The organism is Nocardia sp. NPDC059240, from assembly GCF_042753865.1.
Classification (GTDB): domain Bacteria; phylum Actinomycetota; class Actinomycetes; order Mycobacteriales; family Mycobacteriaceae; genus Nocardia.
This window is the reverse complement of sequence record NZ_JBHZAC010000002.1, coordinates 959,530-1,003,119: the sequence shown is the minus strand read 5'-3', so window position 1 is coordinate 1,003,119 and position 43,590 is coordinate 959,530. Positions and strand designations below refer to the sequence as shown.

Sequence of the window (43,590 nt, the reverse complement as noted above, 5' to 3'; positions counted from 1 at the left end):
GCGTCCACCCGCTCCGCGTACCGGGATGTCGTCCTGGGCATCGATCTCGCCGACCCCTGCGACGAGGTGATCGAGTTCGCCTTCGAGGCGGCCCGGCTCGACCCCGCAACCAGAAGAAATCCCCCGCCAGGCTCGCGCCCGGCGGGGGATTTCGCTGTTCGGGGGCTAGCGCGCCGTACGGGTGGCGCGGCGCATGGCCGAGAGCGGATCGGCGTAGAAAACGCTGACGGAGGTCACCGCCGCCGCGAATTCCTGCACCCGGCCACCGAAACGGCTGATCCGCAGATCCGCGGCGGGCAGCGTGGTCGACTCCGCGAACGCCTTGGCCACCCGTTCCATGCCGGGCCGCCAGCCGGTGAAGGCCTGGCCGCCCAGCACCACCCGGTCGGGATTGAACATGTCGCGTACCAGAGCCGCAGTGCGACCCAGGATTTCGGCCCGCTCGATCAGCAGCTCACGGGCGGCGGCATTACCGGTGTCGGCGGCCCGGTACAGATCGGTGATGGCCGGGCGGCGCGGGGCCTCCGGCTTGGGCAGCACGCCCTTGCGTACGGCCCGCTCCAGCAGGGCGCGCTCACCGATGGTGGCCTCCAAGCAACCGCGCCGGCCGCAGGTGCAATCCACCTCCGAGCCGGTCGGCAGATGCGCGATCGAGCCGGGGCCATTGGCCGGCGTGTGCACCCGATCATGCAAAGTCACTGCCACACCGGCGGTTTCGCGGGCGTACACCAGCAGGCTGCTGCCCGGCCGGGTCTCCTCGCCCGGTTCGCGCGGAGCCAGCAGCAGCTCGGCGGCGGCCATCGCCTCCACGTGCGCCGACACCGAGACCGGCAGATCCAGCACGCTGCTGAACACCGCCGCCACCGGCGCGGCCGTCCAGCCCAGGCGCGGATGATCGACCACGCCCGCGGCGGGATCGACCCGCCCGGCCAGCGCCACGCCGGTCCACAGCGGACGGCGGCGCGGCAACCGGTCCAGGAAGGCCTTGGCACTGCGGGCCACTATGGTCAGCGCCGCGTCCTGACCCGTTTGGGGCGTGGCGATTTCGAGCCCGCCGAGAATGCGGCCGGACAGGTCCGCGGCCACGATGCGGGTGACGGTGAAGCCGATGTGCACACCCAGCGTCACGTACGTGTCGGTGTCGACCTCGAACGGGACGCGCGGGCGGCCCACCGCGCCGGAAGCGGTGAGATCGGCGCGTTCGCGCAGCAGACCGGTCGAAAGCAGCGCCGACACTTGGCGATTCACGGTGGCGATGCTCAAACCCGTGGTCTGCGCGGCGATATCGCGGAAGATCGGGCCACGGGTGGCGGCGCGCAGGACCGCGGCCGCCGGATTGTCGGTGATGCGCAGCTCCGGCGGGACCGCGGGACGGGCCGGAGCCAGCCGCGCGGTGGCGGCGGTAGCGGTGCCGTGGGGACGTTCAAGGATGGGACTGGACACTTTTGGAATCCTTGCTGCGGTCCCGCCTGGCTTCAGGGGGACGTATGCCTACATGAGGGCTGTGCAGCGAGGAACCCGTATTCGAGGAGGCGGATCACGCCTGGGGAATAGGGCTCAGAACTCGGCTGCGGGACGGCAGGGACAACACAGTTCCCGTTGCCGCGGCAGCCGAACGCCCAGCGCGATGGTCACGTAGGTGACCCGCGGCGCGGAGAGAGGGCGACTGGCAGACATAGGATCAAAGTATCATTGAGATCACGCCGAACGGAAGGCGTGCGCGACCGTCCCGGCAACCCGGGCGTGGTGCGGGGCTCTCACTCGAAACCCTTCGGATAACCCTCGGTAAGTCCGAATCTTTTGCGTTGGTTGGCATTTCGCGCCACGCCGGGAGTGATGGCGGAAACCCGCGAAGAGTGGCGCACGCCACATCACGCTCTCACATCTCGAGAAACCGGCATACATTCCGCTCACCCTGATTTCAAGGCGACCGGTTCCGGCCGGGGTGGCGCAATAGCCCGAATCCCGGACATTCCAGCAGGCCGCGCACGGCGGCGGGCGGCGTAAATCCGCACCGCTCGCCCGGGCCGATCGTGAGTCCCGAGCCGGCTGTCTTTCCGCCGCTACAGTTCTGAAATCGCAGGTCAACGGCCCTGCAATCGCAGATCGACGGGCATGGAAGGGAGTTCAGGTGTCGCCGGAACCGGTACCGTTGCGCGCCCCCGAACGGCGGGCCGATCGCGCCCGTCAGGTGGCGGATGTGCTGCGCCAGCAGATTCACGCGGGGGCATTCGACCGCGCCCTGCCCACCGAATCCGAACTGTCGGCCGAATTCGCGGTGTCGCGCAATACCGTCCGCGACGCGCTCGCCCTACTGAAGGACGAGGGCCTGATCGAACGCGCCCCGAAGGTCGGCACCCATGTGGCCCGGCGCAAATACGACCACGGCCTCGACGCCCTGCTCGGTTTGAAGGAGACGCTGCGCGGCCACGGCGAGGTGCGCAACGAGGTGCGGGCGGCCCGCCGCCTCATCCCGCCGCCCGCGGTCGCCCGCAAGCTACGGCTCGAGCCAGGGGAACAGGCCGTCTACATCGAGCGCCTGCGCTATCTCGGCGACCTCCCGCTCAGCCTGGACCTCACCTACCTGGTCCCCGACATCGGCGATGAAGTCGTCACCCGCGATCTCGAGACCAATGACGTGTTCGCCCTCATCGAGCAGATCAGCGGCGGCCCGCTCGGGTCCGCGGACCTGGCGCTCGAGGCCATCACCGCCGACGCCCACTCGGCCATGACCCTGCAGATGCCCGAGGGCGGCGCACTGCTGCTGCTCGAACGACTCACCAAACTCGAGGACGGCCGCCCGGTCGACCTGGAATACATCCGGATGCGCGGCGACCGGATCACCATGCGCGGCAGCCTGATCCGGCCGCCGGACGATTGGAGGCTGGCCTGATGGCCCTCATCGAGCAGCGGGCGGACGTCCCGGTGACCATCGACGAATCGCTCTGCATCCAGGGCTGCACGCTGTGCGTGGAGATCTGCCCACTGGATTCGCTGGCGATCAATCCCGACAACGGCAAGGCGTACATGCACGTCGACGAGTGCTGGTACTGCGGCCCGTGCGCCGCGCGCTGTCCCACCGGCGCGGTCACCGTCAACATGCCCTACCTGCTGCGCTGAGGAAAAACCGATGAAGTTCCACCCCGCCCGCCTCGCCACCGCGGCCATCGCCGCCACCTTCGCCCTCACCGCGTCCGGCTGCTCGCTCGAGAGCAGCGCCGGCGGTGACACCGTCAAGGTCGTCATCGGCTACCAGTCCAAGACCATCAACACCGTCACCGCCGGAACCCTGCTGAAGGCCAAGGGCTTTCTGGAACAGCGCCTGAACGGTCTGAACAACGGCCACAAGTATGCGGTGGAGTGGCAGGACTACGACACCGGCGCGCCCATCACCGCGCAGATGGTGGCGGAGAAGATCGACATCGGCTCGATGGGCGACTACCCGTTGCTGATCAACGGATCTCGCACCCAGGCCAACGAGCGATCCAAGACGGAACTGGTCTCCATCACCGGCTACAACCCCAAGGGCGCGCTGAACATGGTGGTGGTCGCGCCGGACTCCAAGGCCCGGTCGATCACCGACCTGGCCGGGCAGAAGATCTCGGCCAGCGTCGGCTCCGCCGGGCACGGCACCCTCGTGCAGGCGCTCACCCGCGCCGGCATCGACCCCAAGAACGGGGTCGAGGTACTCAACCAGCAGCCCCAGATCGGCTCCTCCGCACTGGAATCCGGTCAGGTCGCCGCACTGTCGCAATTCGTGGCCTGGCCCGGCCTGCTGGTCTTCCAGAACAAGGCGAAACTGCTCTACGACGGCGCGGAACTGAACGTCCCGACCTTCCACGGCGTGGTGGCCCGCCGCGACTACGCCACGCAGCACCCGGAGGTGCTCGATGCGTTCCTGCAAGCCCAGTTGGACGCCACCGATTTCATCCACCAGCACCCCCTGGAGGCGGCGCAGTCCGTCGCCGACAACGCCGGGCTGGCCCCGGAGGTCGTGTACCTCTACAACGGGCCGGGCGGAACCTCCTTCGACACCACGCTGAAGCCGTCGCTCATCGCCGCCTTCAAAGGTGATGTGCCGTACCTGAAGTCGATCGGCGACTTCGCCGACCTCGACATCGACAAGTTCGTCGACCCGGCGGCATTGCAGCAGGTCTATCGGGAGCGTGGGCTGAACTACGACGCCGAGTTGGCCAACGTGGCCAACCCCCTGCCCGGTTCGGGCGGCGAACTCTGGCTCGCCGGTGAGAGCACCACGCAGTCCGTCGGTGACGCCAACGCGCTGCTGCGCGCGGTGAAACAGGCTCGCGCACAGGGCAAGACCGTCCGCGCCGCCTACGTCCCCGACGCGGAGCTCGGCACCCGCTGGTTCGCCGACAAGGCCCTGTGGATCCACGACGGCGACAACTACCTGCCCTTCACCACGCAGGCCGCCGTCCAGCGCTACCTGGCCCAGCACCCCACCGGCAAGGCCGTGAGCTACGACCAGGCCGTGACCGAGGTGCGGTCGTGAGCGCCACCACCGTTGCGCCGCTGGAGGCTTCGCCTCGGGTTCAGGCTCGGCCCGCCGCCACCGTGCGGGTGCGGGCCGAGCGGCGGGTGTGGACCTCGCGCCTGGTGCGGCTCGTCTCGGTGCTTGCCGCCATCGGAGTCTGGCAGGTGCTGACTTCCCAGCACCTCCGGTTGTGGGTGCGGTTCGACATGCTGCCGACCGTCACCCAGATCGTGCGGGCGTTCGGGCATCAGCTGGGCACCGACACCTACTACCTCGACCTCGGCCAGTCGCTGATCCGGATTCTCACCGGGTTCGGTCTGGCTGCCTTGCTGGGCGTGACTAGCGGAGTGGCGCTGGGGCGTTCACGCTGGTGCGCCGACATTCTCGGCCCGCTCACCGAGCTGGCCCGGCCGATTCCGGCCATCGCCATCGTGCCGGTCGCCATCCTGCTGTTTCCCGACGACGAGGCCGGGATCGTGTTCATCACCTTCCTGGCCGCGTTCTTCCCGATCATGGTCGCCACCCGGCACGCGGTGCGGGCGCTGCCGACCATCTGGGAGGAATCGGTGCGCACCCAGGGCGGCACCCGGTTCGACGTGCTGTGGCGGGTGGTGCTGCCGGGCAGCCTGCCCGGCGTCTTCAGCGGCCTGTCCACCGGCATCGGCGTGGCCTGGATCTGCGTGGTGTCGGCCGAGATGATCTCCGGCCGTCTGGGTGTCGGCTATCGCACGTGGCAGGCGTACACGATCGTCGACTATCCGGGCGTGTTCGTCGGGATCATCACCATCGGCGTGCTCGGCTACACCACCTCGGCGGCAGTGGAATTCATCGGCAGGCGCGTGACGCACTGGCTGCCGCGCGGCGAGGAGACGGTGAAATGAGCACGACCGCAATGGAACTGACCATCGATCGGGTGGGGCTGTCGTATACCGGCGCGCCCGTGATCGCCGACCTGTCGCTCACCGTGCGCCCCGGCGAGATCCTCATCCTCACGGGGCCCTCCGGCTGCGGGAAGTCCACCGTGCTGCGCGCACTGGCCGGGCTGCTGCGGCCGGACTCCGGCCGGGTGCAGGCCGACGGGGCCGATGTCACCGGCACCGACCGTGACCGCGCCGTCGTGTTCCAGGACAACGCGCTGCTGCCCTGGAAGACCGTCCGAGCCAATATCGAACTGGCGCTGCAGCTCCGGGGCGAACCCCGAGCCGGGCGGCGCGCCCTGGCCGACCGGTGGATCGCCGAGATCGGGCTCACCGGTTTCGCCGACTTCCTGCCCAAATCCTTGTCCGGCGGCATGCGACAACGCGTCCAACTGGCCCGTGGACTGGCGGGCGCACCGCGCGCGGTCATGATGGACGAGCCCTTCGGCGCGCTCGACGCCCAAACCCGAAATACCATGCAGCGCTTGCTGATCGACACCTGGCGCACGCATCCCACCACCATCGTCTTCGTCACCCACGACGTGGACGAGGCGTTGCTGCTCGGAGATCGCATCGCCGTGCTGGGCCGCGCCGGAGAGCCGCTGCGTGCCGTTCTCGACGTTCCCCACCCGCGCGAAATCGGTGTCGACCGCACCGGGCTACGCGCCGAAATCATTACCGCCCTGGACCATTCGGGCGATCTCACGGAGGTACCGGCCTGATGGACATCCCCGATCTCGACGACACCGTCCGCCTCGACTGCGACGTCCTGGTCATCGGCGGCGGCACCGCGGGCACCATGGCCGCGCTCACCGCCGCCGAGGCGGGCGCGAATGTGCTGCTGCTGGAGAAGGCGCACGTCCGCCACTCCGGCGCGCTCGCCATGGGGATGGACGGCGTCAACAATGCCGTCATCCCCGGCAAGGCCGAACCCGAGGACTACGTCGCCGAGATCACCCGCGCCAATGACGGAATCGTCAACCAGCGCACCATCTATCAGACCGCCACCCGTGGCTTCGCGATGGTGCAGCGTCTGGAGCGCTACGGGGTGAAGTTCGAGAAGGACGCCTACGGCGAATACGCGGTCCGCCGCGTGCACCGGTCCGGGTCGTACGTGCTGCCCATGCCGGAGGGCAAGGATGTCAAGAAGGCGCTCTACCGGGTGCTGCGGCAGCGCAAGATGCGCGAACGCATCCGCATCGAGAACCGGCTGATGCCGGTGCGGGTGCTCACCGAGGGCGGCCGCGCGGTCGGTGCGGCCGCATTGAACACGCGCACCGGGGAATTCGTCGCCGTCGCCGCGAAGGCCGTCATCCTGGCGACCGGTCCCTGCGGCCGCCTCGGCCTGCCCGCCTCCGGCTACCTCTACGGCACCTACGAGAACCCCACCAACGCGGGCGACGGCTACGCCATGGCCTATCACGCGGGCGCGGAACTCTCCGGGATCGAATGCTTCCAGATCAATCCGCTCATCAAGGATTACAACGGACCGGCCTGCGCCTACGTCGCGAATCCGTTCGGCGGCTACCAGGTCAACGCCCTCGGCGAACGCTTCGTGGACTCCGACTATTGGTCGGGGCAGATGATGTCGGAGGTGAAGCGGGAGATCGAATCCGCGCGCGGACCCATCTATCTGAAGGTCTCACACCTTCCCGAGGAAACCCTCGAGGCCCTCGAAGGCATCCTGCACACCACCGAACGCCCCACCCGCGGCACCTTCCACGCCAATCGCGGCCACGACTACCGCACCCACGACATCGAGATGCACATCTCCGAAATTGGTTTGTGCAGTGGCCATTCCGCGTCCGGCGTCTGGGTCGACGAGAACGCCCGCACCACCGTCCCCGGCCTCTACGCCGCCGGTGACCTGGCCTGCGTCCCGCACAACTACATGATCGGCGCGTTCGTCTACGGCGACCTCGCCGGTGCGCACGCCGCCACCACCCTCGACGAGGTGCCCGCACCCGCCGACCTGCCCGCCGATCAACTCGCCGCCGCCCATGAACTCGTCTACCGCCCGCTGCGCCATCCCGACGGTCCTCCGCAGCCCCAGGTCGAGTACAAGCTGCGCCGCTTCGTGAACGACTATGTGGCCCCGCCAAAGACGGCCACCAAACTCTCCCTCGCCATCGAGACCTTCGACCGCATGCGCGACGATCTCGCGGGTATGGGCGCGCGCACCCCACACGAACTCATGCGTTGCGCCGAGGTGAGCTTCATTCGCGACTGCGCCGAAATGGCCGCCCGCTCCTCCCTCACCCGCACCGAATCCCGGTGGGGCCTCTACCACGAGCGCGCCGACCTGCCGGAGCGCGACGACGTCGAGTGGCGCTACCACCTGAACCTGCGCAAGACCGCCGACGGCCGGATGGAATTCCTGAAGCGCCCGGTCGCACCGTATTTCGTCCCGGTCCCCGGCCTCGACGACCTGCCATCGGACGACCCCGCGGTCATCGCCGTGGAACAACCCGCGGTCCTCGGGACACCGCCGAGCCTGGACGCGCGGCTCCGCACCCACTCGACCCCGGTGGTGAAAGACCTTGTCGCGCCGGGCATCGCGCTGGTGCTCGCTCTCGACGCGCCCGGCGTCACCGAGCTGGCCCCGTTCCTCGCCGATCCCGATCCGCGGGTGCGGGCCACCGCGCTGTCGGTGCTCACCGAGCACACCCCCGACGGTTTCGCGGATCCGCTCATCGACGCACTCGCCGACGAGGACGCGCAGGTACGCGCCGCCGCCGTCGCCGGTCTGCGCGAGCTGGTCGAAATCCTGCCCGCCGCAGCCGGTCTCGCGATTCACGTCGACTCCCCGGATCCGATCGTGCGCGCCGCCGTGGTGGATCTGCTCCGCGCCCTGCGGACCGGCAGCCCCGAACTCTTCGCCAAGGCCGCCGTCGACGCCGACCACCGGGTGCGCGTCCAAGCCGTGCAGGGCCTGGTGTCCCTGGACGATTGGCACGCGCTGACCGCCGCCGCCCACGACGACAACCGTGAGGTACGCATCGCGGCCGCGCGCGGCCTGGCCACCATCGGCGGGGGCGGGGCGGACACCGTCCGCGGCCTGCTCGGCGACCGCGACCCGCTGGTGCGGGCCGCAGCGCTCACGGCGCTCGGCAGGCTGGGCACGGTGGTGGACGCCGCGACTCTGTCCGCCGCGCTGGGTGATTCGGCCTGGCAGATCCGCGAAGGCGCGGCCCGCGGACTCGCGTCGGTGGGACCCGACCACGCCGCCGATCCGCTACGCACCGCCCTTGCCGACATTCACCCCGACATCCGTAAGGCCGCGGTGCTCACACTCAGCACTTGGCCCGAATCCGCCGCGGCTCGCGTCGCCCTGGATACCGCGCTCGCCGACAGCGACGCCGACGTCCGCGCGTACGCCCGTCGCGCGCTGGCCGTCCACGCCGACGGCTGAGCGTCCCGGCAGGCCCTGCCGCCGATTTCGGTGCGTTCTCGATCGGAATCCGCTCCGGCGGTGTGGATCCCGCGTGCCTGCCGGGAAGCCGGTAGGGCGTCGGCCGGGCGCTCAGCCTGCCGTGGCGCGGTACAGCAAGCCGGCGGGTAGGTATCCGGTGTCGATGCTCGGCCGCATGCCACGATCGACCGCCAGGCAGGCGACCGCCAGGAGCGGCCAGGCGATGAAGCCCTCCGGGTCGAGCCAGCGCTGCTGGGATTCCCAGAATCGCCGATGGAACTCCAGGCCCTCCACCAGGGCGGTGTCGAATTCGGCGGCCTCACCGCGCAATACCGCGTCCAGCAGGCACAGTGCGGAATAGGCGATGGTCAGCGCGTAGTCGTCGCCGGCGGTGGCCTGCACATCCACCGCGGCCTCGATGCCGTCCACGATGACCGTCTCCGCCGCCGGATCGCCCGTCCACACCCGCTGCCAGGCGTCCGCCCACAGGTACAGGCAGTGTTCCGCCGGATGCCCGGTGCGCGTGGTTGCCGACAGCGGATAGCCGGGACTGCCGGACGAGCCGAGGAGGAAGCCGAGCAACTCCTGATCACGTCCGATCAGCGCGGGCCACAGCCCGTTCAGCAGATCCGCCACCGTCGGCGGCGGGACCGCGCCGCCGACGGCCGGAACCGTCCACCGCGCCCCCGCGAGCGTCACCTCGAGCGGCTCCTGACCGGCGGGCCGCGCCACCGACCGCAGCCGGGTCGCCTGCGCCGCAGCCGAATCCGCGACCGCCTGCCGCACCCCGTCGGTGCCGCCGTGCGGGTCGTCCAGGGTGAGGTAACCGGCGATGGCCCGCGAGCACCAGGCCACGTCGGTGAGCACCGCCTGCGGGTTCTGCATCAGGTACTCCGCGCGCAGCGCGGCCGTCCGAACCCGGACCGCCCGTCCGAACCCGGCATCCGTATTGCGAATAGCGGAGGGGTAGCTCAGATCCTGGGCATTCAGCGCGAGATGGCGTTCGGTCATGGGACCGTTATGACTAGAGGTGTGGCCAGCGATATTGCTGAAAGATTGCTCACGGCGCGACAATAGCGGACTCCAGCCCCTCGTACATCGGTCGGGATATCGGTCGATCCGGGCGCGTCACCGCTGGTCCGCGCCCCGGAACAGGCCCTCGACCGCGGTGATGAAATACGGGAAATGCGCGCCGAAACCGTGCAGTCTGCGGTCGCTCTCGAACCCGCCGAACCAGTACACGCCCGGACTGCCGTCCGCCGTCGGATCGAGCTCACGGAAGGTGCGCACCCACTGGTCGCCCCGGCGCGCGGCCACCAGGAACGGCAGCGCCCGCGAGAACACCAGTTCCTGATCCGCCGCCGGAATCCGCTGCGGCACAATCGCGTCCAGCCCGCGCTGCATGGCCTGCACCTCACCGGTCAGCTCCCGGCCCAGCACCGTGCGAGCGGGCAGATAGCGCGGCAGCAGCAATGCCGCCACCCCGCCCAGCGCGATCGCCACACCGACCAGGGCATGCCGTTGCGGGCCCACGGCCAGCACGACCGTCGCGACCACACCCAGCGCGATCAGCGCCGCCCCCAGCCAGAATTCGAGACCCCGGCGAGTGCGGTCGACGAAGATGCCCGCCGCCACCGCGTCATCGATCAACGCGGTCCGCACCGCCTTCGCGTCCAGCTTGCCGCGCAGTTCCGACAGCAGCACCGACTCCGAGCCCTCCGGTAGCAGCGCCGTGTAGACCGCGCGCTCGTACCGCGACAGTTGCTCGTCGGCCGGATTCACCCGGGCGAAGCGCCAATCCGACTCGCCCTCGCGACTCACCCAGACGTAGTTGCGCACCGCCAGATCCACCAGCGTCGCCGCCATATCCGGCGCATCGGCGTACCCGTCCAACAACAGCCCGGCCGTACTGGGCAGGATGCCGTCGGGGGAGGAGAACACGACATGATCGCCCTCGCGCACCAGCGGATCCAGCACCTCGGTCCCCGCCGGGCCCGAACGCCGCGACCACACCACATAACCGGCCGCCAGCGCCAGCGCCGCCAGCAGCACGCCGAACGCGGCGTAGACCGGTCCGGTCAGCGAGAACGCATTGGGCGCATTGTTGTCGTGGACATCCGCATTGGCCTTCACCGTGTTCGGCGGCAGCTGCAGCGTCACATCCAGAATGTCGCCCTTGTGCAGATCCGTCTTCGTCAGATGCGCGAACCCGTCCGGTTCCACGCGAATATCCGCGCAGTCCTGTGGATTTCCGGGCGGCCCGATGGTGCACTTGGTGATGCCCATGCGGAAGCTCGGGCTCGACACCGTCGCATCGATGGACGCCACCTCGGTGTTCAGCACACCGGTCCACTGGAACACCTGCGCACCCGTGGCGTCACTGACGGTGTTGTGCACCGTGTATTTGAAGGTGGCCGACCCGGGCCGCGCGTGGATGGTGAACACATCGTCGGCGACATTCGCCTCGCCGTCCCCGTCGGCGGACACGTCGGTCACCTGGAAATCGCGCTGCACACTCGCGCCGGTCTGCACCCGCAAGGGAACGACCTGCCGAAAGTCCCCGCCCTCAGGCACTTTCACGGTTTCGGTGACCCGCAGCAGACCGTCGTCGCCCAGATTCACCTCCGCGGTGATATCCACACCGCTCGCCTGCGCACCCGCGGACGGCGCCGCCACCCCGGCCATCGCGAACAGCAGCGCGACGAGGGCGGCCCCCCGGAAAATCTGCATGACTGGGTACTCTAGCCAGCTTGCTATTCTTCCTCAGCGGCAAGGCGCAGGACTATGGAGCCGGCAGGTTATCTCTGAGAAACGAGGGGGTGCGGGGGATGACTCGCCCACCGTCCGATCACGGACCGACGCCCCCGGGCCGCCGTCCCGGGCCACCGCCCGGAAACCAGCCGCCCCAAGGCAATCCGCCGGTCCCGCCCCAGCAGTTCCCGGCGGTTCCGCCGCAGGGCGGCACGCCGCCGCCCGGATACCAACGGCAGCAGGGTAATCCACAGCAACCGGGGCGACCCACGCCACCGCCGACCTATCCGCGGCCGGGTTATCCACAGCCTGCGGGCTATCCCCAACAGTCCGGCATGCCGCCGCGCCCAGGTTATCCACAGCAGCCTGGCGTGTCCGCACCCCGCCCGGGATACCCGCCGCAGCAGGGTTTTCCGCCGCAGCCCGGCTACGGTCAGCAGCCGTACGGCCAGGCACGGCCCGGCTACCGCGCACCCATGCCGCCACCCGTGGTGGCCCCGCCGACCGGTGCGATCCCGGTGGCCCGCCCGGTCCCGCGCCGCCGCGGCCGGGTCGGCGCGCTGCTGATCATCCTCATCGTGCTGGTGACCGGCGCCGTGCTGCGCACCGCCATCACCACCGGACTGAGTTCCATCAGCGCGGGCTCGACCGTCAAGACCACCTACGCCGGGGACGCGGGCGGCGACAACCACGGTGTCCAGGCCACGTCGGACAATCCGCTGCTCACCAATGCCGATTACACCCTGCTGCCCGCCAAATGCGCGTACACGCCGTGGGGCACCCAGGTAGAGGTGGCGCGCAAGTTCTTCCAAACCGCCGCCGACTGCCTGCAAACGGCCTGGAAACCATTGTTCGACAAAATGAACCTGCCGTTCCAGCCGCCGAAATTGAACGTGTCCGCCGACACCAACGGGATCACCACGCTGTGCACGGGCAGCTCGAACAATTTCGCCGCCTTCTACTGCTCGGCGGACGCGACCATCTATATGCCGATCAGTCAGCTGCAAACCGATCTGTTCGGCAACAACTGGGTCGTTTACCTCTCGGTCTTCGCCCACGAATACGGCCACCACGTCCAGGCGCAGGCGGGCATTCTCGGCAAGGTGCACTCCCAGCGCCGGGATGCCGGGGCCAGCAGCACCCTCGGCCTGGAACTCTCGCGCCGCACCGAACTGCAGGCCCAGTGCTTCGACGGCATGTACCTGTCGTCCTCCGACAATGGCGGCTCACTGACCAACGCGCAGATCAGCGTGGCGACCAATGACGCCTACCACCGCGGCGACGGCCCCGGCGATATGCGCGATCACGGCACCGCCCAGAACATGGGCGGCTGGTTCGAGATCGGCTACAACAAGGACCGTGCCATGCAGTGCAACACCTTCAGCGTCCCGGCGAGCAAGGTGAACTGACCCCCGGGGGTCAGTTCACCCGCGACTCGGGGCGTCAGTGCCCCTGCGGCTTGCCGATCCGGCTCGGCGAATGCCCGTGCACGCCTTCGGCATACGCGGTCTCGGCGTGCAGCGCGAAGTCGACGCCACCGAGCTCGTCCTCCCGGCTGACCCGGAAACCGATGGTCTTGTCCAGCACCTTGCCCAGCAGGAATGTCACCCCGAAGGCGAAGCCCGCCACCACGATCACGCCCAGCGCCTGCTTGCCGAGCTGCGACAGCCCACCGGCATAGAACAGCCCGCGCGCGCCGCCGTCCCCGGTCATCACCCGGGTGGCCAGGAAGCCGATCAGCAGGGTGCCGATGATGCCGCCCATGAAGTGCACGCCCACCACGTCGAGCGAATCGTCGTAGTTGCCCTTGAACTTCCAGCTCACCGCGAACGAACACACCACGCCCGCCGCCAGACCCACGACCACCGCGCCCATGGTGCTGATGTACCCGCACGACGGCGTGATGGCGACCAGACCGGCCACCGCGCCCGAGGCCGCACCGAAGGTGGTCGGCTTGCCGTCGCGGCGCGCCTCCACGACCAGCCAGCCGAGCATGCCCAGGCAGCCCGCGACCAGCGTGTTCAGGAAGACCGCTGCGGCAGTCTCATTGGCGGCCAACGCCGAACCGGCATTGAACCCGAACCAGCCGAACCACAGCAGACCCGCGCCCAGCAGCACGAACGGCAGATTATGCGGCCGCATGGCATCCGATTTGAAGCCGACGCGCGGTCCCAGCACGATCGCCATGGCCAACGCCGAAGCACCCGAAGCGATCTCGACCACCAGGCCGCCCGCGTAGTCCAGTGTGCCCAGGCTGTGCAGCCAGCCGTCCGGCGTCCACACCCAGTGCGCGATCGGCGCGTACACGATCAGCGCCCACACCGGCACGAAGATCATCCAGGCCGAGAACTTGGCGCGATCCGCGATCGCACCGCTGATCAGGGCCACCGTGAGAATCGCGAAGGTGAGCTGGAAGGTGACGTACAACAGCTCCGGCACCCCCGCGCCGGTCGTGGCGTCGACCACGTACACCGTCTTCGGATCGATACCCGACAGCCCGAAATGCCCGAGATCGCCGATGATTCCGCCACCCGCGTCATCCCCGAACGCCAGGCTGTACCCGCCCAACAACCACGCCACGGTCACCAGCGGAATCGAGATGAAGCTCATCATCAACATGTTGAGCACGCCCGCCGAACGCACCATGCCGCCGTAGAAGATCGCCAGCCCGGGCGTCATGAGCAGCACCAGCGCGGTGGCGGCCAACAGCCAGGCCGTCGCGGCCGGGTCGATGTGGGGTGTTGGTGGCATCCGGGAACTCCTCTTCCACGCGCGATCGCGTTTCGTGGAAGTTACCGAATCCTCACGTTAAGGCGCTGTTACAAATATGCGGGTTAGGAAACCCGGCCGTAACACCCCTAGCTGCGCTGTTCCCGGTTCTTCTTGGCCAGGGCGCGCAATCCACGCGGGCCGGGCACCGGATTGCCGTCGTCGAGTGCCATCCACTCGGCGGTCACCAGCCACTGCTGCTGGGCGCGCGCGTCGGCTGTGTCGTTGAACACCCGCCGCCCGCGGTCGTCACGCAATTCGTAGGCCAGCACCGACCAGCGCGGCGGCCGGCCCTGCTCGTCCATTTGATCACGCAGATAGGCCGTCACCAGCGTGCCGATGGTGTTCACCGGTCGCAGCGACACCCGGTTTCCGTACCGAGCGGCATGGAATCGCCTTCCGGCACACAGGGATCGGGGCGTGGCGTTGTAGGCGATCCAGCCCGCGCGCTGCGCACGCTCGATGAGCCACAGGTGCTTGATGGCGGTCGGGGCGATTTCCCCCACCCGATCGCGGATCAACTCGATGACCGGTTCGGTGAGCAGAATGTCGCGCCGGGTCGGGCCGGTGCCGTGGGCCAGCCAATATTCGTCGGTGACCTTGGCCAGCACGCGCCCGAAGTCGTCGATGCTGCGCTGCGCGCGGCGGCCCAGCCGCTCGATCCGGTCCGCCTCGGCGCGCATGTCGTTCTGCACGATGAGGGTGTGGATGGCCGCCATGGTCGGCACCTGGCCGCGCTGCAGCAGTTCCAGAATGGCGTTCGCGGTGGCCGGGTCGGCGGCGGCCGAAACCGGTAGCGAATCACGCTTGATGTCGTAGTCGCTGGGGCTGATGGCTCGACTGAGCAGTCCGACCGCGGCGATGTCGCCCGCGAATTCGGTACTGGAGAGCCAGGCTGTGGCGATGTCGTCATGCGACGGCACTTGGCATTTCCTCCGGGAGATTTGGTTGTGCCCCGGTCGGGATGAGGGACCGGCCGGGGCAACCAACCTGATGAAGGTTTGGCTACCGAAGTTGCCGATGTCCACGGTAGCCAAACGATTGCGATCTTGCTGCATCGGTTGACTGGATCGTTATGTCCGCTCTGCGGAGTTGAAACAGAACGCAAGTCTGTATCTGGTGACGTAGCAGGTAAGCGGGGTTCGACAATTCCTTCCTAAAGACTCGCTAAGAATTTGCTGTGAGCGTTGACGGGATATCAGTCCGGGTCGGTCGGTTTTGACCGGGCCTCAGGATTGGACGTGATTTGCATCACAGTAAAGGTGGTCCTCCGGACGGAAGCGACGTACCGGACGACCGGCCCTGCCGCGCATCACCTGCTGTCGGTCGCGGCCGGTAACCTTCCCCCGTGGCTCTGTACCGGAAGTACCGACCGGCAACGTTCGCTGAAGTGGTGGGGCAGGAGCACGTCACCGATCCCCTGAGTATCGCGCTCGATACCGGGCGGATCAGTCATGCCTACCTGTTCTCGGGACCGCGCGGATGTGGCAAGACCTCATCGGCGCGCATTCTCGCGCGCTCACTGAACTGTGTGGAGGGCCCGACCTCCAAGCCGTGCGGCGTGTGTTCGTCGTGTGTGGCGTTGGGGCCCGGCGGTTCCGGCAACCTCGACGTCATCGAATTGGACGCCGCCAGCCACGGTGGTGTGGACGACACCCGTGAACTGCGCGACCGCGCCTTCTACGCGCCGGCCGAATCGCGTTATCGCGTCTTCATCGTCGATGAGGCGCACATGGTCACCACCGCGGGCTTCAACGCGCTGCTGAAGATCGTCGAGGAGCCGCCGGCCCACCTGATCTTCGTCTTCGCGACCACCGAGCCGGACAAGGTGCTGCCCACCATCCGCTCGCGCACCCACCACTACCCGTTCCGCCTGCTGCCGCCCGCCACCATGCGCGGCCTGCTCGGCAAGATCTGCGATCAGGAGCACGTGCAGGTCGAGGAGTCGGTGTACCCCTTGGTGATTCGCGCTGGCGGTGGTTCGCCGCGCGACAGCCTCAGCGTGCTGGACCAGCTGCTGGCGGGCGCGGGCCCCGACGGCGTCACCTACCCGCGCGCGGTCTCGCTGCTCGGTGTCACCGACGTGGCATTGATCGACGACGCCGTCGACGCGCTGGCCACCGCGGACGGTTCGGCCCTGTTCGGCACCATCGACAGCGTGGTCGAGGCAGGTCACGACCCCCGCCGCTTCGCCACCGACCTGCTCGAACGCCTCCGCGACCTGATCCTGCTGCGCGCCGTCCCCGATGCCGCCGAGCGCAATCTGGTCACCGGCCCCGGCGATGTCCTCGAGCGCATGCGCGCCCAGGCCGACCGCCTCGGCTCCGCCACCCTGGCCCGCCACGCCGAACTCCTGCACGAGGGCCTCGGCGACATGCGCGGCGCCACCAACCCCCGCCTCCTGCTCGAGGTCATCGCCGCCCGCATGCTCCTCCCCGGCGCCTCCAACGCCGAAACCGCCACCCTGCAACGCCTGGAACAGCTCGAACGCCGAATCGCAACCGGCGCAATCCCCGCCGCTACCCAGCAGTCCCAGACGACTCCGCAAGCGGCGCCGCAGGCCCCTGCCGCCCCTGCCACGTCCGCGGCTGCCTCCGCACCCGCGGGTCGCCGCGGTGCCGCGGCTCTGGCGGCACTGCGCGCCGAAAAGTCCGGCACCCCTACCGCTCCGGCGGTCGAGCCCACGCCTGCGACGAACGGCGATGCGGGAGTGGGGAGTCCGGCCATGGGTGGGTCGACCGTCCGTCCGCCCGAGCTCGCCCCGGTGTCGGCCGCGAGCCCCGTGCCCGTCGCCGATTCCGTTCCGCCGCAAACCACCTCGCCTGCGCCGGTGCAGACCCCGGTCGCCGCACCGGAGGCCGCGTCCGCACTCGTGCAGGCCGCACCCGCGGAATCGGTCGCGACGCATCCGGCCGAACGTGCTGCGGTGCAACAGGTCTCCACTGCGCCCCAGCCGGAAGCCGCAGCGGCCCCGGTCGAACCGATCGTCACGCAGCCCGTACCCGCACCGGCGGCGGTCGAATCCGTTGCACCGGTGGCTGATCCGGTCGTACCCGCCTCCATCCCGGAGCCGGTGGCAGTGGCCGAGCCGGTCGCCGAACCGCAGCCGGTCATCGAACCGGAGCTGGTGGCCGCGTCTGAGCCGATCGCGGTCGCCGCGCCTGTCGGTGATGCCATGCTCGAGGAGATCGAGGCGGCGTGGGCGGATATTCGGGCCAAGGTGCGCGAATTCGGGGCGGCGGTGCACGCGCTGCTGTCCGGGGCCAGTGTGTCGCGGGTCGAGGGCGAGACGATTGTCTTCGCGCATCAGCACGCGGCCTTGGCGCAGCGGCTGTCACAGCCGCAGTACGTCGAGGCGGTGCAGTCCGCGGTCCGGGCCGTGGTGGGCCGTGATCACGGGGTGAAGTGGGAGGTCGGCGGGGCTGGATCGGGCGGTGCCGCGGTGAAGACGGCTGCGAGCCAGGGGACCGCCGCCGCACCCGCCGCCGCGCCGAAGAAGGCCGCGACCAAGTTCTCCCGGCCGAGCCAGGCCAAGGCCGCCGTCGCGGCACCGGTGGAGGAGCCCGCGGCGACCGGGTGGGGGAGTCCCGCGCCCGCCGCCACCATGTCGGCGGCTCCGGCGCCCGTGGATCCGGGTCCGGCGGCCGTGGAGCGGCCGGGGGCGAATGCCGTCCGGAATGCCCCGCCGGAGGACGATATTCCGCTGCCCGACGGGCCGGACCTTCCGGACGATCCGGGGCTGGGGGACTACTCACCGGTAGGTTATGACGGCGTCCCACCTGCCACTACGCCGGAGGAGGAGCGCGAGATGCTGGAGCAGGCGGCCACGCCGGTGCCTCCGGAGGAGCGCCGCGACCCGGATGAGGTGGCACTAGCACTTCTGCGCGCGGAGTTGGGCGCCACACCTCTGGAGGGTTGACAGTTCCCCTGCGGGGCAACTTAAGTTAACCGGAGTTCGCATATTTCGGTACTATGATCGGGTGGCCGTGAGTATCGGTTTCGCGAGGTTCTAAGGTATGCCCAGGCGTACGGGGCTACCGGAGCGTCAACAAGCCTGCTCGGGGCGCTGTTTGTACAGCGTCAAGGCGACCGGTCCTGGCCGGTCGGCGAGGTAATGCCATGGCACGGTTCCGCACAACGCGGTGACGGCGCACCCAAGAGAGGAAAACTCCGATATGACCACAGAGGCCTACATTTACGAGGCCATCCGCACCCCGCGCGGCAAGAACCGCGGCGGGTCCCTGCACTCGGTCAAGCCGGTCGACCTGACCACCGGTCTGGTCGAGGAGCTGCGGAACCGGTTCCCGAACCTGGACGAGGATCGCATCTCGGACATCATCCTGGGTGTCGTCTCGCCGGTCGGCGATCAGGGCGCGGATATCGCTCGCACCACGGTGCTGACCGCGAACCTGCCCGACACCGTCGGCGGCGTGCAGATCAACCGCTTCTGCGCCTCGGGCCTCGAGGCCGTCAACCTGGCCGCCCAGAAGGTGCGCTCCGGCTTCGACGACCTGGTCCTCGCCGGTGGCGTGGAGTCCATGTCCCGCGTGCCGATGGGCTCCGACGGCGGCGCCATGTTCATGGACCCGTGGACCTCGTACAACGCTTACATTGTCCCGCAGGGCATTTCGGCCGACCTGATCGCCACCATCGAGGGCTTCACCCGCGATGACGTGGACGCCTACGCGGCCCGCTCGCAGGAACTGTCCGCCAACGCCTGGGACAACGGCTACTTCTCCCGCTCGGTCGTCCCGGTCAAGGACATCAACGGCCTGACCGTGCTGGACAACGACGAGCACATGCGTCGCGGCACCACCGCCGCCGACCTGGGCAAGCTGAAGTCCGCCTTCGAAGGCATCGGCGAGATGGGCGGCTTCGACGCCGTCGCCATGCAGCGCTACACCTTCGTCGAGCACATCAACCACATCCACACCGGCGGTAACTCGTCGGGCATCGTCGACGGCGCCGCGCTGGTGCTGGTCGGCTCCGAAGAGGCCGGCGCCGCTTCGGGTCTGACCCCGCGCGCCCGCGTCGTGGCGACCGCCACCTCGGGTGCCGACGCCACCATCATGCTGACCGGTCCGACCCCGGCCGCGCACAAGGCGCTGGCCAAGGCGGGCCTGACGGTCGACGACATCGACCTGTTCGAGATCAACGAGGCGTTCGCCTCCGTGGTGCTGAAGTTCCAGAAGGACCTGCAGATCCCGGACGAGAAGCTGAACGTCAACGGTGGCGCGATCGCGATGGGCCACCCGCTGGGTGCCACCGGCGCGATGATCACCGGCACCATGGTCGACGAGCTGCACCGTCGCAACGCGCGCTACGCGCTGGTCACCCTCTGCATCGGCGGCGGCATGGGTGTCGCCACCATCATCGAGCGCGTCTAACGCCCACCCGAGACTTTTCAGGAGAACGAAAAACAATGACTGAGAACATGATCGGCTGGGAAAAGGACGCCGACGGCATCGTCGTGCTGACCATGGACGACCCCAACCAGGGCGCCAACACCATGAACCAGCTCTACAAGGACTCCATGCGGGCCACTGTGGATCGCCTGGTAGCCGAGAAGGACGACATCACCGGTGTCGTCATCACCTCCGCGAAGAAGACCTTCTTCGCCGGCGGTGACCTCAAGAACATGATGCAGACCACCAAGGCCGACGCCGCCGCCATCATGGAGGAGCTCTTCTTCATCAAGAGCGACCTGCGTCGTCTGGAAACCCTTGGCAAGCCGGTGGTTTCGGCCATCAACGGCGCTGCCCTGGGTGGCGGCCTGGAGATCACCCTGGCCACCCACCACCGCATCGCGGCCGACATCAAGGCCGTGCAGCTGGGCCTGCCCGAGGTCTCCCTCGGCCTGCTCCCGGCCGGTGGCGGCGTCACCCGCATCACCCGCATGCTCGGCATCGCGAACGGCCTGATGGGTGTCCTGCTGCAGGGCACCAAGTTCACCGCCGCGAAGGCGAAGGCGTCCGGCCTGATCCACGAGACCGTCGCCTCCGTCGAGGAGCTGGTCCCGGCCGCGAAGGCGTGGATCAAGGCCAACCCCGAGGGCGGCGTGCAGCCGTGGGACGTCAAGGGCTACAAGATCCCGGGCGGCACCCCGTCCACCCCGGCCCTGGCCGCGAACCTCCCGGCCTTCCCGGCCAACCTGCGCAAGCAGCTCAAGGGTCAGAACATGCCCGCCCCCAAGGCGATCATGGCCGCGGCCGTCGAGGGCGCGCAGGTGGACTTCGAGTCCGCGTCGCTGATCGAGTCCCGCTACTTCGTGTCCCTGCTGACCGGTCCGGTCGCCAAGAACATGATCCAGGCGTTCTTCTTCGACCTGCAGCACATCAACAACGGCGGTTCGCGCCCGAAGGATGTGCCGAAGCGTGAGATCAAGAAGGTCGGCGTGATCGGCGCGGGCATGATGGGCGCGGGCATCGCGTACGTCACCGCCAAGGCCGGCATCGACGTCGTCCTCAAGGACGTCACCATCGAGGCCGCCAACCACGGCAAGGACTACTCGGTCAAGCTCGAGCAGAAGGCGCTCTCGCGTGGCAAGACCACCGAGGAGAAGTCCAAGACCCTGCTCGACCGCATCACCCCGACCGCCGACCCGGCCGACTTCGCCGGTGTCGACTTCGTCATCGAGGCCGTGTTCGAGAACCCGGATCTGAAGGCCAAGGTCTTCGCCGAGATCGAGGACATCGTCGACGCGGACGCGCTGCTCGGCTCCAACACCTCGACCCTGCCCATCACCCTGCTGGCCAATGGCGTGAAGCGGACCGAGGACTTCATCGGCATCCACTTCTTCTCCCCGGTCGACAAGATGCCGCTGGTCGAGATCATCAAGGGCGAGAAGACCTCCGACGAGGCGCTGGCCCGGGTGTACGACTACACCCTCGCGATTCGCAAGACCCCGATCGTGGTCAACGACAGCCGCGGCTTCTACACCTCGCGCGTGATCGGCAAGTTCATCAACGAGGCCATCATGATGCTCGGTGAGGGCGTCGACCCGCAGACCATCGAGCAGGCCGGTCTGCAGGCGGGCTACCCGGCGGCGCCGCTGAAGCTGTCGGACGAGCTGAACTTCACCACCATGCAGAAGATCTACAAGGAGACCGCCGAGGCCATCGTGGCCGCCGGTGGCGAGATCGACGCCGCTTCCGGCGCGACCGCGGACATCCTGAACAAGCTGGTGGGCGAGTTCGACCGCAAGGGCAAGGCCGGCGGCGCGGGCTTCTACGACTACGTCGACGGCAAGGCCACCGGCATCTGGTCGGAGCTGCGCTCCACCTTCAAGACCTCCACCGAGCTGCCCGAGGGCGTCTCGCTGCAGGACCTGAAGGACCGCATGCTGTTCGCCGAGGCCATCGAGACCCAGAAGTGCTTCGACGAGAACGTGCTGACCTCGACCGCCGACGCCAACATCGGCTCGATCTTCGGCATCGGCTTCCCGGCCTGGACCGGTGGCACCCACCAGTTCATCGTGGGCTACCCGGGTGGACAGGAAGCCTTCGTGGCCCGTGCCGACGAGCTGGCCGCCAAGTTCGGCAGCCGCTTCGAGGTTCCGGCTTCGCTGCGCAAGTAAGCCCGTAGCGGTTCGACCGCTGCAACTCTGAAACTGAGACCCGGGTCGCGGATTACGCGACCCGGGTTTCGGCGATTAACAAGTATGAACAGGGTGGGACGGACGACCGCCAGGGGTGCTGATTCGGGGACAGGCCACGCTGCTCCGCGCTACGTTGGATTGTGCGCGGGTAGAACGAGGTGGTCCAGATGAACCAGCAGGCGCGCCCGGGTGGCTCGCGGAGTGAACCGACCCCCTCCGAAGACCGGACTCCGTCCGAAAGCTCCACGCAGGCATACCTTCCCATCGCCGTGACGGATGAACTCGAGGCCATGGGTCTGTTCGATGCGGAGGAGATCGGCCGGGGTGGGTTCGGAGTGGTGTTCCGCTGTGCCCAGCGGTCGCTGGACCGGGTGGTGGCGGTCAAGGTGCTGTCCACCGAGATAGACGACGACGGCCTGGAGCGGTTCCTGCGTGAGGAGCACGCCATGGGCCGGTTGTCGGGGCATCCGAACATCGTCGACATCCTGCAGGTGGACGTGACCCCGAGCGGTCGGCCGTACATCGTGATGCCCTATGCCACGCGGGGATCGCTGGAGAAGGTGGTCCACGACAGCGGGCCGTTGTCGTGGACGGATTCGCTGCGGGTCGGGGTGAAACTGGCCGGGGCCATCGAGACCGCGCATCGCGCGCAGGTGCTGCACCGGGATGTGAAGCCGGCCAATGTGCTGTTGAGCCGGTACGGGGAGCCGCAGCTCACGGATTTCGGAATCGCCCGCATCCCAGGGGGTTTCCGCACTTCCACCAGTCTGATCACCGGGTCGCCCGCGTTCACGGCACCCGAGGTGCTCAAGGGCGACGAGCCTACGGTGCGCTCGGACGTCTACGGTCTGGGCTCCACGCTGTTCGCCCTGCTGACCGGTCATGCCGCCTATGAAAGGCAGGCGGGGGAGAAGGTCATCGCGCAGTTTCTGCGGATCACCGGTCAGCCGATTCCGGACTTGCGGGAGTTGCGGATTCCGCCGGATGTGGCGGCGGCCATCGAGGCAGCCATGTCGCCGGATCCTGGTGATCGGCCCGCCACCGCGGTGGAATTCGGTGATTTGTTGCGCGCGGTGCAGGGCGAGCACGGGCAGATGCCCGACGAGATGGCGTTGCTCGACGGCGAGGAACAGTCCGCGGACGGCTCGGAATCGGCTGCCACCCAGGAATTTACGCGTCAGCGCACGTCGACGGTGGTGAATCCGCCGCGCGGTTCGTCGCTGACCCTGCGGCCGTCCACCGGCCCGAGCAGCCGCCTGCCCGGCACGGGAAATACGCTCCCGCCCACTGCCACAACGAAATTCCGGCCGCCGACCCCGGTGCGGGAGCCGATCGCGCGGCCGCGCCTGCTGGAGACGTTGCGCGCCGGTGGCCGCCGCCGCTTGGCGGTCATCCACGGCCCGGCCGGATTCGGCAAGAGCACGCTGGCCGCGCAGTGGTGTGCCGAGCTCACCGATCGCGGGATGGCGGTGGCGTGGATCGGCATCGACCGCGACGACGACAACGAGGTGTGGCTGCTGGCCCACATCGTGGCCGCCATCCGCAAGGTGCGCCCGGACATCGGCGCGGGGCTCGAACAGCTGCTGGAGGAACGGCCCGCCGAGGCGGTGCCGTACGCGGTGTCGGCGCTCATCGACGAGCTGCAGGCCAGCGACGTCCCGGTGGTCGTGGTGGTGGACGATTGGCATCGCATCACCGACGCGGGGGCGCAGCGGGCGATGGAGTCGCTGCTCGACAACTGTTCGCACCATTTGCGTTTCGTGGTCACCAGCCGCGAGCGGGCGGGGCTGCCGCTGAGCCGCATGCAGGTGGCCGACGAGCTGGTGGAGATCGGTTCCGCGCAGTTGCGGCTGAGCGCCGAGGAGACCCGCCGGATCCTGGTCGAGCGGATGGGCCTGGACCTGACCGAGCGGCAGGTGGAGCAGATCCACGCCGCCACCGACGGCTGGCCCGCCGCGATCCAGCTGGCCGGGCTGTCGCTGCGGCCCGCCGATCACGATGTGGACCGGCTCATCGCGGGACTTTCCGGGGACAACAAGGCGATCCGGGAGTATCTCGCCGAGAACGTGTTCGGCACGATCGAGCCGCGCATGCTCGAATTCCTCACCGCCATAGCGGTTCCCGAGCGGGTGAACGCCTCGCTCGCCGAGGCGCTGACCGGCGCCCGCGACGCCGCCGACCTACTGGATCAGGCGGAGCAGCGAGAACTGTTCGTGCACCGGCTTTCCGACGATCCGAGCTGGTACCGAATGCAGCCCATGGTGGCCGAGCATCTGCGCGCCCGCCTCGATCGCGCGAACTCGGGACAGCTGAAGAAGTTGCACGGCAAGGCTTCTCGATGGTTCGCCGCCCACAATCTGATCCGGCAGTCGGTGGATCACGCGCTGGCCGCCACCGATCTGAATTATGCGCTGGATCTGGTCGAGAAGGGCGGGATGGATCTGATCGACAGTTCCCGGCTGGCGACCCTGTTCGGCACCGTGTCGAAACTGCCTGTGCAGCAGGTGGCCTCGCGCTCGAAACTGTTGATGGCGCTGGCGCGGGCGAATGTGACCCTGCAGCAGTCGGGCGCGGCTCGCACCGCGCTGGGGCGGCTGTCGAACATGCTGGCCACGCGCAGTTCACCGGGCGACGCCGAGGCGGTGCGGGAGCGCTGTCAGGCCGCGGTGCTGGCGGCGGCCGATCAGGTGGCGCGCGATCGCACCGACGGGGTGCTGGACAAGCTCGGCGAATGCCTGAAGCTGGCCGACGAGCTGCCGCCGTGGACGGTGTCCACCGCCGCGAATCTCGCGTCCTATGTTCGCCTGTGCGACTTCGACTTCGAGGGTGCGCTCGGCATGCAGGAATTCGCCGCGCCCTATCACGCGCGCTCGGGCGACCCGCTCGGCGAGGTCTTCGGGCTGTGCGCGCGCGGCGATATCGCCTTCGAACAGCTCGATGTCGAGGTGGCCACCCGGTGTTTCGAGCAGGCTTGGCAGACCGCCCGGGATCGCGCCGGTTCGCGCTCGAACTCGGTGCGGGTGGCGGCGGCGCTGCTGGGTGAGGTCGCCTACCGGCGCGGTGATCTGGACAGTGCCGAGCGGCTGCTGGATCAGAGCCACGAGCTCACCGCCCGGGTCGGTCCGGTGGATTTTCTGGTCACCATCTTCGTGAGCGGTGCCCGGGTGAAGGCGGTGCGCGGCGACCTGGAGACCGCCACGGCCCGTCTCGCGGAGGGTGCGCGCATCGCGGCCGAGCGCAAGCTGACCCGCCTGGCCGCACACGTGCGCGCCGAGCGGCTGCGCTTGGGCCTGCCCGCGGATCCGGTGACCGCCGGGCTGGTCACCGATCCCATGGTCCGTTCGCTGCGGCATGCCACCGGCGCCGCCGCGCTGACCGCGGAGGCCGAGGAGATCGCCACCATTCGCGCCCTGCTGGCCCGGCACTATCGCGGTGAGGATCGCGGCAGTGATGATCTCGCGCCGCTCGGTATCGACGACAGTGCGGTCAAACGCGCCCGGGCGTTGCACTCGCGCATCCGCGACCAGCATCGTCCGCGCGCCGAGCTCGACTCCGCGTTGCTGCTGGCGGAATGCCTGTCCGCGTCCGGTTGGCTCGGTGAATCCATCGCGGTGCTGACCCCGGCGGTGATCAGGTGCGCCGAATTGGGCTGGCGGCGACCGCTGCTGGACGCGGGGCCAGGGGTGCTGAACATCCTGCGGACCTTGCGCCACGAGATGCCGCTGGATACGGACGGTTCGGATCTGCCGCGGCGATTCCTGGACTCGCTGCTGTAGGGACCGGCGTTACCGGGATGTTCCGTGGGTATTACCGAGGTGTCCAGACGGCGTTGAGGGTATTCACAGCGTTTCTCGAGGAACGGCATCGACAATCGCGACGTGCCTGTGACTCCGATGCTGCAATCCCCACCCGCCGTGCCCCCGGCACCGCAGATGCCCAAGCAGACCCAGGCCGGATATCCGGGCTTCCATCACGGTGTTTCGCTGCTGCACGGCTGGTTACCGCAGGTCATCACGTTCGCGGCGGTGTTCCTGCTGATCGTGGCCTTCGCCCGGTTCACTCGCCGCTGGTGGGTGCTGTGGGTGCCGCTGTGCATCGTCTTCGCGCTCGGCGTGGTGTGGGCGTCCTGGGAGTACACCAATAACGAGGGCCTGGCCTCGGATCCGGCGCCGGCCCTGCTGTGGGTTGCCGTCGGGCTCGCGGGCGCGGTGCTCGCGGCGGCGGTGCTGGGCATCCGCACCGGCAGCTGGTGGCAGCGGATCGCGGCGATCCTCGCCGTGCCGCTGGCGCTGTTGAACGTGGGTGTGGTGCTCAACCAGTGGGTCGGCTACTACCCGACGGCCAATGCCGCGTGGGCCGCGCTGACCGCGGAGCCGCTGCCGCATCAGACCGATCTGGATTCGCTTGCCGCGCTGCGGAACACCAACCCCGACGTCGGCCGCATCGTGCCGGTGGACATCCCCGAGTCGGGCAGCCACTTCAATCACCGCACCGAATACGTGTACCTGCCCCCGGCCTGGTTCCAGGGCGACCAGCCGCCTGCCTTGCCGACCATCATGATGATCGGCGGCGAATTCAATACTCCCGCGGACTGGGTGAACAGCGGCCAGATCATGAACAGCGTCGACAGTTTCGCGAAGTCGAACAACGGCCAGACCCCCATTCTGGTCTTCGTCGACTCCGGCGGCGCCTTCAACAACGACACCGAATGCGTGAACGGCCCGCGCGGCGACGCCGCCGACCACCTCACCAAGGATGTGCCCAGCTACGTCGAATCCACCTTCGGCGCGTCCGCGGACCCGGCCAAGTGGGGCATCGTCGGCTGGTCCATGGGCGGCACCTGCGCGGTCGACCTGGCCACCATGCATCCGGAACTGTTCGGCACCTTCGTCGACATCGCCGGTGATATCGCCCCCACCGCGGGCACCAAGGAGCAGACGGTCAAGCGGCTCTTCGGCGGCAGCGAGCAGGCTTGGGCCGACTTCGATCCCATCACCGTCATGCAGAAGCACGGCAACTATCCGGACACCGTCGGCCTCTTCGACGACCTGACCCCGCCCGCGCGCCAGCGGGAGATGGCCAACGACCCGAAGATCAAGGCGCGCATGCAGCAGATGATGGGCAACCCGAACGACGAGACCGCGGGCATGGGCGGCCACGACGGCGTCTACGACACCGGTGAGGTCGGCGCGGCCGAGGCCCTGTGCGCCGAGGGGCAGAAGGTGAACATCAACTGCACGGTGCACACCACCGAGGGCGGCCACACCTGGCAGTTCGCCGCCGCGGCCTTCACCTCGTCGTTCCCGTGGATGACCGAGCGGCTGGGCCTGCCGCTGGTGCAACCGCTCTCGTAAGCGGCACAAAAGAGCGGGCGCGCGGCGAAAGCCGCGCGCCCGCATCGTTTTACGAGCCCGCTATGCCTTCCACCAGGGGCGCAGCGGCACGGTCCACGCCTTGTCGTCACCCAGCTTGACGCCCAGAACCTGGTGCAGCTGAACCACATTCCGCTCGAACCCGAGCTGGCAACCGGCCATGTAGAGCCCCCACACCTTGGCGGTGCCCTCGCCCACCTCGTCGACGGCCGCGTCCCAGTTCTTCACCAGGTTGTCGCACCATTCGGCGAGGGTGAGGGCGTAGTGCTGACGCAGGTTCTCCTCGTGCAGCACCTCGAGGCCCACATTCTGGATTTCGGAGATGACCCGCCCGGAACCGGAGAGCTCGCCGTCGGGGAACACGTACCGGTCGATGAAATCGCCCGCCTTGGTGGTGCGGGTGTTGTCGTGCCGGGTGATGGAGTGGTTGAGGAACAACCCGCCCACCCGCAGCTTCGACTGCATGAACTCGAAGTAGGCCTTGTAGTTGGCGACGCCGATGTGTTCGGTGAGCCCGATGGAGGACACCGCGTCGAAGTCGCTCTCGCGCACGTCGCGGTAGTCGGAGTGGCGGACCTCGGCCAGCTCGGACAGGCCCTCTTCGGCGATCTTGGCCTGTGCCCATTCGGCCTGTTCGGCCGAGAGGGTGGCCCCGATGACGTGGACGCCGCGCTTGGCGGCGTAGCGCACCATGCCGCCCCAGCCGCAGCCGATGTCGAGCAGCCGGTCACCGGCCTTCAGGTTCAGCTTGTCGAAGACGAGGCGGTACTTGTTCTCCTGGGCCTGTTCCAGCGTCCAGGCCGGGTCCTCGTAGACCGCGCAGGTGTAGGTCATCGACTCGCCCAGCACGTACTCGTAGAACGTATTGGACACGTCGTAGTGGTGGTGGATGGCCTCGGCGTCGCGAGTCTTGCTGTGCCGCAGTCCTTCCAGGGCGATGCGCCGCCAGCGCGGCAGTGTCTCCTGCGGCGGCGGGGCGATCGGCTTGAGCAGGTCCCAGCCCAGCGAGCGGGCGATGACGACCAGCTGCAGGGCGGTCGGGCGGCGGAACTTCATGCTCGCCATGGCCTTCAGCAGCTCGTAGGGGTCGCCGGGTTCGACGCCCGTGGTGGCGAGGTCACCGGCGACGTAGGCCCGGGCCATGCCGAGATCGCCGGGTGCGGTGACGATGTAGTTGACCCCGCGCGGGCTCAGGATCTCCAGGCCGAACTCGGAGTCCTCCGGTCCGGTGCTGCTGCCGTCGTAACACGTCAGCCGGATGGGGACCGGACCCTCGAGCAAGGTCTCGAAGATCTCCGCGATGGTGAGTTTGGTTCCGAGCTCGGCGAAAACGTCGGAACGGTCCTTGAACGTGGTCACTTGCGTTGCACCGCCTTCGAATACAGATCCAGTAGACGAGAATCCGGGTCGTAGCGTTTCTTGAGGGTGGAGTAGGTGCCGCCGCCGTAGTAGAGCGCGGCGAATTCATCCTGGTCGTAGTAGGCGTCCGAATACAGGGATTTATGACCGTCCAGTTCGGACACTTTGTGCTCGATGGCGCGGTTGGCCAGACCTTCGGGCTGCCCCGGCACGGTCGGCACGGCCGACCAGAAGCCGATGTTCACGTAGGTGCGGCCGGGTTCCAGCGGGTAGAGCGGCCAGGGGCGGTCGGCCGTGTTCGCGGGATCGTCGCGCAATCGCAAGGGGCACAGCCAGATCGGCTCGATCGGGATCTCGCGCAGGAACCATTCCATGAAGTCGGCGGTCCGTTCGAGGGGCACCTCGATGTCCTGCACCACTCGCTCGCGCGGCGGATTCCCGTGTCGCGCTTCGATCTTGTCGCCGATCGCGTACTTGTGATCCAGCGCGATGAGCTTCCAGTAGAAGCTGGAGCGGCGGTACCGCTTGGGCCAGAACCGGCGGATCTTCGGGTTCTGCGCGCCGAAAGCCCGTGAGCACCAGAACCAGTCGGTGTCCCAGCGCCAGAGGTAGTCGGCGATGGTCAGCCGATCGCGCTTGGGCTGCTGCGAATCGTGCTGGATGGACCGGTAGAAGATGTCCATGTCGGTGTAGTCGCTGACCGGGCCGGGTTCGTCGGTCTGGCGGCCCAGCGTCAGGTAGCTCTCGTCGGCGGTGAACACCACGCCGTCGAGGTAGTCGACCGTTTCCCCGTCCCAGGCGCGGTCGGCGATGATCTGCCCCATGGCGGCTTCCAGCTCGCGCAGATCGTGAAATCTGATGTGCCGCAGCGCGACGTAGGGCAGAACTTTTTCCAACTCGATCTTGAGCCGCGTCGAATACCCCAATGTGCCGTACGAATTGGGGAAGCCGCGGAACAAATCGGCGTGTGCGCCGTCGCGGGTCGCGGTGATGATCTCGCCCGCTCCGGTGAGCACGTCGATCTCGAGCACCGATTCGTGCGGCAGGCCGTTGCGGAAGGAAGTGGACTCGATGCCCAGCCCGGTGACCGCGCCACCGAGGGTGATGGTCTTCAACTGCGGCACCACCAGTGGGGCCAGCCCGTACTCCAGGGTGGTGGCGACCAGATCCTCATAGGTGGTCATGCCCGCCACGTCGGCGGTGCGGGCCTCCGGGTCCACCGCGATGACCTGCGTCAATCCGGACACGTCGAGTCCGGGCGCGTTGGTTCTCGCTCGCGCCCGGAACAGGTTGGACGTCTTCTTGGCCAGTCGCACATTCGCATCCGGCGGGATGGCGCGGTACGAGGTCAAGAGCCGATCGACCCCGGCGCGATGCGCGGCGAAACCTGATTCGTGTGCGGCCGGTGTGCGGCCGCCGTTCCCCAACAGACTCACTGCCACCCTCGGAAACCTAGCGTGCACCGACCGGTACGGCCAGCAGGAGAGCACCGGCGGGGCGGTTTTTCACGCACAGTTTGCATGCGTGCCGACAGGCGCTACCTGCCGTGCTGCGAGTCTATTCCCCGTCCCGTCGTGATGATTCTTACTACAGCTAACAATTGGATTGCGATGATCAATTGCGCTGTGCCCTCGGCTCAATCATGGATTCTCACAGCGGTTCTCACCACGGATCGTCCAGCTCGACCTGGCAGATCTCGGGGAGATACGGGTCCAATTCGCCGGGCTCGAAGCGGCACATGCCGATCACATGCCAGAACTGTCCCGCGGTCAGCCCCTCGGTCTTGTAGCGCCCGTCCGGCGTGAAGCTCACCCAGCCCTCGGGCAGCCCGAGCAGGGTGGCCCGCAACTGCGGGGCGATATCCGGTTCCGCCAGCGACCACAGCATGATCGAGCCGTCGTTGCCGCCGCTGGCCAGCAATCCACCGGCGGGATCGAAAGCCAAGGAGCGCACCCGGTTTCGATGCCCGTGCAGGGTGTGCAGATGCTTGCCGGAGGCGAGGTCCCACAGGTGGATCACCAGATCGTCACCCGCCGTGGCCAGCAGGCCGGAGCCCGCGTCCACCGCCGCGCACCACAGCCGCCCGCGATGCAGGTCCAGCCGGTGCAGCGGCGGCCCACCGGCCACGCTCCAGATCCGGACCGTGCCGTCCCAGGAGATCCCGGCGACCCGGTCGCCGTGGCAGACCACCCCGTAGACCCGGTGACCGCCGGATCCGCCGCGATGCTCCGGATCCGACAGGGTGGCGACCAACTCCCCGGACTCCACCTCCCACACCCGAACCAGTCCGTCATCACACCCGGTGGCCATGTGCGCGCCGGTGGCGTCGAAGGCGATCGAGCGCACCCGCCCGCGATGTTCGGCGCAGACCGCGTGCTCACCGCCGGTCGCGCGCGTCCACAGGGTGACGGTGTCGTCGTCGTTGGCGGTGGCGATGAAGCGTGCGGTCGGGTCGTAGGCGATGGCCCAGACCGGGGCAGAGTCGACGGTGATGTCGCGTTCCGCGGCACCCGCCTCGATATCGAATATCCGTAACCGCCCGGCATTGCCCACGGTCACCAGCTGACTGGGGGACTGCGGCGAGAAGACCCCGGACTCCAGGGTGATCAGCCCGTCCGAACTGCCCTCGAGGCGCTGGGCGAGCCGCCCGGTCGCTGCGTCCCAGATCCGGAGACTGCCGTCATTGCCGCAGCCGGCCAGCAGGCTGCCGTCGGCATTGAACGACACCGCCCGCACGTGGCGGCCGTGACCGTTGAGGGTGTGCAGGTTCTCCCCGGTCGCGGGATCCCAGATGCGCAGCGCGAATTGGTCGTCGGCGACGGCGAGCTGACTGCCGTCCGGCCGGAAGGCGAACGGCCAGATGGAACCCGTATGGCCGGTGAGCCGGTGCAAGGGTGCGCCGGTGCGGCCGTCGCGCACGTACACCGCGCCCGCGGTGTCGCCGGTGGCCAGCATGTCCCCGGAGGGATCGAAGCCCAGCCAGTGGATGCGGGCGCTGCCGTGCTCGGTGCGGTGCGTCAGCTGCTCGCCGGTTCCGGTGTCCCACAGGCGGATTCCGCCGGAGAGGTCGCCACTGGCCAGGATCGGCTCGACCGGATGGAAGGCCACCGTGTAGACGATGTCGGGGTGTCCGGCCAGCGCGTGCACCAGGTCGCCGGTGTCCGGATCCCACAGGCCCAGCGCGCCGTCCGCGCCCGCGACGGCCAGCAGGTGGCCGTCCGGATCCCAGCAGACGCGCCGGACCGGGCCGGGCGCGCCCTGGAAGCCGCCGATCTCGCGGCCGGTGGAGATTCGCCGGATGCGCACGGTGCCATCGTGATACGCGGCCGCCACCCGATCGCGGTGCAGGGCGATGCTGTAGATGCGTTGCGGCACCCCGTCCGGTGGTGGGAACTCGTGCACGGGTTCCCCGTCGGGGAGTTGCCACAGCCGCAGCGTTCCGGCCGCGTCACCGGTGGCGAGCAGGGTGCCGGCAGTGTCGGTTTCGAGCGGCCACGGCCAGTTCTCGTGCCCGGGCAGGATCTTTCGCACCGCGCCGCTGGCGGCGTCCCAGATCCGGACCGTACCGTCGGCGGATCCGGTGACGAGCACCTTCTCGGTGTAGGCGACCGCGAAGGTGCGGGCGCGGTGCCCGTGCAGGGTGCGCAGGGTCCGCCCGGTGTCCGCGCCGTAGACGACCACGCTGCCGGAATCGCAGCCCACCGCGACCGTGCCGCCGTCGGGGCTGAAGGCCAGCGGCCGCGGCAGTCGTCCGCTCTGCGCGTCGACCCCGTGCTTGACACCGATTGCGGCCGGGGCGAATTCGGTGTGCGGCGGCGTGCCGGGCACCCGGCCGGAACCGGCCAGATCGGTGCCGATCGGCGCGCCCACCACATCCAGCAGGGCGGCCCGGGTCCAGCGGCTGCCCTCCCCGCGCATGCCGGTGAGATCGGTGCGGGCCAGCCGGGCCCCGGTCAGGTCGGCGCGGCCCAGATTGGCCCGGACCAGCGACGCCTGATCCAGTTGCGCCCGGTGCAGCCGCGCCCCGCGCAGGTCGGCGTTCTGCAGATTCGCGCTGACCAGTTGGACCTCGGTCATATCGGCTCCCCGGAGATCCGCGCCCACCAGGGACGCCTGGTCGAGTTGCGCGCCAACCAGTTTCACCCCGTGCAGGACGGCGTGATCCAGTACCGCGCCCGAGAGCCTGGTCTCGGTCATATCCGCGCCGGTGAAATCGAGCCGCGCCAGATTGCGGAACGACAGGTCCTCGCGCGACAGGTTGAGCCCGCGCAGGTCCTCGTGCGGCGAGATGCGCAGCCGGGCGGCGACGCGGGCGGCATTGGTGCGGGTGATCTCGTGCTCGGCCGGATCCGCCTGCACCCCTTCGACCCAGGTCCGCAGTGCTTCGACCGAGGCCAGGTCGCAGAGGAATTCGACGGCCAGCGGCTCCAGTTGCGCCTGGCCGAGGGGTGCGGGCGCGGCGACCCCGTCGGCGAGTTGCTCGGCCACGTGTGCGGCCACCAGCCAATCCCGCACCGAGGAGTGGATGAAACCGAAATGGTTGTCCTCGCCGCGCACGATCAGGCTGCGCGAGCCGAGAGTGTGGACGAACTGCGCGACATTGAGGCGGGTCGCGTCGATCCGCTCGACCGCGGCGTTCGCGACCTCGGTCAGCTCGGCCAGGCTCAGGTACGGGCGGCCGGTCTCCCACACCCGCAGCGCGAAATACGTGACGGCGAGCCATAGTTCGTCGATCCGCAGCGTTAGTTGTGAGCCGGCGCGCTCGGGGGAACGGTCGATCTCGAAGGTCAGCCAGGCGGTCAGGATCTCCCGGTAGAGCCGGGTGGGGCCGATGATCTGCTGCGCCCCGGCCGCGGTGCGCAGCCGCTGCTCGTCGAGATCGGCGATGAAGCTGAGCATGCGCGGATTGCGGGCGAGTTCCAGCAGATCCGGGATGCCGCGCAGCAGTCGCATGCGGGAGTCGGCCGACGGACCCGCCTTGGCCGAATTGTTCGTGGAGCCATAGCGATTCACCAGGAAGGCGTGCACCTGTTCGTGGGTGAAGTTCTCGACGCCGAGGATGTAGCGGTCCGGGTGCGGCTCGTCCCGGGTCTGCAGCGCCGCCGCGATCTGGTCGTAGGACTTGAAGTGCTGGGTGCGGCCCGCCACCACCACCTTGGCCCGGCCGACCGCGGCCTGCAGCAGGGTGGCCATGTGCTCGGCGGCGCTGTCGTAGTTGAGCCGGGTCAGCAGTTCGTCGAAGCCGTCGAACAGCAGCACCACCCGGCCCTGCGCGAGCATGTAGCGCAGGGCGCGCAGGTCGATGCGGGATTCGCCATTGTTGGCCAGGTGCGCGGCCAGCAGGGTGTCGAGCGAGTTGGTGCGGTCCAGCGTGCGCAGTTCGATGAGGATGGGCACCAGGTCCGCGCCGGATTCGGTGAGGCGCCGGGTGAGCTCGCGCAGCGCGAAGGTCTTGCCGAGCCCGAAATCGCCGAGCAGCAGGACGAATCGGCCGTCGTCGGCGCTCACCAGTCGCAGCAGTTCGGCGACCAGATCGTTCTGCACCTCCCGCCCGCGCGGGGCCAGCATCCGGAAGCGCTGCGGCACATACAGATCGGCGGCGTAGGCGGTGTCCTCGCGCAGCCGGGCCGACTGCTGGCGCACATAGCGGTCCAGATTGGCCAGGCCCTGGAAGTCGGCGAAGCTGCGGATGCGCACGCCCTCGGAGGCCGCGCGGTCGCGCAGGTCCGGGTCGGGATCGGGGCCGAGGTAGATGAGCTGGGAGCCGGGTTTGGGCTGCGGTCCCAGGAATCCGTCGAGGACCTGCCCGGTCACCTCGCCCACGTGCGCGCCGATGATGAGCTGTTCGATCACCGGATCCGAGTTGATGGTGACCAGCAGGTACGGCGGGTCGGAGGTGGTCCGCCGGATGCGCGCGTCCGGGTAACGCACCTGACAGACCTCGGTGACCTGTTCCAGCAGCAGTTCGTGCGGGCGCACCGTCTCGCTGGACTGGGCTGCGCTCGGCCGCGGTGCTGGCGGTGGGGCGGGGAGTTCCCGAACGGGAGCTCGGCCGCGCAGTGCGACAACCGAATTCGCCCAGTCCAGGGCCTGCGGTGCGGGCGGGTCGGCGGCATCATCGAGGCGATACCGGGTCAGGCCGTCGACCGTGAGATGGATGAGCTCGGCCTGTCCGGGTGCGGAAGCCGACAGGACGGGCAGGGTGCCGCCGTGATGCGCGACCGAGCGGCCCGCCCGGCTGGGACCGCGCAACAGCAGATTCAGGCGCGGGCCCAGCCGCCGGAAGACGGCCTCGGCATCGCGCAGGACCCGCGGATCGTATTGCGACGTCACGGGTCCGGGCGCGGGGTCATGGCTGATCACGCCCAGCCGGAACCAGCCCTGCGACTCGTAGGCGCGCAGTTGCCCGGCGAACCAGTCCTTCTGGCGGGTGCCGATCCAGCCGTAGTTGTCCTTGTCCTCGTGGGTCGCCGCCATGGTCGAGTTCAAACCCGCGACCACCAGCCGCAATTCGGGAATCGGGAACAGGGTCCACGGCTGGCCGACATCGAAGACGAGATGGTCCAGGCCCCGGTAGAGGGTGGTGAACATCTGCTCGAACAGCTTGAGTTTCGCGTAGTACGGCTGCACCGGAAGCCGGTCGTAGGCGGCGCATTCGCGGAAGTAGGCGTCGCAGGCGAGCCGGGAGATGTCCTGATTGCCCGGCACGATGACCACCCGGTCGGGCTCCAGCTTGAGCAGCACCCGCAGGCCGCTGAGAAACGAAGTGGCCTTGCGGAATTCGGTCGGATGCGCGGATTCGGTGAGATCGCCGCTGACCACGATCAGATCCGGTGGCGGGGCCTGCGCGTCCACCAGATCGGTGACCGCGCCGTAGATGTGCGACTGCAAACCCTCCGGATCGCTGGGCACATCGGCGGACGGCAAGCCGCGTCCGAATCGCGGACCCGAGACATGCAGAATCGACAGTCCTGCATGCGAGCGCTGCGCCGCCGTATCGCCGGGAAAATCCGGTGCCGACAAGGGCCGCCGCCGTACCGCATCGGAATCGGTTGTCGCGGACCAGATGTCATCCGCTCGCGCATCGATCGTCCGTCGTGGCGTCCAGCGCTCCGACAGCTGCCGTTCCACTCGCTCGAACACCTGCCGCCGCACCGGCCCCGCCTCGCCGACCCCGGCCGCGTCCAGGAACCCGACTCCCGACGGCAACCAGTCCAGCGAACACTCCCCGACCCGGATCGCCAGCAGCTTCGCCGGATCCACCTCCAACGCGGCCTGCCACTCCCGATTCGCATGCCGCGACGACACATAGTTCTCCGTCACCACCGCCACGACCAGATCGGACTCGCGCACCCCACGCTGCACGAACTCCCCGTAGTTGGTGGCCGGATCGAAGTCCCACGCGGCCAGCACGGCTCGGTACCGCGCCTCGCCATGTTCCAATTGCCATGCCAGCCAGATCGCCCACCGCTCATCGGCCGGCGAATAACTGACAAAGATCGACCGAGACTGCCCACCCCACAGCGTCACTCCACCAGTATCCCGCGCCCGGGCGGGCTCGCCGATCCTTTCTCTGCGAAAGGGGTCCGATCGGCCATGCGCTGGCGACCGAGCGTGCTGGACACCGTCCGGATAGGACTGTTGGTCGTCGGGTTGCTCTGTGTGGCAACGGGACTGCTGCCGCGGGCGGATGCCGAGGCCAACATGCGGCGGATCGCGCCGTTGCTGTTGTTTCTGGGCAGTGTGATCGTGTTGGCGAATCTGGCGCGGCGGGCCAAGGTGTTCGATGTGATCGCGCATCGGCTGGCGATCATGGCGGGTGGGAATTACGTCGGGTTGTTCCTGCTGTGCGTGTTGTTCGCGTCGACGACCACGACGGTGCTGAATCTGGATACGACGGCGGTGCTGCTGACCCCGGTCATGCTCGCGCTCGCGGTGCCTGCGCGGATTCCGCCGCTGCCGCTGGCCATGACGACGCTGTGGCTGGCGAATACCGCGAGTCTGCTGCTACCGGTGTCGAATCTGACCAATCTGTTGGCGGCCGATCGGGTGGCGTTGGATGCCACCGGGTTCGCGGCCAGAATGTGGCTGCCGCAGTTGCTTTCGATCGCGGTGACCATGGTGTGCCTGTGGTGGTGGTACTGGCGGCGCGACCAGCGGGGGACCGACCGCTACGTGGTGCCGGAGCCGATCCGTCCGGCCGATGCGCGGGAACGGGTGCTGCTGTACGCGTCCGGGGGTGCGTGCGTGCTGTTCGTGCTCGCGATTCCGTTCGTGGGGGATCGGATCGGGTTCGCGGCGGCCGTGGCCGCCGCGCTCGTGGTGCTGGTCTTCGCGGTCTGTGATCGGTCGGCGTTGCGCTGGTCGCTGTTGCCCTGGCAGCTACTGGTTTTCGTCTCGGGCCTGTTCCTGGTGGTGCCGACGCTGTCGCGGTACGGACTCTCGACGCTGATGGACCATCTGATCGGCGAGGACACCAGCGGCCCCGGCATCTTCCGGGCCGCGGGCGCGGGCGCGGCGCTGTCCAATGTCCTCAATAACTTGCCAGCCTATACGGCGGGGGAGACGGTGATCGGCCACGGTGAGCGAAATCAGCTGCTGGCCTTGCTGATCGGCACCAACGTGGGCCCGGTGGTGACCCCGTGGGCCTCGCTGGCCACCCTGCTGTGCCTGGAATTCTGCCGCAGCCACGAGGTTCGGGTGCCGATGCGTAAGTTCGTGCTCACCGGCCTGGTGCTCGGCGTGACCGCGACCGTCGCCGCCACCGCGGGCCTGCTGCTCACCGGCTAGAACGTATTCACCGGCCGCAGTGCGTATTCCACGATCTCGGTGACATCCTCGTCGGTGTACATGACGGGCAGGCCCAGCCCCAGCTGATCGAGCAGGCGGCGCGTCTGCACGATGGTCGGCTCGGTCGGCGGCCGCAGTTCGGTGTCGCGGCCCAGCGGGATCTGCCGTCCCTGTTTGAAGCTCACCGCCAATTCCCGCGCCAGATCCGAGTATTGGGTCTTGCCGTGCTCGAACTGCAGTCCCGGGGTATTGGAGCCGCGCTGGTTCACGATGACGATCTCGTCGGACATGTCCCACCGGTACGTGGTCAACGCCGGTGACAAGGCCAGGTCGATGCTGAGGAACTCCGACTGCTGGCGGTACCACGCGCACGCCAGTACGGTCCCGTAGGACTGTTTGCGGATCCGGTCCGCCGTCCACGGCCGCCCGTTCGCGTCCCCGCCCGGTTGCAGTGAATTGCGGTACAGCGCCTCGGCCTGGCAGAGCTGTTCGTTGCCCGGGTCCAGAATCTCCACCTGCAGATTCATCAGCTGATGTTCGGCGCGGGCGCGGTCGAGGAAGAACGGCAGTGTGGTCACCCGCGCCGAGGTTCCGGTGCCGCCCTTGTAGATCCAGCGATTGCTGGTGCGCCGGGCGCGGGCTTGCGCCTGATCGACCTCGGCCCCGTAGAGCAGCCGGACTGCGGCGGTCTCCTGCACCAGGCGGGTGACGCGATTGCGGTCCCGCAGGATCGTCACCGCCAGCAGGCTCAGCACCAGCAGGATCGCGCCGCTCACCAGATTCGAGCTGGCATTGGTCTTGTCCAGAACCTCGAGCAGGATGACGGTGGCCGCGATGACCAGCGTCACGACCCCGTCGATATTGAGCCGGAGCCACGTGGCGAACCGCATCAACATGGCGTCCTCCCCCGTAATGCACCCCCAGGATAAGTGCCCGACCCGACACGGCGCAGCGAACCGGTCGACCCGGATCCGGCGTAGCATGACCGAGCGGTAACAGGGCAGAAGTGCCGGTCAGCCCGAAATCAGTAAGGAGCACATGGTGGGACAGGTCAGCGCCTCCAGTTCGATCGTCGTCGCGGCGGATCCGAAGCGCACACTCGACGCGATCGCCGACTACGAGACAGTCCGGCCGAAGATCCTCTCCTCGCACTACCGCGACTACAAGGTGGTCGAGGGTGGACAGGGCGCGGGCACGGTCGCGGAGTGGACGCTGCAGGCCACCGAGTCCCGGCAGCGCAATGTGCGTGCCGCGGTCTCGGTCTCCGATTCCATGGTGACCGAACGGGATTCGAACTCCTCGATGGTGACCGCGTGGACCGTGACCCCGTCGGGTTCCGGCTCGCTGGTCACCGTGCGCACCACCTGGAAGGGTGCCGGCGGCATCGGCGGCATCTTCGAGGGCATCTTCGCACCGATCGGCCTGAAGAAGATCCAGGCCGAGGTGCTCGAGAATCTGAAGCAGGAACTCGCCTAGTTCCCGGTATCGCTCAATCCTGGGCGATGTCGAAGAGGTTGCCCTCCGGGTCGCTGAGCGTCGCCCACTTCACGCCGTATTCGTCGAAGTCCGCGATGTGCTTGGCCCCGAGGGCGATCGCCTTCGCGATCTCCGCCGGCTGATCCGGTGAATGCAGGTCCAGGTGCACGACATTCTTGCCCGGGTTCTTGTCGTGCACCGCGATGAACATGAATGTCGGTGTGGCGGCGTCATTGTCGATGGTCGCGAAATGTTCGTTCGCGCCGTCGTCGACCGGACGCTCGAACAGCTCCGCGTAGAACCCCGCCAGTGCGGCGGCGTTCTGGCAGTCGAAGGTGATGTTGCCGAGGGACAGTGCCATGGTGCTCTCCTTTTCAGAGCCGGCCGATCGGCCAGCAGACTTCGGTGCGGTAATCGGCCGGTTCGGCGTCGCCGGGACCGACCAGGTAGCGCTCGCGAACGGGTTCGGCGAGCGCGGAATCGTGTTCGGCCACATGGCTGCCCAGCGCGCCGTAGGTGCGGTCGAATTCGGTGAACGGGCCCGCGTGCACCGCGATGGCGAAGCGGCGGGCGGGCAGGTCGAGGACGGCGTCGAAGCGTTCGCGATGGCCGGCCTCGATGGGCACGAAGGTGACCACCTCGCCGCGGTCGTATTCGAAGAACTCGGGTGCGTAGGTCGCGCCCCCGGGCCCGGCGGGTGCCAGACCGGCGGCCCCCACCTGCTCGTAGAGCGTTCCGAAGCTGTACTCGCACCACTGATCACAGTCGTCGCGCGCCACCTCGGACGTCATCGCCAGCACGGGATGGCTTGGGATGGACCGGTATTCGACGCTGATCCCGGCCGACGGCAGCAGCAACGCCTTGAGCGAGGCCACCACGTCGCGGGTGCGCACCAGCTCCGCCTCCATGCGTTCCAGGTGCACGCGGATGGCTTCATCGCGTGCCGTCTGATCCGGTGCCGCCATAACCGCCCTGATCTCCGGCAGCGGCATGTTCAGCTCCCGCAGCCGCTTGATCAGATGCGCCTGGTCCACCTGCGCGGTCGAATAGAACCGGTAGCCGGTGCCCGGATCGATCGTGATCGGCTGCAGCAGTTCGATCTCGTGGTAGTAGCGCAGCGTCTTGATGGTCAGGTAGGTGAGCCGGGAGAACTCGCCGATGGGAACCGTCGCTGTCATGCCCTTAGCGAACACCCTCCAGCGAGGGGAGAGTCAAGCGGAGCGGCGCGCGTCGGCGACTAGGCTGGGGAGCGATCACCATCCCCCAGGAAGGACGCGCCGTGCAGCCCGGTGAAGGTTTCGACATGCAGGCCTTGATGGCCCAGGCCCAGCAGATGCAGCAGGCGGTCATGGCCGCGCAGCAGGAGATCGCGGAATCCGAGGTCGAGGGCGAGGCGGGCGGCGGCCTGGTGCGCGCCCGGATCAAGGCCACCGGTGAGGTGCTGGCGCTGACCATCGACCCGAAGGTGGTCGACCCGGAAGACATCGAGACCCTGCAGGATCTCGTCATCGGCGCGCTCAACAACGCCATGGAGTCCGCCCAGAACCTGGCCGCCGAGCGGCTCGGCCCGCTTGCCGGTGGTTTCGGCGGCGGCGCGCTCCCCGGATTCTGAGCGGGCGGCGTAGGTGTACGAGGGTCCGGTTCAGGATCTCATCGACGAGCTGGGCAAACTGCCCGGCATCGGCCCGAAGAGCGCGCAGCGCATCGCCTTCCACTTCCTCACCGTGGAGCCGCCGGAGATCGACCGCCTGCAGGCGGCGCTGCAGAAGGTGCGTGACGGCGTGCGGTTCTGCGCCGTCTGCGGCACCGTCTCCGATGGTGAACTCTGCCGCATCTGCGCCGACCCGCGCCGCGACCGCACCATGATCTGTGTGGTCGAGGAGCCCAAGGATGTGCAGGCCATCGAGCGCACCCGCGAATTCCGCGGTCGCTATCACGTGCTCGGCGGCGCACTCGATCCATTGTCGGGTATCGGTCCCGATCAGCTCCGCATTCGGGAACTGCTGACCCGCATCGGAAATCAGGACGACGGCGTGGATGTCACCGAGGTCATCATCGCCACCGACCCGAATACCGAAGGTGAGGCGACGGCCACCTATCTGGTCCGCATGTTGCGAGACTTCCCGGGCCTGAGCGTGACTCGCCTGGCCTCGGGCCTGCCCATGGGTGGCGACCTCGAATTCGCGGACGAATTGACCCTGGGCCGAGCACTTTCCGGCCGCCGGGCGCTGTAGAAGCTATGTCCAGGTCGGCGGTGCGGGGAGCGCCGCCGGCTGGGGGCATGGAATGTGCTGCACATTCCTGGGGATATCCGCGCCCGCGCCGCTGGCGTGCAATGCCACCGCGATCGCGAAGGTGGCCGCCAATCCGGCCACTACCGCCAACCCTTTACGCATGGTTCCTGCGCTCAATGTCGGACGTAGCTTCATAACTGAACATTAGCTTTCCTGCACGCGCGTAGCCTTCATTGCAGGGGTGGGCGAGCCGAAATTGAAATCTCTCTGTTATTCGAGGCTCAGAACGTGAGCTGTTGCCATTCGAGTGCGGTGAAGCCCGAACGATCTCTGGTCGCCCATCCCCAGATTAGATCGGCGACAATTCGCGAGTCCGTAGCTGCGGCGGCGAAATGCTTATCCTCGGAACCGTCGCGGTATTCGAGGTCGTAATGCCCGTCCGGATGCCGATAGGTCTGGATGTAGACCTGATCACCGGTTTCCACGATCAGATACGGGCCGGGCTGCCCCAGATCGGGAATCCATTCGTCGACGAGTTGTCTTGTCAGGTACGGAAATTCCCCCGCGCCACCGTGGGTGACGGCCGCGGTGACCGACTCCGCCGGATCGCTGAGCCAGGCCAGCTGCGGATCCCACACCGCGTATCCGCGCGGCGTGCCCAGCTCGAAGAGCAGGCCGCGGGTGTGCCCGATGGCGTCGTAGGGCGTGGACACGAACAGCGCCGCGCCCAGCACGCCGTCGGCCGCCGGTGCGCCCAGGAAGCTGTCGATCTCCGATAGTTCCGCATTGCGCTTGTCGAGTTCGGCGGCGATCTCGGCGACCACAGCATCGGCCGGGCGACCTTCCTGCGCGGTCAGATAGTCGTCCACCGCATCGGGGGACGCGGCGGCACCGGAGGGCAGTAGAACCAGGTCGTAGCTCACCCGGCCAGGCTAGTGGCTACCCGGTCCGGTCCTGCCGACCGGTCCGTAGCTCCGGTGTCGCGCAACTACAGCCGCCCGCCACATCCGAGCAATCGGCCACGAACAGGTGTCGTGCCCGGCCGGTATCGAAACAGTCCGATTCGGTGCATTCCACCGAACCCGCGGCGTGCACGATCAGTGTCCCGTGGCAGTGATCGAGGGCCGATTCACACAGTGCGCATCCGTTCGGTTGCACCGCTGCCTCCTTCACGCGTCGTTACGGTGATATCACCCGCGTGCGACAACTGTGGGAGCTCACCGCGTGTCGTCCGATCTGTCGGAAAAACGCCCGCGTGGCAGGGCCTCGTCGTGGTGAACTGGAGAGATGGGGATCAAGGTTTCCCTCGAGCACCGCACCACCTATTCCTTCGACCATCCCGTGCGCGTCCATCCGCACGTGGTCCGGCTACGCCCGGCCCCGCATACGCGCACCACCATCGAGGCGTACTCGCTGCGGGTCACCCCGGGGAACCACTGGGTGAACTGGCAGCAGGACGCGTTCGGGAACTTCCTGGCGCGCTTGGTCTTCCACGAGCCCACGCCGGAACTGTCCATCGTGGTCGGCTTGATCGCCGATATGGACGCCATCAATCCGTTCGACTTCTTCGTCGAGGAGCAGGCGGAGCAATTCCCGTTCGGCTACTCGCTGCAGCTGCTCTCCGACCTGGAGCCGTACCTGCGCCCGGTGGACGAGGGCGAAGACGGTTCCGGGCCAGGGGAATTGGTGCTCGACTGGGTGCAGCGCCACACCCCTGCCGATCGGCCGCGCACCATCGAATTCCTGATCGCCGTGAATCAGGCGCTGCGCCAGGATGTCGGCTACACCGTCCGGATGGAACCGGGCGTGCAGACACCCGATCACACCTTGCGCTCCGCCCTGGGCTCGTGCCGGGATTCGGCGTGGCTGCTGGTCTCCATCCTGCGGGAATTCGGCCTGGCCGCGCGCTTCGTCTCCGGCTATCTCATCCAATTGGCCCAGGACGTACCGTCTCTGGACGGACCCTCGGGCCCGCCCGCCGACTTCACCGACCTGCACGCCTGGACCGAGGTATTCCTGCCCGGCGCGGGCTGGGTGGGCCTGGACCCCACCTCCGGCCTGTTCGCGGGTGAGGGCCACATACCGCTGGCCGCCACCCCGCATCCGGTGTCCTCGGCCGCGATCACCGGCTCCACCGACCCGGTCATCTCGACCCTCGACTTCTCCAATACCGTGCGCCGCATCCACGAGGATCCGCGAGTCACCCTGCCCTACACCCATTCTCAGTGGGAGCGCATCAGCGTGGCGGGCGCGGCCGTGGACGCCCGCACCGAAGCGGCCGGAATCGCCCTGACCGTCGGCGGCGAGCCCACCTTCGTCTCCCTCGACGATCAGACCGGTCCGGAATGGACCACCGAGGCCGACGGCCCGCACAAGCGCGAACGCGCCGCGGACCTGGCCGAACGCTTGCGCCGCATC

Annotated in this window: 30 protein-coding genes (1 of these 30 only partly in view); 17 read left to right on the top strand and 13 right to left on the bottom strand. The window is 68.3% G+C overall.

The genetic code is table 11. The features are described 5' to 3' along the window. Positions 1-165: 165 nt before the first annotated feature. The gene (locus ACFXHA_RS10245; RefSeq protein ID WP_379354969.1) at positions 166-1,443 is read right to left on the bottom strand and encodes an ROK family protein; all 1,278 of its coding nucleotides are present in this window, start codon (positions 1,441-1,443) and stop codon (positions 166-168) included. A gap of 688 nt (positions 1,444-2,131) precedes the next feature. Here ACFXHA_RS10245 and ACFXHA_RS10240 point away from each other — a divergent pair. The 6 genes from ACFXHA_RS10240 (at position 2,132) to ACFXHA_RS10215 (ending at position 8,824) form a co-directional block, all read left to right on the top strand. Continuing rightward, positions 2,132-2,893, top strand: coding sequence for a GntR family transcriptional regulator (locus tag ACFXHA_RS10240; RefSeq protein WP_379354967.1), 762 nt, complete (start codon positions 2,132-2,134; stop codon positions 2,891-2,893). Beyond that, positions 2,893-3,120, top strand: a complete 228-nt coding sequence (locus ACFXHA_RS10235) for a ferredoxin family protein (RefSeq protein WP_379354965.1) — start codon at positions 2,893-2,895, stop codon at positions 3,118-3,120. Before ACFXHA_RS10240 ends, ACFXHA_RS10235 begins: the two co-directional genes overlap by 1 nt. A 10-nt stretch (positions 3,121-3,130) precedes the next feature. Beyond that, positions 3,131-4,513 carry an ABC transporter substrate-binding protein gene (locus ACFXHA_RS10230; protein ID WP_379354963.1) on the top strand — a complete coding sequence of 461 codons (1,383 nt, stop codon included), beginning with the start codon at positions 3,131-3,133 and terminating at the stop codon, positions 4,511-4,513. Positions 4,514-4,575: 62 nt separating this feature from the next. Beyond that, positions 4,576-5,376 carry an ABC transporter permease gene (locus tag ACFXHA_RS10225; protein ID WP_379355069.1) on the top strand — a complete coding sequence of 267 codons (801 nt, stop codon included), beginning with the start codon at positions 4,576-4,578 and terminating at the stop codon, positions 5,374-5,376. Next, the gene (locus ACFXHA_RS10220; protein WP_379354961.1) at positions 5,373-6,134 is read left to right on the top strand and encodes an ABC transporter ATP-binding protein; all 762 of its coding nucleotides are present in this window, start codon (positions 5,373-5,375) and stop codon (positions 6,132-6,134) included. The genes ACFXHA_RS10225 and ACFXHA_RS10220 overlap by 4 nt, the downstream gene beginning before the upstream one ends. Continuing rightward, on the top strand, positions 6,134-8,824 hold the full coding sequence (locus ACFXHA_RS10215; protein ID WP_379354959.1) for a fumarate reductase/succinate dehydrogenase flavoprotein subunit: 2,691 nt from the start codon (positions 6,134-6,136) through the stop codon (positions 8,822-8,824). The genes ACFXHA_RS10220 and ACFXHA_RS10215 overlap by 1 nt, the downstream gene beginning before the upstream one ends. 111 nt (positions 8,825-8,935) lie before the next feature. Here the strand turns inward: ACFXHA_RS10215 and ACFXHA_RS10210 are convergent, their stop codons facing one another. Together ACFXHA_RS10210 and ACFXHA_RS10205 are read right to left on the bottom strand one after the other, a co-directional pair. Continuing rightward, entirely contained in the window at positions 8,936-9,835 is a 900-nt protein-coding gene (locus ACFXHA_RS10210) for an immunity 49 family protein (RefSeq protein WP_379354957.1), read from the bottom strand. Positions 9,836-9,952: 117 nt separating this feature from the next. Then, a complete protein-coding gene (locus ACFXHA_RS10205) occupies positions 9,953-11,554 on the bottom strand; it encodes a DUF2207 family protein (protein WP_379354956.1) in 1,602 nt (533 codons plus the stop codon). A 392-nt stretch (positions 11,555-11,946) separates the two neighbouring features. Here ACFXHA_RS10205 and ACFXHA_RS10200 point away from each other — a divergent pair, with 392 nt between their 5' ends. After that, positions 11,947-12,984, top strand: coding sequence for a neutral zinc metallopeptidase (locus tag ACFXHA_RS10200; RefSeq protein WP_379354954.1), 1,038 nt, complete (start codon positions 11,947-11,949; stop codon positions 12,982-12,984). 34 nt (positions 12,985-13,018) lie between these two features. On the opposite strand, the gene ACFXHA_RS10195 is transcribed toward ACFXHA_RS10200, so the two are convergent. Beyond that, the gene (locus ACFXHA_RS10195) at positions 13,019-14,326 is read right to left on the bottom strand and encodes an ammonium transporter (RefSeq protein WP_379354952.1); all 1,308 of its coding nucleotides are present in this window, start codon (positions 14,324-14,326) and stop codon (positions 13,019-13,021) included. A gap of 107 nt (positions 14,327-14,433) precedes the next feature. Further along, the gene (locus tag ACFXHA_RS10190) at positions 14,434-15,267 is read right to left on the bottom strand and encodes a hypothetical protein (RefSeq protein ID WP_379354950.1); all 834 of its coding nucleotides are present in this window, start codon (positions 15,265-15,267) and stop codon (positions 14,434-14,436) included. Positions 15,268-15,692: 425 nt separating this feature from the next. Here ACFXHA_RS10190 and ACFXHA_RS10185 point away from each other — a divergent pair, with 425 nt between their 5' ends. From ACFXHA_RS10185 to ACFXHA_RS10165, 5 genes are all read left to right on the top strand, one after another. After that, complete coding sequence (locus ACFXHA_RS10185; protein ID WP_379354948.1) at positions 15,693-18,263, top strand: DNA polymerase III subunit gamma and tau; 2,571 nt, start codon at positions 15,693-15,695, stop codon at positions 18,261-18,263. A 256-nt stretch (positions 18,264-18,519) separates the two neighbouring features. After that, positions 18,520-19,731: an acetyl-CoA C-acetyltransferase gene (locus ACFXHA_RS10180; protein WP_379354946.1), complete on the top strand. Its 1,212-nt coding sequence runs from the start codon at positions 18,520-18,522 to the stop codon at positions 19,729-19,731. Between the two features lie 35 nt (positions 19,732-19,766). Beyond that, positions 19,767-21,920, top strand: a complete 2,154-nt coding sequence (locus ACFXHA_RS10175) for a 3-hydroxyacyl-CoA dehydrogenase NAD-binding domain-containing protein (protein WP_379354944.1) — start codon at positions 19,767-19,769, stop codon at positions 21,918-21,920. A gap of 290 nt (positions 21,921-22,210) precedes the next feature. Further along, positions 22,211-25,717: a protein kinase gene (locus tag ACFXHA_RS10170; RefSeq protein ID WP_379354942.1), complete on the top strand. Its 3,507-nt coding sequence runs from the start codon at positions 22,211-22,213 to the stop codon at positions 25,715-25,717. 156 nt (positions 25,718-25,873) lie between these two features. Beyond that, the gene (locus ACFXHA_RS10165) at positions 25,874-27,295 is read left to right on the top strand and encodes an alpha/beta hydrolase (RefSeq protein ID WP_379355067.1); all 1,422 of its coding nucleotides are present in this window, start codon (positions 25,874-25,876) and stop codon (positions 27,293-27,295) included. Positions 27,296-27,355: 60 nt separating this feature from the next. On the opposite strand, the gene ACFXHA_RS10160 is transcribed toward ACFXHA_RS10165, so the two are convergent. The 3 genes from ACFXHA_RS10160 to ACFXHA_RS10150 form a co-directional block, all read right to left on the bottom strand. Further along, complete coding sequence (locus ACFXHA_RS10160) at positions 27,356-28,672, bottom strand: class I SAM-dependent methyltransferase (RefSeq protein WP_379354940.1); 1,317 nt, start codon at positions 28,670-28,672, stop codon at positions 27,356-27,358. Then, positions 28,669-30,099 carry an FAD-binding oxidoreductase gene (locus tag ACFXHA_RS10155; RefSeq protein ID WP_379355065.1) on the bottom strand — a complete coding sequence of 477 codons (1,431 nt, stop codon included), beginning with the start codon at positions 30,097-30,099 and terminating at the stop codon, positions 28,669-28,671. Before ACFXHA_RS10155 ends, ACFXHA_RS10160 begins: the two co-directional genes overlap by 4 nt. A 235-nt stretch (positions 30,100-30,334) precedes the next feature. Then, positions 30,335-36,202: a pentapeptide repeat-containing protein gene (locus tag ACFXHA_RS10150; protein ID WP_379354938.1), complete on the bottom strand. Its 5,868-nt coding sequence runs from the start codon at positions 36,200-36,202 to the stop codon at positions 30,335-30,337. A 66-nt stretch (positions 36,203-36,268) separates the two neighbouring features. Between ACFXHA_RS10150 and ACFXHA_RS10145 the strand changes: the two genes are divergently transcribed. Continuing rightward, positions 36,269-37,462 carry an SLC13 family permease gene (locus ACFXHA_RS10145; RefSeq protein WP_379354936.1) on the top strand — a complete coding sequence of 398 codons (1,194 nt, stop codon included), beginning with the start codon at positions 36,269-36,271 and terminating at the stop codon, positions 37,460-37,462. On the opposite strand, the gene ACFXHA_RS10140 is transcribed toward ACFXHA_RS10145, so the two are convergent. Continuing rightward, on the bottom strand, positions 37,459-38,358 hold the full coding sequence (locus ACFXHA_RS10140; protein ID WP_379354934.1) for a hypothetical protein: 900 nt from the start codon (positions 38,356-38,358) through the stop codon (positions 37,459-37,461). The genes ACFXHA_RS10145 and ACFXHA_RS10140 overlap by 4 nt on opposite strands. A gap of 145 nt (positions 38,359-38,503) precedes the next feature. On the opposite strand from ACFXHA_RS10140, the gene ACFXHA_RS10135 reads away from it, so the two are divergent. Next, positions 38,504-38,938, top strand: coding sequence for an SRPBCC family protein (locus ACFXHA_RS10135; protein WP_379354932.1), 435 nt, complete (start codon positions 38,504-38,506; stop codon positions 38,936-38,938). Positions 38,939-38,951: 13 nt separating this feature from the next. Here ACFXHA_RS10135 and ACFXHA_RS10130 read toward each other — a convergent pair whose 3' ends face one another. Then, positions 38,952-39,299 carry a VOC family protein gene (locus ACFXHA_RS10130; protein ID WP_379354930.1) on the bottom strand — a complete coding sequence of 116 codons (348 nt, stop codon included), beginning with the start codon at positions 39,297-39,299 and terminating at the stop codon, positions 38,952-38,954. 13 nt (positions 39,300-39,312) lie between these two features. Further along, positions 39,313-40,116, bottom strand: coding sequence for a MerR family transcriptional regulator (locus ACFXHA_RS10125; protein WP_379354928.1), 804 nt, complete (start codon positions 40,114-40,116; stop codon positions 39,313-39,315). Between the two features lie 101 nt (positions 40,117-40,217). Between ACFXHA_RS10125 and ACFXHA_RS10120 the strand changes: the two genes are divergently transcribed. Together ACFXHA_RS10120 and recR are read left to right on the top strand one after the other, a co-directional pair. After that, positions 40,218-40,550 (top strand): YbaB/EbfC family nucleoid-associated protein, encoded by a 333-nt coding sequence (locus ACFXHA_RS10120; protein ID WP_379354926.1) that lies wholly within the window; start codon positions 40,218-40,220, stop codon positions 40,548-40,550. A 13-nt stretch (positions 40,551-40,563) separates the two neighbouring features. Then, positions 40,564-41,172: a recombination mediator RecR gene (gene recR / locus ACFXHA_RS10115; protein WP_379354924.1), complete on the top strand. Its 609-nt coding sequence runs from the start codon at positions 40,564-40,566 to the stop codon at positions 41,170-41,172. Between the two features lie 3 nt (positions 41,173-41,175). On the opposite strand, the gene ACFXHA_RS10110 is transcribed toward recR, so the two are convergent. Together ACFXHA_RS10110 and ACFXHA_RS10105 are read right to left on the bottom strand one after the other, a co-directional pair. Next, positions 41,176-41,334, bottom strand: a complete 159-nt coding sequence (locus ACFXHA_RS10110; protein ID WP_379354922.1) for a hypothetical protein — start codon at positions 41,332-41,334, stop codon at positions 41,176-41,178. A 119-nt stretch (positions 41,335-41,453) separates the two neighbouring features. After that, the gene (locus ACFXHA_RS10105; RefSeq protein WP_379354920.1) at positions 41,454-42,095 is read right to left on the bottom strand and encodes a hypothetical protein; all 642 of its coding nucleotides are present in this window, start codon (positions 42,093-42,095) and stop codon (positions 41,454-41,456) included. A gap of 364 nt (positions 42,096-42,459) precedes the next feature. On the opposite strand from ACFXHA_RS10105, the gene ACFXHA_RS10100 reads away from it, so the two are divergent. Further along, positions 42,460-43,590 carry the 5' end (the start) of a DUF2126 domain-containing protein gene (locus ACFXHA_RS10100; protein ID WP_379354918.1) on the top strand. 2,466 nt of this gene lie beyond the right edge of the window, so only the first 1,131 of its 3,597 coding nucleotides appear in the window; its start codon is at positions 42,460-42,462; its stop codon lies beyond the right edge, outside the window.

Excerpts from the sequence above, each read along its gene's own strand:
- ACFXHA_RS10165 (WP_379355067.1), top strand. The coding sequence starts at position 25,874 with ATGCCCAAGCAGACCCAGGCCGGATATCCGGGCTTCCATCACGGTGTT.
- ACFXHA_RS10210 (WP_379354957.1), bottom strand. The coding sequence starts at position 9,835 with ATGACCGAACGCCATCTCGCGCTGAATGCCCAGGATCTGAGCTACCCC.
- ACFXHA_RS10235 (WP_379354965.1), top strand. The coding sequence starts at position 2,893 with ATGGCCCTCATCGAGCAGCGGGCGGACGTCCCGGTGACCATCGACGAA.
- ACFXHA_RS10175 (WP_379354944.1), top strand. The coding sequence starts at position 19,767 with ATGACTGAGAACATGATCGGCTGGGAAAAGGACGCCGACGGCATCGTC.
- ACFXHA_RS10220 (WP_379354961.1), top strand. The coding sequence starts at position 5,373 with ATGAGCACGACCGCAATGGAACTGACCATCGATCGGGTGGGGCTGTCG.
- ACFXHA_RS10130 (WP_379354930.1), bottom strand. The coding sequence starts at position 39,299 with ATGGCACTGTCCCTCGGCAACATCACCTTCGACTGCCAGAACGCCGCC.
- ACFXHA_RS10205 (WP_379354956.1), bottom strand. The coding sequence starts at position 11,554 with ATGCAGATTTTCCGGGGGGCCGCCCTCGTCGCGCTGCTGTTCGCGATG.
- ACFXHA_RS10195 (WP_379354952.1), bottom strand. The coding sequence starts at position 14,326 with ATGCCACCAACACCCCACATCGACCCGGCCGCGACGGCCTGGCTGTTG.
- ACFXHA_RS10180 (WP_379354946.1), top strand. The coding sequence starts at position 18,520 with ATGACCACAGAGGCCTACATTTACGAGGCCATCCGCACCCCGCGCGGC.
- ACFXHA_RS10110 (WP_379354922.1), bottom strand. The coding sequence starts at position 41,334 with ATGCGTAAAGGGTTGGCGGTAGTGGCCGGATTGGCGGCCACCTTCGCG.
- ACFXHA_RS10145 (WP_379354936.1), top strand. The coding sequence starts at position 36,269 with ATGCGCTGGCGACCGAGCGTGCTGGACACCGTCCGGATAGGACTGTTG.
- ACFXHA_RS10140 (WP_379354934.1), bottom strand. The coding sequence starts at position 38,358 with ATGTTGATGCGGTTCGCCACGTGGCTCCGGCTCAATATCGACGGGGTC.
- ACFXHA_RS10230 (WP_379354963.1), top strand. The coding sequence starts at position 3,131 with ATGAAGTTCCACCCCGCCCGCCTCGCCACCGCGGCCATCGCCGCCACC.
- ACFXHA_RS10215 (WP_379354959.1), top strand. The coding sequence starts at position 6,134 with ATGGACATCCCCGATCTCGACGACACCGTCCGCCTCGACTGCGACGTC.
- ACFXHA_RS10125 (WP_379354928.1), bottom strand. The coding sequence starts at position 40,116 with ATGACAGCGACGGTTCCCATCGGCGAGTTCTCCCGGCTCACCTACCTG.